A 57,671-nucleotide genomic window follows, 5' to 3' on the forward strand; every position below is an offset into this window, starting at 1 on the left:
GTCTTCAGAAACCCATTATTACCCTTTTATTCTTAGTTCTTATCAACAGTTATCCTTCAGGAACTGATAATTCCCTTCAATATCTCGGGCAAACACCTCCGTCCATGACACCGGAGATCTTTGCACCCGGGCTTATTTCCAAATCCACGGAATACGAATTCGGATCGGTGTTCTCCAAAGACGGGATGGAATTCTTTTACGGAGTGGATACCGGTAACCGGTCGGAAATAAGATATACGCGACTTGAAAATGGTAAATGGACCCCTTCAAAAACCATTATTTCACATCAGCAATACGGTTATAACGATCCTTTTCTGTCTCCGGACGAAAACGAACTCTATTATATTTCCGATATGCCCATGAACGGCAAGGGATCAGGTAAAGATTACGATATCTGGTATTCCGTACGCAACGGAGATAAATGGTCCGAGCCTATAAACGCCGGAAAGAATATCAATTCTGATAAAAATGAATACTATATATCCTTTACAGAGGACGGGAGCATGTATTTTTCATCCAACAAAATGGCAGAAAACGGAAATGATTACAATTTTGACATTTACAGTTCGGCCAGAAGAAAAGGAGAGTATCAGGAGGCAGTTAAGCTGAGTGATGCTGTGAATACGGGGAGTTATGAAGCAGATGTGTTCATTGCTCCTGATGAATCCTATATTATCTTTTGTGCCAACCGGAAAGAAGGGCTTGGAAGAGGAGATCTTTATATCAGTTTTAAAGACGAGAACGGGAACTGGACAAAATCCAAAAATATGGGGAGCCTCATAAATACCAACGGGCATGAGCTTTGCCCCTTTGTAAGCCGGGACGGGAAATACTTTTTTTATACCAGCAGACAGGACATTTACTGGGTAGATGCAAAGATCCTGGAACAATATCGCTGATATTAATACCCGGAGGGCAAAAAATTTATCAACTGTAGATCAGAATTCCTATTTTTAGGGATCATTCAAAATAGCTAATCAAACTTAATATCGAAATATCATGAATCTTTCCGTAAAAAACTTCTTTTTCTTATTCGCCTTATTCCTTTTTGTAGCCTGTAATCAGAAGGAAGAAAAGGAAGCGTCACATACCGAACAGGAGGAAAAACAGGAAGAGATAAAAGCACAGTATACACTGACCAAAGATCAGACCCATAACAAATTCAGTAGCACGATCCCGCCGGTTTTAAGGGTACAGCCCGGAGCTGTAATTGAAGCATTTACCGAAGATGCCAGTGATGAACAATTTGATCTTGAATCGGACCTTGCCGACCTGGATTCGCTTAGTTTTGAACCTATTCACCCTCTTACCGGACCGGTTTATGTAGAAGGAGCCCAGCCCGGAGATGTACTGAAAGTAACTCTTCATAAAATTGAAATGGGCGATTGGGGCTGGAATGCCATTTTTCCGGGTTTTAGCTTTCTGGCAGATACCATTAAAAGCAAATATCTGAGAATATACGAATTGGGGGCAGACAAGGAATATGTAGATTTTAATGATAAGATAAAGATCCCGCTCAAACCATTTCCCGGGGTTATGGGAGTGGCTCCGGATACGGAAGAATTGCTGTCTACCATCCCTCCCAGGGCCAATGGAGGTAATATGGACGATCCGAATATGACAGAAGGAACGATCGTGTATTTTCCCGTTTTTGTAGAAGGTGCTCTCTTTTCTATAGGTGATACCCATGCCGTTCAGGGATTGGGAGAAGTTTGCGGTACGGCCATCGAAGCGCCCATGAGAATTATTTATGAGTTGGAGGTCATTAAGGGCCGTAGCATTAGGGAGCCGGAATATGAAACGCCAACGCATTACGCAACTACCGGTTTCGGACTTACCATAGATGAGGCGGCAAAAAAGGCAACACTCTATATGGTTGAATATCTGAAGGAGGTACACCATTTAAGCACAGAGGAGGCTTATGCTCTGTGTTCTCTTGCAGGCGACCTGAAGATAGCCGAAGTAGTGGATGCACCTCATATGCTGGTTACCATGCATATGTCGAAAGAGACTTTGGGTATGGAATAGTGTAAAAAGCTGTTATTCTGCCTGTTAAGATCTAAGATATTTGATGGACAGGCAGCTTCTGTATTCCCGACATTTAAAAGGTTTAAGCATCATCTAAACTCAAGCATATGAAATTCAGCTGTTTTGTCGATATAAATGCTCCGATTGAAAAGGTTATAGAGCTATTTGATAATGTGGATAATTTAAAGGAATGGCAGGATGGTTTTCAAAGTTATGAGCACCTGGAAGGGGAAGCCGGACAGCCGGGTGCCAAATCAAGATTATTCTATGTTCAGGGAAAGCGCCGGATAGAACTTATAGAGACCATCATCGTCAAAAACCTCCCGGAAGAATTCAGCGGAAAATACGAGCATACTCATATGGAAAATACCATGGCAAACCGGTTTAGCAGTCCGGAACCCGGAATTACCAGATATGAAACAGAAATAGAATATACCAGATTCATTGGTTTTATGCCAAAACTGATGGCGTTCCTCTTTCCTTCCATGTTTAAAAAACAAGTGCAGAAATGGCTGGATCAATTTAAGATTTTTGTAGAGAAAAGCTAATCTTTTTTTGCTAGCTTTACCTTATCAATCAGGCCTGGTTTCTCAGGCATTATATAAGCAATACATGGAAATTATCTCAACCAATATAGCCAATCCCACAACAGTTATGTGGAGAGGGCGCGAAGTAACCACCGGTATATATAAAAAGGCAGTGGACAGTATTTTTTTAGGTCGTGACGGAGTTAAGGATGATAAGGTAGCCGATCTGAGAGTTCACGGAGGAGAATTTAAGGCCTGTTATCTTTTTTCTGCCGATCAATATCCTTACTGGAAATCATTATATCCGCAACTGGAATGGGAATGGGGCATGTTCGGAGAGAACCTAACGGTTAAAGGCCTGAATGAAACCGATATACTGGTCGGAGATATTTACCGGATTGGAAAGGCACTTGTACAGATTACCCAACCCAGGGAACCCTGCTATAAATTAGGTATAAAGTTCGATACGCAAATCATCCTGGAACAATTCATAGAACGCGGATTTCCGGGTACTTATATACGCATCATGGAAGAAGGAGAAGTAAAAGCCTCCGATAAAATGGTATTGGTAGAAAAAGCTGAAGACAGCATCAGTACTGCCGAATTCTACAAACTGCTCTTTAGCAACTCAAAAGATCAGGAGAAATTAAAACGCATTGTCAGGAATGAAGCCCTTCCGGAAGGGAAGAGAGCCCGACTCGCATTATTCCTTACATAGTTTTTAAGATCGCTTTATTGATAGATTTGATCAGTGCAGGTCCTTCGTAAATAAATCCGGTATAGATCTGTACCAGGTCTGCTCCTGCTTCCAGTTTTTCCAGGGCATCCTGAGCCGAATGTATCCCTCCCACTCCAATGATCGGAAAGGCTTTATTACTTTTTTCTGCCAGGAACCTGATCACTTCCGTACTTCTAGTAGTCAATGGTTTTCCGCTAAGCCCTCCCTGTTCTGCAGCCAGGTAACACGGCGAATCCAGGCCTTCTCTGGAAATGGTGGTATTAGTGGCAATTACCCCGGCAATCTTAGTTTCGCTAACGATATCTATAATATCCGTTAATTGTTCTTCAGACAGGTCGGGAGCTATCTTAAGCAAGATGGGTTTCGGGTGTTCTTTGGTATTATTTCTTTTTTGCAGGCTTAGTAATAATTCGGTTAAAGGCTCTTTGTCCTGGAGTTCTCTCAGGTTCGGGGTATTCGGAGAGCTCACATTTACCACAAAATAATCAACCAGGTCAAAAAGAGCATCAAAACACAATTCGTAATCCTTCACCGCATCTTCATTGGCAGTTACTTTATTCTTTCCGATATTTCCTCCTATCAAAACTCCTTTATTCTTTTTTAACCGGATAGCTGCCTCCTCTACTCCCCCATTGTTAAAGCCCATACGGTTAATAATGGCCTGATCGGCCTTTAATCTGAAAAGGCGTTGTTTAGGGTTTCCGGGTTGGGGTTTGGGAGTTAAAGTCCCGATCTCCACAAAACCGAAACCAAAAGAAGAGAGTTCGTTAAACAATTTGGCATCCTTATCGAAACCTGCTGCCAATCCAACCGGATTCCTGAATTTCAATCCGAAGAGCTCCCGTTCCAGGCGCTTATCCTCTACCGTATAGGTCTTTTTAAATATTAAAGACAGTCCGGGTATTTTAAAAAGAAAACGGATCAGCGAAAAAGTAAAGTGATGAATGGCTTCCGGGTCAAACAGAAAGAAAATCGGCCGAATTAAAAATTTGTACATCTGAAATTGTTTCCGCAAAAATAGTTCTTAGAAATGTTTTTTTAAAGAAAAAAGACACTTACAAATGCCTAATCTTTCACAAATTACAAATCGATCGAAAAAGAATTTTTTATATCTAACTAACCTTTAGTTCACATATAAATTTTACATTTGGCAAAATTGAAAATTATGCAGCACCTTATCGATCGTTTTATTCGCTACGTAAAAATAGACACCCAATCAGACCCTGAATCGGATACCACACCAAGTACCAAAAAGCAATGGGACCTTGCTCACAAGCTTGTTTTAGACCTTATGGAAATAGGTATGCAGGAAGTGACTATAGACGATCACGCATATATTATGGCCACTTTACCGGCCAATACGGATGAAGACATACCGGTAATCGGTTTTATTTCTCATTTCGATACTACTCCCGATTATTCGGGAACCAACATAAATCCCAGGATCATAGAAGATTATGACGGAAGGGATATCGTACTGGATCGCAAATCGGATATGATACTCTCTCCCGATTATTTTGATGATCTTTTAATGTACAAAGGGCAAACACTAATCACCACAGATGGTACCACTTTACTTGGTGCTGATGACAAAGCCGGAATTACAGAGATCATCGAGGCTATGAGCTATCTCATTCAGCATCCGGAGATCAAGCACGGAAAAATACGGGTGGCTTTTACACCTGATGAAGAGATCGGGCGCGGAGCTCATAAGTTTGATGTGGAAAAGTTCGGTGCAGAATGGGCCTATACCATGGATGGAAGCCAGGTTGGTGAACTGGAATACGAAAATTTCAACGCAGCCGGACTGAAGGTCACATTTACCGGAAAAAGTGTACACCCGGGATATGCCAAGGATAAAATGGTCAATGCTGTTTTAATGGCCAATAAATTCCTCAGCCTCCTACCACAGAATGAGGTTCCCGAGAAAACCGAAGGAAGAGAAGGCTTTTTCCATATCTACAAAGTAGATGCTCAGGTAGAAAGTGCGTGTATGGAAGGGATCATCAGGGATCATGACAAAGACGGATTTGAAGCCCGAAAAGGCCTTATTCATCAGATTGCCGGCGATTTTAACCGAAAATACGGATCGGAAGTGGTTAAGGTAGAGATCAAAGATCAGTATTTCAATATGCGGGAGAAGGTGGAGCCCGTAATGCATATTGTGGATATTGCCGAACAGGCCATGCGGGAACTCGATATAGAACCTATCATCAAACCGATACGAGGAGGAACCGATGGTTCTCAGCTGTCATATATGGGACTTCCATGCCCTAATATTTTTGCCGGAGGACATAATTTTCACGGTCCTTATGAGTACGTTCCCGTAGAAAGTATGCAAAAGGCAGTGGAGGTTATCGTTAAAATATGTGAGTTAACCGCAAAAAGAAAATAATCTTAAAAATGTCTTTATCTTAGCGTCGCCTTAAAAATCTTAGTGACGCATGAACGATATAATCATCTTTCAGCTTCAGCGAAACCTCGGTGTTTTCCAGAAGCTTCTTCAGGACATTTCAGATATCGATATTTGTACGTGGAAACCGCATAAGGATAAGTGGTGCCTGCTCGAAGTGCTTTGTCATTTATATGATGAAGAAAGGGAGGATTTCAGGTTCCGTATTAAATGGGTATTGGAAAAACCCGGTGTAGTTCCACCGCCTTTTGATCCGACTGTTTGGGTAAAGGAAAGGAACTATATGGGCCAGGATTACAGGCAAATGCTGAAGAAGTTCCTGCAGGAAAGAGAAGAGTCGGTAAAATGGCTTAAATCCCTGGAAAACGCAAACTGGCAGAATTCTTATGAGCATCCTACCAAAGGGAAGATAACAGCTCGTTATTATCTGGTTAACTGGTTATCTCACGACTATCTTCATATGCGTCAGATCATCAAACTCAAGTATGATTACATCAAAGAAATAACAGGTGAAAACCTGGATTATGCTGGAAGCCTTAACTAAAAGAAGCCCCTCTCCTATCTTGTTTCTTTCTTTATTTCACGGCGGGAATTCCTTATTTTAGCTATTCCATCCCAAAAAATTAAATAATGAAGTCTTTTAAAACCGTAGATGATTTTATTTCCGGGCAGGAAAAATGGAAGGATGAACTGGTATATCTCAGGGAATTGTTTCTAAACACAGAGCTCGAGGAAACCGTTAAATGGGGATTCCCGGTTTATACCATCAACAATAAAAATGTAATAGGTCTTGGGAGTTTTAAGTCCTATTTCGGGGTATGGTTCTTTCAGGGAGCTTTACTTCAGGATAAAAAGAAGGTACTTATAAATGCCCAGGAAGGCAAAACGGTAGCGATGCGCCAATGGAGGTTTGATTCCAGGGAAGAAGTTGATGAACCATCATTAATGTCCTATATAGCCGAGGCTATTGCCAATCAGAAGGCAGGAAGGGAAATAAAACCTGAAAAAAAGAAGCCTTTACTCATTCCCGATCACCTTCAACAGGCTTTTGATAAAGACCTTTCCTTAAAACAGTCTTTTGAAGTATTAAACCTCACCAAAAAAAGGGAATACGCAGAATATATAGAAACCGCAAAACAGGAAAGCACCAAGGTAAAACGCCTGGAAAAGATCATTCCCATGATCAGTGAAGGGATCGGATTAAACGATAAATACAGGAAGAGCTAATATATTTTAGATTAATAAAAAAGCCCTGACAATATTGCCAGGGCTTTTTTTATGAATATTGCTATTCTTATTTTTTAGCAGGCGCCGGAGCGTTTAATTTTAGAGAGATATCCATTGAAATGGCCGAGCGTTCAAATTTGATCTTTCCCGCCATGGTCTCAATAACACAGGTATTGTCTTTGTCATTTAATTCAATAACCTTCCCGTGCATCCCACTTTTGGTAACTACCCTATCTCCTTTTTTTAATTCTGCCGCAAATTTCTTTTCCTGTTTCTGTTTCTTTATTTGAGGTCTTATCATAAAAAAGTAAAAAACCACAAATATGAGTAAAAAAGGAGCAAATTGGTTAAGTGCTTCCATTAACTATTATTTGGTTTGTGAAGTTATGGGTGAGATATTATCTTTCCCGTTTACAAATGCTTTAATTCTTATTAATTCACTTCCTTTTGCAGTATTGGCCGTAACGGTAACAGTTTTTGTCACCTGGTTCTTTCCGGAACCATTATACTTTACCAAAAGCTCACCTGACTCTCCCGGAGCAATAGGTGTATTTCTCGGATACTGTGGAATTGTACATCCGCAGGAGCTGGTTGCATTGGTAATAATTAAGGGCGCATTTCCTGTATTAGTGAATTTAAAAACCTTTTCAACCTGAGTTCCCTGTTCGATAGAACCGAAGTCATATTCGGTAAACTCAAAGGTCATTTCCGCAACATTTTTCGCAGCTTCATCTCTCTGAGCGGCTACCTCAACATTTTCGGATTTAATTTTGCTGCTGGCATCGTTGTTCTTGCACGATACGAATGCCGTAGTTGCAGCGATTCCTAAAATCAAAAAAATTTTTTTCATTATTCAATCATTTTATTTTGGCTAAAAATACTAATTATTTTCTTACATCAGCCCTCTTCCGCTTTTATTTAACGAATTATTGGTCGTGTAATCTTTGACCAGTTTATCCAGAACACCATTGATAAAGATGCTACTTTTTGGGGTTGAATATTCTTTTGCTATTTCCAGGTATTCATTAATGGTAACCTTAACGGGAATGGACGGGAACTTATGAAATTCGCAAATGGCCATTTTCAGCAGAATAGAATCTATTTCGGTAATTCTCTCCGCATCCCAGTTAGGGGTCTTTCCGATAATTTCCTCCTGAAACTTTTCATCATTCAGAATGGTCTTCCTGAAAAGGTTTCTGGAAAACTCCTTATCGTCCATATCCTTGAACAATTTAGGCGTAAAGTAGTTTTCCGGCGGTTCGGGTTTAAGCTTTTTAAATATCTTCAGGATAAGTGTATTAACCAGGGGCAGATCGTCTACCCAGGTTAGCCTGTTATCTTCTATATATTCGTAAAGTTTATCATTAGGAGCTATGATGGTCTTAAAGATCTCAATAATAAGATCCTTGTCCTCCGCAAAAGAACTCTTCTCTGTTTTCATATACTCCTCATACACGGGGCTCTCCAGGATCTCTTTGTAAATAAGTTTTACATAGTCTTCTTCCAGATCCCAATCGGTTAGTCTGCGTTCTTTGGTGATATTTTGTAAAAGTGTGTTTTCCTTTAAATACTGAAGGATCTCGTTATTGATAAACTTTTTATTCGGGTTCTTCTCTGCTTCCGTAGCCAGGTATTTTTTCTGGGAAATAAGAAGTTGGTCTTCGGCCAGTTTCTGAACAGCTATAATGAGATTAAGAAGGGTAACGTATAAATTATACATATTCTCCATGCTTACCGTAAGGAATTTTTCCTCCTTCTGCATATCTGTATTTTTCGATTGGATCAATGCATAAATAGATTGCATTACCTTAACCCTGATATGTCTTCGTGTTAACATATTTAAAGAACTTATAAAATGAAGGCGAAAGAATTTCTTTCGCCCCGCAAAAATAATATTATTTTGGAAAATCGGTTATTTTTCCTGCTCTAATTTTCTGGCGTCAATACGTCCCTGAGCAATACTTAAAGCCGATTCATGAGTCGTACAGTTTTTAGCATCCGAGTGCTCGAAGATCTCAAGAGTCGTATTGTAGATATTCTCGGTCTTTCTCACGATCTCTGCTTTTCCGTAACCTTCCAGTTCTGCATATACGTTGATGATACCTCCGGCATTGATCAGGAAGTCAGGAGCATATACAATACCTCTCTTCTTCAGTAATTCTCCGTGTTTTTTCTCATCGGCCAACTGATTGTTAGCAGCACCTGCAACGATCTTGGCATTTAGTTTCTCGATAGTACCATCGTTAATCGTAGCTCCCAGGGCACAAGGTGCATATACATCTACATCTGCGCTGTAAAGGTCATCTCCGCTAAAAACAGTAGCCCCGTATTTCTTGCTCACTTCTGCCAGACGGTTTTCATTGATATCTGCGATCAGTACTTCAGCTCCTTCATTTCTAAGGTGTTCTACCAAAGATTCACCAACGTGACCGATTCCCTGTACCAATACTTTTCTGCCTTCCAGATGATCTGTTCCGAATTTGTACTTGGCTGCAGCTTTCATTCCCATAAACACCCCGTAAGCCGTTATAGGAGATGGGTTTCCTGCTCCACCTTTCTCTTCTGAGATCCCGGTAACATAAGGAGTGATCTCACGTACAAGATCCATATCCGATGTCTCCATTCCCACATCTTCTGCAGTAATGTATTTTCCGCTAAGAGAATGAACAAACTCAGCAAATTTCTTCATCAGCTCCGGAGTCTTCTGAGTTTTGGCATCACCGATAATAACCGCTTTACCACCGCCCAGGTTAAGTCCTGTAATAGCCGATTTAAAAGTCATTCCCCTGGAGAGTCGCAATACGTCATTTAACGCTTCCCATTCATTGTTATACTGCCACATTCTGGTACCTCCAAGTGCAGGTCCTAAAACTGTGTTATGTATTCCGATTATTGCTTTTAATCCTGTATCTTTGTCGTTGCAAAAAACGATTTGCTCATGATTGTCAAAAGAAAGTTGACCAAAAACTGGGTCAACTTTTTTGAGTTCATTAAAAGGAAGAACCTCTGATATCATTTATATAAAATTAAATTTAAAGACTATATTTTTTATTATTATGATAAAAAATCTGGGCAAATTTAAAAGAATATTCAATTTGAAACAAAAGATACCTAGTCAAATTGTGAAATATTTAATATTCAGCGAATAAAGAAAGAACATGAAAGAATTAAAACATCTCAATAAATATTTCATAAAATACAGGTACAGGCTGCTGATAGGGATCGTCATTACCATTATTGCCAGGGTATTTTCCCTTGTAATCCCCCCATATGTTAAAAATTCACTGGCAGCAGTAGAGGAATACCTTAAAAATCCGGAAAACGACCCTTCCATCGTGAGGGGGCAGCTCGTAGAATACATCCTTATCATTATTGCAGCGGCACTCTTATCCGGTTTCTTCACCTTCCTTATGCGACAGACCATCATTAATGTGTCCAGGTATATAGAATTCGATCTTAAGAATGAGGTTTTCAGGCAATACGAACGCCTTTCTCTCAATTTCTATAAAAAGAACAGAACAGGAGACCTGATGAACAGGATAAGTGAAGATGTGGGGCAGGTTAGAATGTATGCAGGACCAGCAATTATGTACAGTATCCAGACCATTACCCTTTTTGTCTGTGTAATCCCGCTGATGTTCTATTCGTCATCCAAAATGGCCATGTACACCCTTATCCCCTTACCTATCCTCTCTTACCTTATCTATACCATAAGTAAGATCATTCATAAAAGAAGTACGATCGTTCAGGAATACCTGTCAAAGCTCTCTACTTTTACCCAGGAGTCTTTTTCGGGAATCTCGGTGATCAAGGCCTACGGGATAGAAAACCGGATCAATGCGGAGCTGGAAGAAATAGCCAATGACGGAAAGAATAAAAGCATGAACCTGGTAAAGGTAAATGCCTGGTTTTTCCCTATGATGATCCTCCTTATCGGGGTCAGTAATCTGTTTGTGATCTATATCGGTGGGCGTCAATACATCAATAACGAGATCGATTCAATCGGGGTTATTGCCGAGTTTATTATTTATGTAAATATGCTTACCTGGCCGGTAGCGACCGTAGGTTGGGTGACCTCTATCGTTCAGCGGGCAGAAGCTTCCCAGAAGAGGATCAATGAATTCCTGAAAGAAGTTCCTCAAATCAGGAATAACAGAAAGGAAGCCTCGGAGATAGGCGGGAATATCGAGTTCAGGAATGTATCTTTCACTTATGAAGATACCAATATAGAAGCACTGAAAAATGTATCCTTTCTTGCCAATAAAGGAGAAACCTTAGCTATTATCGGGAAGACCGGTTCCGGAAAATCTACGGTGCTGGACCTGGTTGGACGCCTGTACGATGTAAGTCAGGGTTCTATTTTAATTGACGGGGTAGCTATCGATCAACTCAATTTATACAACTTGCGAAATGCCATCGGTGCTGTTCCTCAGGATGCTTTCCTGTTTTCAGACAGTATCCGGAACAATATTAAATTCGGGAAAGAAGACGCAACGGATGAGGAGATCATTGAAGTGGCTAAAAAAGCAGCGGTCCATAAAAACATTATGGATTTCAATAAAGAGTACGATACGGTTCTTGGAGAAAGAGGGATCACCCTGAGTGGAGGGCAGAAACAACGTATCTCCATAGCAAGGGCACTGATCAAAGATCCGGAAATATTCCTGTTTGACGATTGTCTTTCCGCAGTTGATACCGAGACCGAAGAAGAGATCCTTAACAATCTTCAGAAAGCCGCTAACAGCAAAACAACTATCATTGTAAGTCATCGGATTTCTTCGGCAAAAAATGCTGATAAAATCTTAGTTTTAGATGAAGGAAAGATTGTACAACAAGGCACTCATAATCAACTTATAACCCAGGAAGGCTATTATAAAGAGCTCTATTTAAATCAGCTTTCGGAAAAAGAAATGTAGAAAATAGTTGTTTCATTAGGATTTTTTTCACATTTTTGGTTGTGAAAAAGAAATCAACTAAAACTTTAAGTAAGAGGGATTATGAGCGATAAAGAATTGTTAGAGAAAGATGAAATTTTCTCTAAAGTCCTGAGAGCCGGTAGAAGAACGTACTTTTTTGATGTAAGAGCTACCAAGGCGGGAGATTATTATCTAACTATCACGGAAAGTAAAAAATTCACTCATGATGATGGTTCTTTCCATTATAAAAAACATAAAATTTATCTTTATAAAGAAGATTTTAATGCGTTTAAGGATATTCTCGGAGAAATGACCGAATATATCATTAATCAGAAGGGTGAAGAGGTTATTTCTGAACGTCATCAAAAAGATTTTAAAAAGGAACACGTATCGGGTTCTGAAAACGGAGAGCATAAGTCCTCCGATAGTTTTACCGATATCAGTTTTGACGATATATAACACCGTCATCAAAATTTCTTAAAAAAATATGAGGCCGCTTCTTAAATGAAGCGGTTTTTTTATATTTACATTTCAACTAAATTCCTTGTAATGAAAAAAATTATCTCCTTTTTTTTGCTGTTGTTTGTAGGTTTCTCACAAGCGCAGCAAAAAGCAGATCTTTCCTATTATTTACCACAAAATATCAGTTATAACCCATCTATCCCGACGCCTAAATCTGTTATAGGCCATGAAGTCGGAGAATGGCACGTTACACATGACAAGCTGGTAGAATATATGAAAGCCGTTGCTAATGCTTCAGATCGTATTAGCCTGGAAAACCGCGGAAGCACTTTTGAAGGAAGACCTATTCTTCTGCTTACGGTTACCAATCCGAAGAATCATCAGCGTTTAGAAGAAATACGTCAGCAGCACATCCAGCTTACCGAAAGCGGGGCTGGTTCCTTAGATGTAAATGATATGCCTGTGGTGGTTTACCAGGGACTTTCCATTCACGGAAATGAGCCCAGTGGTGCCAATGCAGGACTGGCTCTTGCCTACTACCTGGCAGCAGCCCAGGGGCAGGAAATAGAAGAATTATTAGACAATGCTGTTATTCTTCTGGACCCTTCCCTTAACCCGGACGGGCTTCAGCGATTTGCATATTGGGCCAACACCAACAGAAGTCACAATCTGAATTCAGATAACAATGAAAGAGAATACCATGAGGTATGGCCGGGAGGAAGAACCAATCACTACTGGTTTGATATGAACAGAGACTGGTTACCGGTGCAGTTACCGGAAAGCCGGGCAAGGATCAAATCCTTTCACAAATGGTTACCGAATATCCTGACCGACCATCACGAAATGGGTACGAATTCTACTTTCTTCTTCCAGCCGGGAGAACCTGATCGTGTTCACCCTCTTACTCCTCAAATGAACCAGGAGCTAACCGCAGAAATTGCAGGTTTTCACGTAAAAGCCCTTGACAAACTGGGATCTTTATACTATTCCGGTGAGAACTTTGATGATTACTATTACGGGAAAGGATCTACTTTTCCGGATATTAACGGAAGTATCGGTATCCTTTTCGAACAGGGAAGTTCCAGAGGACATATCCAGGAGAGTGAGAACGGAACACTTACATTCCCTTTTACTATCAGGAATCAGTTTACCGCCATGCTATCTACACTGGCAGCAGCTAAGAGCTTAAGGACCAAATTACTGAGCTATCAGCGCGATTTCTATGCTGATGCAAGGAATTCCGGATCACGAAACAAAACCAAAGCCATTGTTTTCGGTGATGAAAAAGATGCTGCAAAGACCTTTCATCTGGCAGAGATACTAAAGAGACACAATATAAAGATCCACGAGGTGGCTAATGATTTCACCGCTAACGGAAAAAGATATAAAAAAGGCTATAGCTATATTGTTCCTACCAATCAAAAGAACAGCACGATCATCAATGCGATGTTCGAAAAAAGAACCACTTTTAAGGACAGTCTTTTTTACGATGTATCTGCCTGGACTTTCCCCCTGGCCTTTAACCTGGATTATGCCAATCTGAACGGTTTAAACAATGCAGGAAACGAGGTTTCGGATCTTAAAATGAAAAAGGGAAGTATTAGCGGAAAAAGCAGTTATGCTTATCTTTTCGAATGGCATGAATACTATACACCAAGAGCACTGAACAAGATACTCCAAAAAGGTATCAGAGCTAAAGTAGGCCCAACTCCTTTTAGTGTTGAAGGTAAAAAATACGATTACGGTACTATCATGGTTCCGGTACAGAATCAGAAACTAAATGCCGATGAGCTATACACTTTCCTCAGTAAAGTTGCCGAAGATAGTCATATAAATATCACAGCTGTATCTACAGGATATACCGAGGGTATTGATCTTGGAAGTAACGATTTTGAAACTGTCAGAAAACCAAAAGTGGCCATGCTGGTAGGAAGCGGGATATCTCCTTATGATGCCGGAGAGATCTGGCACTTATTCGATCAGCGTTACAATATGAAGATCACCAAGATCGATGCCAGTTATTTTAACAGTGTAGATCTTAGTAAATACAACGTTTTTATTCTTCCAAATACCTTTGGAGGAGTATCCGGAAGTGCCAAGAAGAAACTACAGGACTGGGTACGCAGCGGAGGTACGCTTATCGGATACAGGAATGCTGTAAGCTGGTTAAAGAACAACGAGTTTATAAAACTTGAATACAGGGAAAATGACCTGGTGGCTAAAAATGTAAGCTTTGAGGAGCGTCAGCGTTTCAGAGGAGCACAGGTAACCGGTGGTGCTATTTTTGAAGCTAAAACAGATCGTTCACACCCTATTAACTTCGGGTATAAGAACGATAAGATAGCTATGTTCAGAAACACCAATATTTACATAGAACCTGATAAGCAGAGCTATAACAATCCTATTACCTATACTTCCAATCCTCTGTTGAGCGGTTATATTTCGGAGGAGAACCTTGAAATTCTTAAGAACTCTGTTCCGTTCCAGGTAAGAAGAATGGGAAGAGGTCGTGTTGTTGTATTTACAGATAATACTAATTTCAGGGCATTCTGGTACGGAACGAACAAATTAATGATGAATGCTATTTTCTTCGGGCAGTTGATGTAAATGAAATAAATCAACTTTTATCCCGTTAGATTTTACAAACCATCTATTGATTAAGCTATGAAATATTTTAAACTATTAATTGTCGCATTCGTCTTTACATTCGCGGCTTGTACTTCGGATGATAACGAAGCTGATTTTGACAGCGCCAATTTACCGGGAACCTGGAATTTAAGTGGTGTAACCACGCAAAACGGAAGTGCTGTTGTTACCCAGGAGGGTGTAACGGTAACCGTAGATTTTTCGCTTAGTACGTCTAACGAGGATCTACAGGTAGTTTTTTCCGAAAACCCAAACACGGTAAGTAGCTCCGGGAGTTTTGTCCAAATACTGACCATAACTGCTTTCGGACAAACCGAAACGGAAGAAGAGCAGGTAGACGGTCTCTTCTTAGACGGTACCTGGCAACTTAACGGGAGTACACTCACCATAGACTCTGATGACAGTACGTTGGAAGAGTTCGGGACCAGTCCGAGTTTTACTGTTACACAACTAACGGAAAACAGTTTGGAAATAAGATTAAATCTGGATCAGGAGATTATGTTTAACGGAGAAACGGCACAAACCACAGGTACCGTGATCATAAACTTCACTCGATAGTAAAAAGATATATTTCGTCCACACTATGGGGCTATTGGTAATTTTCGAATTCCGATAGCTCTTTTTTTATGAGTATCCCCCATTCTCTCTGTTTAGGGTGATCTCTGGAAAAATCGGTTGCATTGTCATAAGCTCTCTGCTTTAACCGAAGAGCATCATTGACCTCTGCATAAATGGCTCTTACTTCTGCTTTAACATCTGCAGTAAAACTCCCCTCTTCTATTCTCTTCCTTAATTTACGGGCATGTAATTCGGTAATATCGAAATGAAGTTGCTCGTGGCTTAATACAATGCTATCTGACAGTTCTTTTTTATACCAGGAGCTCTGAGGATAAAAATAAGTCTTTACTTCACATTTAAGGTTTACCTTGTCTCCGGTGATCCCTGCAGAAAGTTTATAGGATATTCCTGAAGCCGTGGTGGCTGCAGCATCGGTATCGTAATCGGGATCTCCTTTAAAGTCGGCCCAGGTTAGCTTACGGTCTTCGCTCCACTCAATAAATTCTTCCTCCTTGGAACCAAGAAGGAGCAGAAATACGAGTATGATCGACCATTTTTGCATTTATCCCCATTTAAAAGAAATTACTTTTTCAATATCCGGATGTAAGCTGTGATGTACCGGACATGTATTAGCTGTATGCTCCAGGATCTTTCTTGTCTTTTCGTCTACCGACAAAGGAAAATCAAAATTAACCTCAATTTTTGAGATCCTTCTGGGATTTGCCGCCATGGTCTTGGTTACCTCGGCCATCCCTCCTTTAAGATCTATTTCGAGGTCTCTGGCTTTAATTCCCATTACCGTAAGCATACAACTTGCCAATCCTGTAGCTACCGTATCTGTGGGTGAAAATGCTTCCCCTTTACCGTTATTATCGGTAGGTGCATCCGTTATAAATTCATTATTCGATTTAAGGTGGATGCAGGTAGTACGGAGATCTCCTTTATAGGTTACTTTTGATGTCATTATCCCTGGCAATTTTTATTTCAAGTTCTTCATAATAGGCTATATACGCTGCGGTATTATAATAACCTCCGAAAAATCTTCTGGTATAATTGAATTTATTTTCTACATATTCGGTTTCGCTGATACGTTCTGCCCCGATATAAAGGTTTTTGTTATATGCCAGGCGTAAGATCACATCCATGGTCAGGTCAAAACCTCTGATGGCATATCGGTCCGGGAAGGATCCGTATTGTCTTTCGTATTCCTTTGAGAATTCGGAATTCATAGAGGACAACCGATCGGTTGTCGGATAATGGAACCGGAGTTTGGACAAGTGAAAATTAGATACATTATCGCTGTCGAAAGCCCTGTTCTTATTGGTAGTGAACATCCTTATATCGAAGGTTTTCTCTTCCTCCTCGATCAGTCTCGTTCCGTGAGCCGAATTTAATACCGAGGTGATATTTGCTAAAAGGGAAATACTCTTAGTTTCTACTATTACCCAGTTCTCCTGGTCCTCAACCAGAACCGGGTCCAGTTCATCCAGTCTGATAAAACGATTTTCGATAGGATCGACCACCTTGGCTGTAGGATATCTGAGTAAAAGCCTTTCTTTAGTAGGCATACTCAGGGAATCCGCAATTATAATAAGGTTTTTACCTTCTACTCTCTTATCCAGGTACTTTACCATTTTCTCATATAGAACCTCATCGCTCGGAATTGTCTGAAACACATTCGGAGCCAGGTCTATATTTTTTGTAAAGGGTGCAAAAACCGGAATATTATTAGTTCTTAATCCGCGAGCCATTTCATTAAAAGGTCCGGGGAAAAACGGGCCTATCACGGCATCTGTACCTTCAAAATCGGTATTGGCAATAAGATTGGAAACCACATTTTCATTCGCTTCGCTATCATACACCTTCACATTAACTGATATTCCCAGTTGTTTGGCGGAATCCAGGGCCATTCTGGCACCTGCATAAAAATCGAGAGATCTGCTCAGCCATCGGTTTCCATTTATCTGTTCCCGTAATACGCTAACCGAATCGAGATCTACCCTATTCAGGTTGAAGGGCATGATCAGGCCAATATTGAGTACCTCATCGGTCCTTATACTGTCGATGAGTCTGAATTTTTCAACTACCAGGCCGTCCTTTACATCAAAATCCCCTTCTATTTCCTTGGGGATCTTCAGGATCATTCCAACCTTAAGACCACCGTCTTTAAGCTCTGGATTAAGTTCTTCCAATTGCTCCTGTGTAGTGCCCAATTTGAGTTTTAATCTGAAAAATCCTTCTCTCGGTAGTACCGTATAGTAATTATACAGGGTATCGATCACTACATTCTTCTCTTCCAGTTCTTTTGCCGGTACCCATATCTCCTGTCCTTCCTGAAGCATTTCGCCCAGTTCCGGGTTCAATTCTTCCAGTTCTTTTACGGTAATCCCGTGTTCATAGGCAATTCGCCATTTCCCCTGCTTGGGCTGTACAATGTATTTTGCCAGGCCTTCCGGAATACTGTCTGCCGGATTCTCAGCAACTCTGGGCGTTAAGAATTTAGGGATCCTTATCCGCTCTCCTTTTTTGAGTTCCCTGCTGTACAGTTCTTTATTAAACCTTTTTATATCTTCTATTTCGATATCGTATTTCTGGGAAATACTGAAAAGGGTTTCTTTTCTTCTTACCCGGTGCTGCTTAAAAGTCACCTCCTGTTTTGTAGTTGCCGCATTTATTATCGGCTTATTTTCTTCCAGGGAAGGAGGAATAACCAGGATGGTATTTACTTTTAACCCCCCTTTTAGTTCGGGGTTCAGCCTTAAGATATCGGCAGGTTTTATTTTGTATAGCCTGGAGATACTTTCTATGGTCTCTCCTTCCTTAACCGCATGCGTTTTAAATTGCTGCGCCATCAGGCTGGACAAGCCAAAAAAAGTAATTAAAAAGAGTAAAGCGAATTTCTTCATTTGTTATTTATTATTCCCATTCTATGGTTGCCGGGGGTTTAGAACTAATGTCATACACTACTCTATTAACGCCTTTAACCCGGTTTATTATTTCATTTGAGGTTTTTTGCAAAAATTTATAAGGTAAATTCACCCAATCTGCTGTCATCCCATCCGTACTTTCCACTGCTCTCAGCGCTACACATTTCTCATAAGTACGTTCATCACCCATTACACCTACCGAATTTACCGGTAAAAGAATAGCACCTGCCTGCCATACTTTATTATAGAGGCCAGATTCTTTAAGGCCGTTGATAAATATCGAATCTACTTCCTGTAAGATACGAACTTTATCAGGTGTGATATCTCCCAGGATCCTGATAGCAAGTCCCGGGCCGGGGAACGGGTGTCTTCCGAGTAATTCCGGATCTATTCCCATGGAAGCTCCTACTCTCCTTACCTCATCTTTAAACAACATTCGCAATGGTTCCACGATCTTCAGTTTCATATAATCCGGTAAACCCCCAACATTATGGTGACTCTTAATGGTTGCGGAAGGTCCGTTTACCGAAGTAGATTCAATAACATCCGGATAAATGGTTCCCTGTCCCAGCCATTTTGCATCCTCTATCAAATGCGACTCATCATCAAAAACATCGATAAACACATTACCTATGGCCTTTCTTTTCTTCTCAGGATCATCGATTCCCTTTAACGCATCCAAAAAGCGTGCCGAAGCATCTACGCCTTTTACGTTCAAGCCCATACCTTCGTATTGATCAAGGACGCTTTCGAATTCGTTTTTCCTCAGCAAACCATTATTTACGAAAATACAGTGAAGGTTCTTCCCGATCGCTCGATGCAACAAAACAGCAGCTACTGTAGAATCGACTCCTCCGGACAATCCCAGCACTACTTTTTCGGTTCCCACCTGCTCCTTTAGAGAAGCCACTGTCATATCTACGAAATTATCGGGTGTCCAGGATTGCGACACTCCGGCTATTTTCACTAAAAAGTTCTCCAGCAACTGTTTTCCGTCGGTACTGTGATATACTTCCGGGTGAAACTGGATAGCGTAAGTGGCCTCGCCTTCTATTTTATAAGCGGCATTTTCCACATCTCCGGTACTGGCCAGTTTAACGGCCCCCGTTGGCAGTTCCTTAATCGTATCGCTATGGCTCATCCAAACCTGGCTTCCCGTCTCTATACCTTCAAAGAACAACTCTCCATTTTCGATAAAAGACAGATTTGCTCTTCCGTATTCTCTGGTATTGGAAGGAGCCACATTCCCGCCATTAAAATGCGCCAGGTACTGCGCCCCGTAACACACTCCCAGAAGAGGGATCTTTCCTTTGATCTCCGACAGGTCGGGATGTGGTGCTTCCTCACCTCTTACTGAAAAGGGAGAGCCCGATAAGATCACTGCCTTAAAGGAAGAAACATTGTTTGGTAAATTGTTGAATGGATGAATTTCACAGTAAATATTTAACTCACGAACCCTGCGAGCAATTAATTGAGTGTACTGTGAACCGAAGTCTAAAATTAGTACGTTGTCTTGCATGCGCAAAAATACTATTTAATGCCAAAAGGAAAAATCTAAGTTTCAAATAATTTTCCCCTTTGGCATTTTTCATCTGTACCGCACGCAAAAAGCCCCGGTATCTATTCCATTGTATCCAGGATCTCCTGAATATCTTTTGTAGTAGTATCGGGATTGATAAAGCAGAAACGGGCTACTGTTTCGAACTCATCTCCTTTTTTCCATTTGGTAGGAGTTACCAGAGCAAATCCGGCTTTGTGATTTTTATAGGTCCAGTTTTTATAATCTTCCGGTGTCCATCCTTTTCTTCTGAAAAGTACACAGGACAGGCTGGGTTCGCGTACCAGCTCTACCAGTGGATTTTCTTCTATCATCTTTCCGGCTATCAGAGCCAGCTCAATACCCCTTTCTATAGCCTCTTTATACCGATCTGTTCCGTGCATGGCCAGAGAGAACCAAAGAGGAAGCCCCCTTACCCTTCTCGTTAGCTGGATCTGGTATTCTGACGGATTGAAGCCTCTGGCGCCTTCATCTTTAAAAATATCCAGGTAGGATCCCTCCTGAGCATGAGCATTTCTGGCCAGTTCGGGATTTCGGTAAATAACCGCACCGCAATCATAGGGTGAGAACAACCATTTATGCGGGTCTATGGTTACACTGTCTGATCTTTCAATTCCGTTAAACATGTGTCTTACCGAATCGGCAGCCAATGCACCACCTCCGTAAGCCGCATCGACATGAAACCACACTTCTTCTTTATTACAGGAACTAGCAATACCGTCGAGGTCGTCTACGATCCCTGCATTGGTAGTTCCACCGGTGGCAACCACTGCAAACAACCTTTTACGCTGATGAGGATCCAGGCCATCGATCGTATTTTGCAGTTCTTCGCCTGTTAAACGATCTTCCGAGTTGATCAGAAGTACATCAACATCTATTACCTTAGCCATTGCCTTAATAGAGGAATGCGCCCCTATTGAGGTGATCATAAGACCTTTTTCTCCCTGATTGCTTTCATCTTTCGAACGCCAGTGTTCTCTGGCTGTTACCATAGCAGAGAGATTGGCAGCCGTACCTCCGCTGGTAAATACTCCAAAAGCACCTTCGGGCATCTGTGTAAGTTCTACCAGCCACTTCATAGCCTCATTTTCACAAAAAATACCTCCGGCACCTTCCATCCAATACGCTCCGTGTATACTTGAAGCCGAAGTTACCAGATCGAACATTACCGCAGCCTTGGTAGGGGAAGCAGGTACAAAAGCCAGATGCCTCGGATGATCGATCGGAACGATCGCTCTCGACAGAACATCTTTAAATAGCTGAAATGCATTTTCTCCTCCGATCCCCTCGGGAGTGATAGTTTCTCCCACAATTTTTCGAAGCTCCTCTTCTTTTTTCGGAGCCCCCAGTACCGGGTTTCTGTTGGTAATTCGGTTAATGGAATATTTCATGACATCCATGGTCATTTCCACCAAATCTATATCTAAATTATGCATAGGTCTAAATTTTCCACAAAAGTACAGCCTTTGGAAAAATTTAACATACTAAATCTCAAAAGAAAAGTAGTTCGGGAAGTACATTTCCTGAATTCGGTAGCGGGCGCAAAAATGCAAAGGAATGCTTACCGTTTGTTTTTATATTTCAAGAATAAGGAATTCTCCTTTTAGCGGGTCTAAGGTATCTAAGAGTACAGAGATCAATTCTTTGCCATGTTCCAGATAAAGCTCTGAGAAATTGAGGTTCCTTTCCTGAAGGGATTGTCCCGGGAACAGGCTGTCCTGTATTTCAGTGATCCTGGATACATGATCTGACAGTTTTCTTTTCTGGGCCTTCAGCAATCTTTTTTCCAGATTATTTATCCCTTTCAATTGCTTTATTTCCTGCGCTTTTACTGCTCCGAAAAAGCTCTTATCTGTCTGTTCTGCCAAGTCATATAAAGCGGCAAACTGTTCTTCCAGATGCTTTTTCTGCGGAGAGAAATCGATATCTATATTCGAGATCTCCCTGACTTTCCTGTTAATAAAGGTATCCCGTTTTAAAAAGAGATTTTTATAGGAAAGGTCGAGTTTTTCCAGTTTTTCCTTTTGTTTGGAAGTCGCTACAAGAACGGAATTCCTCAGGAGTAAGGTGGGGAACGGTACATTAACGGTTTTAAAATAATCTTTAAGCTCCAGCCAGTACGCGAGCTCTCCTCCTCCTCCAATATAGCAGAGGTTGGGCAGGATGACTTCCTGATAGAGCGGACGCATCATTACATTAGGGCTAAAACGCTCCGGATGCTCATCCAGTTCCTTGAGTATTTCTTCTTTGGAAAAACTTATATCGGTATCGTTAACTCCATACTGTCCGTTCTGTTCAACAATACGCTCCCTCAATCTTTCGGAAAGATAGAAAAGGTTGATCTCTCTCGGATTTACCTGTACTTTATATCCTTTTGCACTTAGTTCTTTAGCTAGCGGTTCTATACTTGAAAAAGAAGTCTGATGTTCCAGTTCTTTCTGAACATAAGGAATAAACAATCTCTTAAGCGCACTGTCATTTCCGTCTACTATTACCAGGCCATATTCTCCGAACAAGGAATTTGCCAGAAAACGGGTAGCCTCTGTTAAATTGTCGTGCTCCAGGTAAGCTGCTTTAAACAATTCTCTTAATTCTTCGGCATTTCGTCCTCCGCCCAATTGTTTGGAAAAAAGATCAAAGACCTCTTCCAGGCCTTCATTTGACAATTCGCCAACAGCTCCTCCGGAGCTCCTGCTCCACTGGAATTTCTTTCCTTTAAAATTGAAGAAAGAGATCTCATCAAAATCGTGATCTTCGGTAGCCATCCAATAAACAGGTACAAAATTGTTTTCAGGATATGCTTCCTTTAATTTGCGGGAAAGGTTGATGGCAGATACTATTTTGTAAAGAAAATAGAGCGGACCTGTAAAAAGGTTAAGCTGATGCCCGGTAGTGACCGTAAATGTATTCTGATCATTCAGAGCACTGATATTCGCCTCTGTAGCTTCTGATATTTCTGTTTTTCTGTACTGCTTGTTTAAGGCTTCTACCAGAACTTTTCTGTTTTCGCCGGAGAAAGAAGCTCTTTTTTCTTCTATTTGTTCCTTTAAATTTTCGAGGGAAGGAAAACGATGATAAAAAGGCTGGATCTCTTCCTTTTGTTCGAGGTAATCACAAATTAAACTTGAAAAATATCCGGTTTCTCTGAACGAAATACAGTCGGTTGGCATAGTTTATAATTATTAAAAGCGTTAGGGATTGCGGTAGTTGTCTGAGCTCTCCCTGAAAAGGGAAGCGAGTACCAAAAGCCCGGTGGTTTTATTGGTCGGTAAAACCAAACGCCAAACAAAGCGGTAAAGATAAAACTCTTTCTTCTTTCAATTCCTAAAAATACGTTAAGATGTTATTTCTCCATAGGCAATAATTTAGTAGTTTTGGTACTCGTCTAATTAATATTTAAAATACATGAGGTTTAAATTTACCATCGCACTACTCTTCTTTACTGTTTTAGTTACTGCACAGCAAATCAAATCGCCTTCGGAATTTTTAGGATATGAACTGGGAACCCGTTTTACACGGCACCACCAGGTGGTTGATTATTACGAATACCTTGCGGGGGCTGCTGCTTCTATGATGAAACTGGAGTCTTACGGAAAGACCAATGAACAACGGAGATTAATGGTTGCATTTGTTTCGTCTGAAGAAAATATGCAGAAGCTGGAAGAGATCAGAGCGGCTCATTTTAATTCTGCCAAAGGGGAAGGAAATCCTTCGGTGGCAGTGGTTTGGCTGAGTTACAATGTTCATGGTAACGAGAGCGTAAGTACGGAAGCCTCTATGCAAACCATATACGAGTTGCTGACCAAAAAGAAAGACTGGCTTAAAAATACGGTGGTGATCATCGATCCCTGTATCAATCCTGACGGGCGTGACCGCTATGTGAACTGGTACAATCAGTTTGTGAATGACGCTCATAATGTAGATCCTAACAGTAAGGAACACCACGAAGGCTGGCTGAGCGGAAGATCGAATCACTATATGTTCGATCTGAACAGAGACTGGGCCTGGGCAACGCAGGTGGAGTCTCAGCAACGCCTTAAAGTTTTTAATAAATGGTTACCTCATATTCACGTAGATTTTCACGAGCAGGGAGTGGACGATCCCTATTATTTTGCTCCGGCTGCAGAACCTTTTCATGAGGTTATTACGGATTGGCAAAGGAATTTTCAGGTCACCATAGGGAAGAACCACGCCAAATACTTCGATGCGAACGGATGGTTTTATTTTACCAAGGAAGTTTTTGATCTGTTATATCCCAGTTACGGAGATACCTACCCCACTTATAACGGAGGGATAGGAATGACGTACGAACAGGGAGGTAGCGGACGTGCAGGCCTGGGGATCATTACCCGTAACGGGGATACCCTGACCTTAAAAGACAGGATAGCTCATCACCACACTACCGGTTTATCTACCGTGGAGATCTCTTCGCTGAATGCACAGAAGCTTAACGATGAATTCAAAAAATTCTATAACAACAAGAATTTTAAATACAAAAGTTATATCCTAAAAGGTGACAAAGACAAATTAAAAGCGCTAACGGATCTGCTGGACAGGCATGAAATTAAATACGGCTATGCGGGAAATACCACGGTAAGAGGATACGATTACGACAGCGGAAAGGCAGGAAGTATGAGAACCAGCTCTTCCGATCTTGTAGTGAGCACCAATCAGATGAAAGCCACGCTAGTAAAAGTACTTTTTGAACCTAAGACCAAATTAAGCGACTCGCTTACCTATGATATTACGGCCTGGTCCCTTCCATATGCCTATGGACTGAAGACCATTGCCTCTGAAAATACGGTGAGTGCTACCCCGTCGGTGTCTGACAACCTGGAATACGCACAACCAACAAATACCGATTCCTACGGTTATGTGACCAACTGGAACAGTATGAAAGATGCACGTTTCCTGGCAGAGTTGTTGAAAAATAAGATCAGGGTGCGCTACAATGAAGAGGCTTTTACGGTAAACAATAAGGCTTACGGAAGAGGAAGTCTGATCATTACCAAAGCGGATAACAAGCATGTGAAAAATTTCAGGAGCCAGCTCTTGAAGATAGCTTCCAACCACAAAAAATCGCTTGAAAATGTAGACAGTGGTTTTGTGGAAAGCGGGAAGGATTTCGGTTCGGACAGTGTAAAGATGATCCCCGACCTTAAAGTGGCCGTACTGTCGGGCGGGCCTACCTCTACCCTTAGTTTCGGGGAGATCTGGCATTTCTTTGAGAAACAACTCGGATATCCGGTTTCGGTACTGAATGAAGACTATTTTGGAAGAGTAAATCTCTCGGATTACGATGTGCTTATTCTGCCTAACGGATTTTATGGAAGCTTCCTTAATGACAACAGGATGAAATCCTTAAAAGCATGGGTTCGTGCCGGAGGAAAACTGATCGCTATTGGAAATTCGGTAAGCGGACTTAAAGGCGATAAAGGTTTTGGCATTAAGAGCAAAAAAGCGGAAAAAGACAGTACCAATCATCTGCTCTCCTATCGTGCCGGACAAAGAGAACAGGTTAAGAACTTTATTACCGGAGCTATCTTTAAAACAAAGGTCGATACTACGCATCCTCTGGCATTCGGATATGATGATACTTATTTCAGCCTGAAGCTAAGCAGTAGTACCTACGATTTCCTTGAAAGTGGCAATGTAGTATATATTGAGGAAAGCGAAGGCAAGCCGGTATCAGGGTTTGCGGGAAGCAACGCTCTCAAGCAAACATCCAAAAGCCTTATTTTCGGAAGTCAGGATTACGGCAGAGGTGCGGTTATCTATATGGTAGACAATCCGCTTTTCAGAGGTTTCTGGGAAAACGGAAAGCTCTTCTTTGCCAATGCGGTATTTATGGTGAATAATTAAGAGGAAAAAAATATACTGAAAAAGGGATCTGATGATCCCTTTTTTTATTGGTAATAATCTAATTCTGTTGCCTCTCCGAAGGAGTAAATCTCAAATCAGGATTTTTCTTCAGAAAAAAGTCAAAGCAGTTCAAAAAACAAGTGGAATATTCGTCCTATTTAACCTTTTATTAAGAAGTTTTATAACAAATCTCGGTTAAATTTGTTTAAACCACATTATTAAAACCAAACTTGTTATATATGAAACGAATTAGTTTAGGGAAAAATGCAATTTTTCTGCTTGCATTTGTATTCCTGTTTAGCATTAATGATGCGAACGCACAACGAAGAAAAAAGAAAAATAAGAAGGAAGCAGTTCCAACCGCTCCCGTAAAAAAACCCAGTAAAAAGAAATCTATTGCCGATCTTACTAAATCCAGTAAAAAAATTGAAGGACTCTTTACGATCTATCAGGATACGGTAAACGGTTCTATCCAGATGCTGGTATCGGAAGATCAGCTGGGGAAAGAGTTTATTTATTTTAGTCAGATAGCTGATGGAGTTGTTGACGTGGGAGCTTTCAGAGGAGCTTATCGCGGTTCCAAGATCTTCAAGATCAAAAGATTTTACGACAAAATCGAATTTATAACACAAAACACTTCTTCCTATTTTGATCCGGACAATGCGGTTGCCAAAGCTGCTAACGCCAATATCAGTAAAGGAATAATGGCCAGTGAAAAAATTGCGGCTCACGATAAGGAAAAAGGTCTTTATCTTATTAAGGCAGACAATATTTTCCTGAAGGAAACTTTACTTCAGGTAAAACCTCCGCGTTTTCCCGGGCAGCCACCCACCGCTTTTACTTTAGGGAATCTTGACAAAGGAAAAACCAAAGTTTCCGGGATCCGAAACTATCCGGAAAACACAGATCTCCAGATCAATTACACCTACAGTAAGTCGAGTGTACTTAACAACGGGAGTCGTGGTGTTACTGATGGAAGGAATGTGAGTATCAAGGTATATCACAGTTTAATTGAAATGCCTGACAATAATTACCAACCCAGGTATGATGACCCAAGAGTAGGTTTCTTTACTACTCAGGTTACCGATATGACTTCTCAGAGTTATACCCCCTACAGAGACCTGGTTCACAGATGGTACCTTGAAAAAAAGGATCCTAATGCTGCTATGTCAGAGCCTGTAGAGCCTATCACCTGGTGGATAGAGAATACTACTCCCCAAGAGATAAGACCGATCATTAAAAGAGCGGGACTTAAGTGGAATGAGGCTTTTGAAAAGGCTGGCTTTAAGAATGCAGTTGTTATTAAGGAACAACCGGATGATGCTGATTGGGATGCAGGAGATATCCGTTACAATGTATTGAGATGGACTTCTTCTCCTAATCCTCCGTTTGGTGGATACGGACCAAGCTTTGTAAACCCGAGAACAGGACAGATACTTGGTGCCGATATCATGCTTGAATACGGTTCTCTGGGTAACAACCTGAGAAACGAAGGTGTTTTTGACAAAGCCGGTTTTGAAATGTATCTAGGCGATTATGAAGAAGAAGCCGAATATATGAAACACGATCCTGCATATTGTTCTGCGGGTCAGTTTGCGCAGTTAAATAATATGTTCGGAATGGCTGCTCTTGATGCCATGGGAGAAGGAGCTTTGGAAAAAAGCAAGATGGTGGAAGAATTCCTTCACTTCCTGATCCTTCATGAAATGGGACATACCCTAGGTTTAAATCACAATATGAAGTCCAGTCAGCTTCACAGTCTTGAAGATATAAATAATGCCAGTATCACAGAGAAAGTCGGACTTATCGGTTCTGTAATGGACTATCCGGCAGTGAATTTCTCTTCTGATCGTTCGAATCAGGGGAATTACTGGACCAAAACTCCGGGGCCATACGATCATTGGGCTATTGAGTTCGGATATAAGCCGGTTAACAATCAGGGTGAACTGGATGCTGTTCTTAAAAGATCTACCGAGCATAAATTATTCTTCGGTAACGATGCCGATGATATGAGAGCTCCCGGAAAAGCAATGGATCCAAGAGTTAATGTAGGTGACCTAAGTAGCAATGCTATAGATTACGCGATTCAGAGAATGCAACTTTCGAAAAATGTTTCCAAGGAGCTTCTTAAGAAATTCAGCAAAGACAATCAGTCTTATCATTCCTTAAGAACTTCATACCTCGTAGTTACAGGACAGCAAGCAGGGTCTGCCAATACCATCTCCCGATATATCGGAGGGGTTTATGTAGATCGGGCTTTTATTGGACAAGATGGAGGTACCAAGCCTTTTATTCCGGTAGAGGCAACTAAGCAGCGTAAAGCGATGAAGGCTCTGGAAACTTATGTTTTCTCTCCTAACGCATTTAAAGTATCCGATCAGTTATACGGTTACCTGCAAATGCAGAGAAGAGGCTACAATTTCTTTGCCAGTCCTGAGGATCCGAAGATCCACGCCAGGATCCTGAATATGCAGAGAAGTGTATTAAGACACGTTTTACACTTTAATACTATGCAACGTATCCTGGATTCCCAGTTATACGGAAACGAGTACAGCTTATCCAGTATGATGACAGATCTGAACAAGGCAATTTTCAATGCAGATATTTACGGTAATGTAAATACTTCAAGACAGAATTTACAATTGGAGTATACCAATATGCTGATAAATGCTTTAACCGGAAGGATCAATACCAGATATCCGCATGCTGCCAAGTCTATGATCTTACACAATTTGAAGAGCATACAAAGGATGGCATCGAATTCTAACGGTAATACTGCCAGTAGGGCGCATAAAGCTCATTTAAAAACATTGGTAGATAATGCCTTAAAAGAGGTCAAATAAAAGATCGTTTATATATGACAAAAAGCCGTATCGTTTGATACGGCTTTTTTTATTTTAAATCATTCACGCAAGCGCTAGAATGTTTCTGGCGCTATAGATAAATACATTTTGTAATAAAAATATTACTTTTTGTATTTTAGTGCTTATGAGTAGAAAATATAAATTTTACAATCCATCCGGTTTATATTTTATCTCTTTTGCTGTGGTATATTGGGTTGATGTCTTTACACGAGAAAGGTATCTGAATATTTTAGCAAGAAGTATCGAGTATTGCAGAAAAGAAAAGGCGATGGAAGTCTACGCTTACTGCTTTATGCCAAACCATGTTCATTTAGTTTTCAGATCCGGAAATGATAATCCGTCCGGGTTAATAAGAGATTTTAAAAAATATACGGCTAAAAAAGTAATTAATGCCATTAAAGAAAATCCGCAGGAAAGTAGAAAAAAATGGATGTTGAAAATGTTTGAAAAAGCCGGAAAAGAAAGCTGAATATAGAGAAGTATCAGTTTTGGCAACATCATAACAAGCCGATAGAACTATGGTCTTCCCAAGTCATTAAGCAAAAAATAGATTATATCCATAAAAATCCTGTAGTTTCAGGTTATGTAACAGATATTACAGGTTGGAAATATAGCAGTGCGAGGAATTATCAGGACGATAATACGGTATTGAAAATAGATAGTGATGGTTTTTGGTTAGGGCTGGAAAATTAGATGGTAATAGGCGCTAGTCTGAGACTAGCGCCAACATGTGGCAATATATGTTTTCTATACCGGTTCTGCATAGAGGTCGAAGTCGGCGGCCTCTGTTACTTTCACATTGATAAACTCACCTATTTTTACATAGTGCTTTGTAGCATCTATCAAAACTTCGTTATCAACGTCCGGTGAATCGAATTCTGTTCTTCCGATAAAATGAGTTCCTTCTTTTCTGTCGATAATACATCTGTATTCTTTGCCGATCTTTTCCTGGTTCAGCTCCCAGGAGATCTGCGACTGGATATCCATGATCTCCGAAGCCCTCTGTTGCTTTACTTCTTCCGGAACATCATCTTCCAGCTTATAGGCATGGGTATTCTCTTCATGGCTATAGGTAAAGCATCCAAGGCGTTCAAAACGCATTTCCTTGACCCATTCTTTCAGTGTATTGAAGTCTTCTTCGGTCTCTCCAGGATATCCCACAATAAGAGTGGTACGAATAGCCATTTCGGGAACGGCTGCCCTGAAATCCTGCAGTAAGCGTGTAGTTTTTTCCTTTGTGGTTCCCCTTCTCATACTTTTGAGAATAGGATCTGAAATATGCTGCAGAGGAATATCTATATAATTACATATCTTTTCTTCCTGGTCCATAACTTCAAGTACATCGGTTGGGAAACCGGTCGGGAAAGCATAATGCAGGCGTATCCATTCTATTCCATCCACTTTCACCAAAGCTCTTAACAGATCGGCAAGCTTGCGCTCTTTATACAAGTCTAAACCGTAATAAGTCAGGTCCTGAGCAATTAGTATCAGTTCCTTTACCCCATTTGCAGCCAGTTTTTCCGCTTCGGTAACCAGTTCTTCAATGGGTGTTGATTTGTGTTTCCCTCTCATGAGTGGGATAGCACAAAATGAACAGGGTCTGTCACATCCTTCTGCAATCTTCAGATAAGCATAGTTCTTCGGAGTAGTTGTTAATCTCTCACCGATCAGTTCGTGCTTATAATCGGCCCCAAGGGCTTTTAACAGCACGGGCAGATCTGATGTCCCGAAATACTGATCCACATCCGGGATCTCTGCTTCCAAGTCCGGTTTATATCGTTCGCTAAGGCATCCGGTAACAAAGACCTTGTCTACTGCTCCTTCCTCCTTTTTATTGACATATTCTAAAATAGTGTTTACACTTTCTTCCTTGGCATTCGCTATAAATCCGCAGGTATTGATCACCACTATATTCCCTTCCTCTTCATGTGCTACTTCCTTGCCATTAGCTTTTAACTGTCCCATAAGAACTTCGGAATCATAAACGTTCTTGGAACATCCTAATGTCACTACATTGATCTTATTCTTTTTCAGTGATTTAGTGCGCATAGCCTTTAGAATTTTGGTTTGCAAAAATACAATACTATAAGAAGATAACGGCAATAATACCGATAATTTTCACTTTGTGAACCCAAAAGGGTTAAAATGAAAAAGTCCGCATTAAAACGCGGACTTTCACATAAGGTCAGATATATTTACTGATAATTTTCAGGTGCCTTTCTGGCCCCCGTCTCTTTTTCATATGCGTAACCTAGTTTTAAGAGCGCATCTTCCGTAAAAGGTTTCCCGATAAAGGTTAAACTGATGGGCTCTCCCGTGGGTTTATATCCCATGGGTACCGTTAAGCAGGGGTATTTGGCCACTGCTGCAAAACCGGCGTGATAATTATTAATAGACAATACCGCATCTAACTGATGCTCTTCCATCGGAACATCAAAAAAGTGCTTTCCGTTGGTATTCAGTGTGTTCTTGATTGCTTCAAAGTCCTCACGGGTTGTCGAATCAGCTACGATCCCATCAAATAGTTGTTGCCCGTAAGGTGCGCGTACGAGGGTATCTTTCAGATTGTATTCAACCACATCCTTTACATAAGCTACATCAATATTTTCACTTGCGTGATCCTTCAGATAGGCAGGTAAATCATATTTCATATCAATATTCAGCAGGGTAAGGAAACCGTTCATAGCCACCTGAGGAGGATCGAACTCAATGATCTCAGCTCCGAAACCTCTTAATTTATCAACCGTTTCGGCATAAATCGTATCCTGTAATAGTTGTTTAATAACGCCTAATCTCTTTCCTTTCAGACTCGCACTTTTAAGATCTTTCAAATAATCCTTATCCGAAGCCACCGAAGCGGCATCCGCATTGTCCTTTCCGGTCATAGCATTGAGAAAGATCGCATTATCGATCACATTTTTGGTCATAGGCCCGGGAGTATCCAGGGTACTTGAGATCGGTACAATACCCGTTCTGCTCAAAAGGCCAATGGTTGGTTTTAACCCCACTACCGAATTCTGACTTGACGGCGACAGGATAGATCCCGAAGTTTCCGTCCCTACAGTAGCTATAGCATAGTTGGCAGCGGTGGCAACTCCACTTCCCGAACTGGACCCTCCGCTCTCAAATACTTTCCTTCCGTAAGGATTAAGAGTTTGTCCTCCTATAGCGCTGTATCCCACCGGGCATCCGCTACAGAAATAATAGGCCCATTCGCTCAGGTTAGCTTTTCCCAGGATAAGGGCCCCGTTTTCCTGCAATCTGTCCACAATAAAGGCATCTTTTGCTTTATTTTCAGCAAGGATAGCGGCCCCTGCCGTGGTGTACATATTGGAAGTTCCGATATTGTCCTTAACCAATACTGGCATCCCGTAAATACTGTATTCTCTGCCATCGGTAAATGGTTCCTTATCGAGTTTCCGTGCCTCTTCCACTACATCCGGATTCAGGCTGATCACAGCGTTTAAGGATAATTGATTATCGCTCTCATACTTTCTGATCCTGTAGATATAAAATAATACCAGCTCTTCATGGCTTAACTTTTTATCCCGGATCGCAGCTTGAATAGCCGGAATATCCTGCTCTATGATAAGAGGTTTTAAAGCCTCATATTTTTCTTCTGAAAAGTCTGCCAGATCCGAATCATAAGCTCTCCAGATATCATTTTTATCACTTATTTTGGAGTTGATCAGCTTATAGCGCATTCTGGGATTCTCGTGATTTGCCTGTTCGGTCAGTTCACTTCCTTCATCAAAAGGCTCCCAGACTACCAGTTCTGCAGCTTGCTGTTTTTCCTGTTTACAGGACATAAAAAAGGTAATACAGAGAGCTGCTAAGAATATTTTTTTCATCGTTGGTTATTTAGAATTAAGTTAAAGCTGCATCCCATATCTGAAAAGGAAATTCCAGGCTTTAAGTTCCACTAAAGATAAGTAGAAAGCATAAAACAAAAAACCTCAAAAATTTGATTTTTTGAGGTTTCGTATCCGGTGTTTAAATCTCTTTATTTGAAAAAGGAATCTACAAACTCATATTTGTTAAAGACCTGCAGGTCTTCGATACCTTCTCCTACTCCTATATATTTTACAGGGATCTGGAACTGGTCTGAAATACCTATAACTACTCCTCCCTTTGCAGTCCCGTCCAGTTTGGTAACTGCCAGGGAACTCACTTCGGTAGCTTTTGTAAATTGTTTAGCCTGTTCAAAAGCGTTCTGTCCTGTAGAACCGTCCAGTACCAGTAAGATCTCATGAGGGGAATTATCTACCACTTTTTGCATCACCCTTTTTACCTTGGTCAGCTCGTTCATAAGATTTACTTTATTGTGAAGACGTCCGGCAGTATCTATAATAACTACATCGGCATCCTGAGCTACGGCAGATTTAAGAGTATCGAAAGCCACAGAAGCCGGGTCACTCCCCATTTCCTGCTTAACGATAGGAATATCTACCCTGTCTGCCCATACCTGAAGCTGATCTATGGCCGCTGCCCTAAAGGTATCTGCAGCTCCAAGAACTACTTTTTTACCCTGTTTCTTAAACTGATATGCTAATTTTCCGATAGTGGTGGTCTTCCCCACTCCGTTTACTCCAACTACCATCAGAACATAAGGTTTTGAAGTTTCGGGAATACTGAATTCCGTAGCTTCTCCCACATTGGTTTCAGACAACAAGCCTGCAATCTCTTCTCTGAGTATCTGATTAAGTTCTTCGGTTCCCAGATATTTATCCTTTGAAACACGTTCCTCAATACGCTCAATGATCTTTAAGGTAGTGTTTACCCCAACATCACTGCTTACCAGCACTTCTTCCAGATCATCCAGCACATCATCATCTACTTTGGATTTTCCGGCAACTGCTTTGCTCAATTTGGAGAAAAAACTGGATTTACTTTTTTCCAGCCCCTTATCTAAGGTTTCCTTTTTATCTGAAGAAAATATTTTTTTAAAAAGGCTCATACTAAATGAGTATTTATTTTATAGTTGTTCCCAAGCCCTGCCATTCACTATACTTTTGTTCTTTTAAATCCGGAAACAAAAGAAGCAAGAAGGAAATCTGTGTCTGTCAGTGAATTGAAATTAATTTTCGGGCTATGTATTATCAAAGATATAAAAACAAAAAACTACTCTCTGTAAGAAAGTAGCTTTTATTAATATTGTTAGAAACGTGTGTTACTTCTTGCTTAACCACTCGTTTACACGCTCAGGTGCCATAACTGACTCTACAAATGTGTAGGCTCCTGACTTAGGAGACTTAACCATTTTGATAGCTTTGGTTAATCTCTTAGAACTTGTTTGTAACGATGCTACTGTCTTCTTTGCCATGGCTTAAATTATTTGATCTCTTTATGAATAGTCATTCTCTTCAGAATAGGATTGAATTTCTTGATCTCCATTCTGTCTGGTGTATTCTTTTTATTCTTCGTTGTGATATAACGAGAAGTACCCGGCATACCAGAATCTTTATGCTCTGTACATTCTAAAATAACCTGTATTCTGTTACCTTTCTTTGCCATCTTTCTTTATTTTTTCAGGATTACTTAATAAATCCTTTTTCTTTAGCTTCTTTTAATACTGCAGAAATACCTTTTTTGTTGATGTTTTTCAATGCAGAAGTTGATACCTTTAAAGTAATCCAACGATCCTCTTCAGGTATATAAAAGCGTTTTTTCGTTAGGTTAGCGTTGAATTTACGCTTTGTTTTATTCATTGCGTGCGAAACGTTGTTCCCAACCATCGCTTTTTTACCCGTAAGTTCACAAATTCTTGACATTTCTTCTAACTTTTTGTGTTATTTCAAAACAGGGTGCAAATTAACGAATTTTTTAGCGGACTGACAAAAAAGAATATTTAAAATTTTAAAATTTCTTTTTGCAATAATTCAAATGCTTTATTTGCCGTCTTATTGATCACTTTTTCCCGATGATTTCCCATGTTTGCTTCAAACGAGAAGATCCCTTCGGGACTGGCTATTCCGATAAAGACGGTTCCCACTTCGGCATCTGATTCGCCTTTACTGGGTCCTGCATTACCTGTTGTGGAGATAGCAAAGTCGGTTTTTAACAACTGACGGACATTTTTTGCCATTTCTTCTGCTACCCGGGCACTCACCACCGAATGTTCCTTAATAGCGGCTTCCGGAACTCCCAGGATATTTGTTTTTACCTCGGTAGCATAACTCACCACACTTCCTTTAAAATAGGCCGAAGCACCTGCCTGTGCTGTAATACGTTCGGCTATTTTCCCTCCGGTACAGCTTTCTGCAGTAGCCAAGGTCATTCCTTTTTCAGTTAAAAGGCTTCCGATAAGGAATTCTATGGAATGGTCGTTTTCCGTTCCGTATATAATATCTCCTATGATCTGCCTGAGGGATTCTACGCGTTTATCCACCTCCTTCTCGATCAACTCCTTGTCTTTTCCTTTGGCAGTTAACCTCAGTCTTACCTTTCCGAGGTTGGGCAGGTAAGCCAGTTTTATATAAGAAGGCAGGTCATTTTCCCAGCTTTCAATTTTTTCGGCAATTGCACTCTCTCCCATCCCATAGGTAAGCACCGTTTTGTGAAGGATAAACGGAAGTTCGAATTTTTGACGCACCCTGGGTAATACCTCGTCGGTGATCAATGCTCTCATTTCGTAGGGTACACCGGGCAGGGAAACAAAAACTTTCCCATTCTTCTCCAGCCACATTCCGGGAGCAGTACCAAATTTATTCATCAGGGCAACGGCCTTCGAAGGTACCAGTGCCTGTCTCCTGTTCACTTCAGAAATAGGAGTGCTGATATAACGGGCAAACAACTCCTCAACATGGGCCAGTACCTCATCATTCTGTACAAGGGTATCATTAAAATATTCGCAAATGGTATGCTTGGTAATATCATCTTTGGTCGGACCCAATCCGCCCGTTATAATGATGATATCTGCTCTGTCTTCCGCTTCGGACAGGGCCTGAAGAATATGTTCTTTCTCATCCTGTACGGAAGTGATCTGATAAACAGACACTCCTGTTTTATTGAGTTCTTTGGAAATAAAAGCAGAATTGGTATCTATGATCTGCCCTATAAGAATTTCATCACCTATTGTGATAATTTCTGCCTGCATCAGAGTCCAAAGTTATCTTTTAGCTGCGCGATGGCTTTATTAATATTTTCTTCCACAAAAGGGAATAAGCCGTTAATGACCCCCATATCTTTATCATTCTTCCCCTGGGTTTCGATTTCCAAAACCTTCACTCGCACTTCTTCCATTCCCAAAAGATCCACATTCGGTTTTATTTTATGGGCATGCTGATAAATCTCTTCAAACTTCTGGTTTGCAATCGCTTCCTTAAGATTTGCCAGATCCTGAGGAGTCTCTTCTAAAAACACTCCAATTACCGAAACAATAAACTCTTCGTCTCCTCCGGAAAGCTCGGTTAATTTATCTAAATCGTATAACATAGCTATTTAATATTTAGGGCCAATAATTTCCTATCCTCTAAAAAGCCCTCAAGGTAATCATTTGGCTTTACTTTACCAACTCCTGCTGGTGTACCGGTAAAAATTATATCGCCCTTTTTTAATGTAAAAAACGTAGATACATATGCAATAAGCTCATCTATCTTCCATAGCATAAGGCGCGTATTCCCGTTTTGAACAGTTTCCCCGTTTATTGCCAGTTTAAAACCGAGGGCATTCAAATTTTTATAATCGCCTTTACGCCTCCACTCTCCTATCACAGCCGAACCGTCAAACCCTTTGGCCTTTTCCCAGGGCAGGCCTTTGGTTTTTAATTGGCTCTGAAGGTCTCTTGCCGTAAAATCTATCCCTAATCCTATTTCGTCATAGTATTTATGGGCAAAGCGTTCATCTATATGTTTGCCTACCTTGTTAATCTTAACCAGCACCTCTACTTCGTAATGAATATCATCAGAGAAGTCCGGGATAAAAAAATCCTGTTGTTTAGGCAGCACCGCCGAATCCGGCTTCATAAATATCACCGGATTTACCGGTTTTTCATTTGATAGTTCTTCTATGTGTTCAGTATAATTTCGTCCTATACAAATAATTTTCATTCCTGATCCACTTATATCTGTCCCTTACGGGTACTTTACATCAATTTATTATTCAGTTTTCGAAGTTTGATAGCAGTCAATACCTTTTTGGTATACAGCGGGAAATCGGCATTTAACAACCATCCGAAATAACCCGGTTCCTCTTCCATGACCTCTTCTACTTTTTTGCCTTTGTGCTTTCCGAAAGAAAACACTTCCTCTTTATCCTTATTATATATTATAAAACCTGCAAAATCTGCAGACTGTCTCCTGGTTGTAAATTCTGAAAGCGACTTAACATCGTTTTCCAGTTCGTCATAGCGATCTATCTGCGCCTTTAAGATCTCATAAGTTGCAGTAGTATCGGCTTCGGCACTGTGTGCATTTTCCAGGTCTTTATCACAATAAAATTTATAAGCTGCTCCCAGGGTCCTCTTTTCCATTTTGTGAAAGATGGTCTGGACATCTACAGATACCATATTCTTCATATCGAAATCTATATCGGCTCTCAGCATTTCTTCCGCCAGCAAAGGAATATCAAAACGATCTGAATTAAAACCCGCCAGATCACTGTCCTTGATCATATTATAGATCTGTTTGGACAAGGCTTTAAAAGTAGGTTCATTAGCCACTTTTTCATCCGATATCCCGTGAATTGCCGTTACCTGTGCAGGAATGGGGCGTTCAGGGTTTACCAACCATGTTTTACTCTCTTTGTTCCCATTGGGAAATACCTTTAGAATTGATATTTCAACGATCCTGTCTCTTGCCACATCCGTGCCGGTTGTTTCCAGATCGAAAAAACAAATGGGCTTATTGAGTTTTAGTTCCATGAATTCCTGTTGATAAAGTGAAAGGCAAAGATAACGAGATTATTACTTTTTTTGGGATTTATTTATCAGCTCTTTAACAATAGATTAGAGATATTTTTATCTTCGTTACACTTTTAAATCAACTATCATTTTGAAAAAGTTTATATCACTATCCATCGTTTTCCTTTTATTTCTTTTTTCTTGTTCCGGGGAAAAGAAAAACAACCGCCTGAATTATTCCACTTCTTCCGATACCGCTATGGAATATTATAATCTTGGCTGGCAGCAGATCATGGACGAAGGCAGATACGGACAGGCAGAGCAATCGTATAGAAAAGCACTGCAGGCCGATCCTTCCTTTCTGATAGGTCAAAGTGTCCTGGCAAGACTTACCACAGACCTTAATGAACGCCTGGAACTTTACAAGAACCTGGAAGAGAAAAAAGAGAATATCAGTGGGGACGAGCGACAGGTACTCGACGTTTATATTGCCTTAACAAAGTTTACCAATCTCAGAGAACAAAAAGACCCCAAAGCGGGAGATGCTCTCCAACAGGCCCTGACTCTTGCCGAAAAAAATCTGAGGCAGATAGTGCACAAATATCCGGAGGAAGTGTATTTAAAAGCAGAATACCTGGAAGTCCTTCATTCCGTTCACGGAGCGGAGGCTTCTTTGGATACACTTGCCAGGATCGTGAGCAAAGAACAGCAGGACAACCCGTTTATTCTTGGGTACAGGGCCGGAATGCAGGCAGAGACAGGGAATTTTTCCGAAGCTTTGGGCATGGCAGCGCGTCTCAGGGAGCTTGTAGGAGATTCTAAATTACCAAAACCTGATGCGGTATATGCAGATATTTACTTTAAAATGGATAGCCTCCGGAAGGCGAAAATGCACGCAGACCGGGCTTACCGGCTTGATCCGCGTAATCTGGACGCCAGTCGTTTAAAGACCAGGATAGATACCAAATTACAGTCTCAAAAGGAAGAAAAAGACTAAAAAACAGGGAAAAAGTATGCTTTTTTCGGAATTTTACAACGCTTGGTATATTACGATTATTCTGCAAGAAAACCCTAAAAAAATTGTAATAATGTTAATTTGAAAGGTTTTTTTTTGATTTCATCGATAAAAAACAGTTAAATTGGCACTTATATATACTTTTACTTTATAATTAAGAACCGAAACTGCCTCATTGATTACCGTATTTTATTAATTGTTATTTCGACCTAATTAAATATGGTTCACTATTTATGTTATATAAGTACAGAGCAGTTGGCGTTCAAAGAGGACGATCTTATTAAACTGTTATCTGTTTGCAGAAAAAACAACAGGATACACAATATCACTGGCCTTCTCCTCTATTTTGAAGGGCATTTTATTCAATTCATAGAAGGCGATAAAGAAACTGTCCAATCCCTCTTTAAAAAGATTTCCAGAGACAACAGGCACAAATCTGTTTTTAAAATTACCGAGTCCAAAAGTAAGGAACGGAAGTTTGGTAATTGGTCTATGAGTTTCCCAACCCTTAATAAAGATAAGGTTGTGGGACTACCCGCTTATAAACCTTTCGAAAAAGAAATTGTTTTCAGAGGCTTTGATGTTAAGGACAATCATCCGGGACTGGTGCTGATGCGATCGTTTATGACACAAAGTAAACGCAAACAAGTTCAATATTTATAATCACAATAAAGTTTAAAATGTAAAAAGCCCTGACGTAACTGTCAGGGCTTTTTATTATTCTGTATATAGATATCTATATTTCTCTGTTAATATCCCAGGCCTCAAGGTAATCTGCAACTGCTTTTACAAACATTCCTCCAAGAGCTCCGTTAACCACCCTGTGGTCATAACTGTGAGACAGGAACATTTTGTGCCTGATCCCGATAAAGTCGCCTTCCGGAGTTTCGATCACAGCAGGAACTTTTCTGATTCCTCCCAGTGCAAGGATCCCAACCTGCGGCTGATTAATGATCGGAGTTCCGAAGACACTTCCAAAGGTACCTACATTGGTAACCGTATAGGTTCCGCCCTGGATCTCATCGGGTTTTAACTGATTGTTTCTGGCCCTGTTAGCAAGATCGTTCACCTTTTTAGCCAAACCTACCAGGTTTAACTGATCGGCATTCTTTATAACAGGTACTATCAGGTTTCCGTCAGGAAGAGCTGCCGCCATTCCGAGGTTGATATTCTTTTTCTTTATGATCGAATCTCCGTTAACAGAGATATTCATCATCGGGTAATCGCGAAGCGCTTTGGCAACAGCCTCCATAAAGATAGGAGTAAAAGTAAGCTTCTCTCCTTCCCTCTTCTGGAATCCGCCTTTTTTGGCATCTCTCCACTTTACGATATTGGTTACATCTACCTCAACAAAACTCTGAACATGGGCAGATGTATTTATACTATCTATCATATGATGGGCAATAAGTTTACCCATTCTAGACATTTCAATGATCTCGTCCTCTCCGTTTACGGATACAGGTACAGGTGCAGGTTTCGGCTTCTCAGCTTTTGGCTTCGGTGCTGTTTCCTGTACGGCAGTAGTTTGAGGAACGCTTTCAACCGGCTGGCTTCCCCTGTTCTCTACATAAGCAAGAATGTCATTCTTCGTTACTCTTCCTTCTTTTCCTGTTCCGGCTATCTGCTCCAGTTCGGACATTGAAATACCTTCTTCCTTGGCAATATTCTTTACCAAAGGAGAATAAAAACGATCTGATAATTCAAAGTTTAAAGTTGTCGAACTTACGGTTTCCTGTGCAACCGCAACTGTTTCTTCCACGGCTTCTACAGAAGCTACCACTTCTTCTTTTTCAACAACGGTATCTGTAGTATCGGAAGGTGCTGCATCTCCATCAGTTTCTATAATAGCAATGGTCTGGCCTACCTGAACAACATCATCTACATCGAATAACTTCTCTACCAGAACACCATCAACTTCACTGGGAACTTCAGAATCTACCTTATCTGTAGCAATTTCCAAAACAGCTTCATCCATCTCAATGGTATCTCCTACTTCTTTCAACCATGTAGTAATTGTTGCTTCCGCAACACTCTCTCCCATCTTGGGTAATTTTAATTCAAATTTTGCCATTTTACTAATCTGAAGGTGTTTTTTATATCTCAGTTTGCGAAATTAATTAAAAAAAAGCTATTTCTTTAAATATTCAATAATAAATTTGAGTTAAAGAAATTCGGTGCTTTTTAATATTTCTGCCTGATCGGCGCATAAAATTACTACTTTTTCACCTATTTAAAATCTTTATTCCGTTGCAAATCAGATAAAAATTATTTTATAAGCTACTAAAGTACAGCCTGTGTAAAAAATTAACTGTTCTTCAGGGAATTCTCAAAAGGGATCCTGTTAAGGATACTTCTTCCCAGGGTAACCTCATCGGCAAATTCCAGTTCATCACCTACAGAGATCCCACGGGCAATAGTAGAAGTTATTACTTCATAAGGTTCCAGTTGTTTGAAAATATAAAAATTGGTAGTATCTCCTTCCATAGTAGAGCTCAGTGCAAAGATGATCTCTTTTACTTTTCCGGATCTTACCTTTTCTACAAGACTATCTATATTAAGATTGTGAGGGCCGATCCCGTCTATGGGTGAGATCTTTCCGCCCAGCACATGGTACATCCCCTTAAACTGATTTGTATTTTCTATGGCCATGACATCCCTGATATCTTCAACAACACAAATCGTGCTCTCTTCCCTTTTGGGATTGGCACAGATCTCACAAAGTTCGGTATCGGAAATATTATGGCAGTTTCTGCAAAACTTTATCTCTGATCTCAGATTTTGCAATGCAAAGGAAAGTCGCTCTGTCTGTTCTTTGGGTTGACGCAGCAAATGAAGCACAAGTCTTAAGGCAGTTCGCTTTCCTATCCCTGGTAACTGGGATATTTCATAAACTGCATTTTCAAGTAGTTTTGAAGAAAATTCCATGGGGTAAAAATACAACATTTGTAGTGTATTAGTAGCTCCACAAAATAATTCTGTCCGTTAACTGGCCTTTTTATAATCTTTAAAGTCTCCCTTAACCGAAGGAAGAAGATCTTTTTCCTGCATGGAAATATACTTTCTCTTCTTTTTCGACGATTTGGAGTCAATGCTGTTTACGCTAAAGATCAGTAGGAGAACGTTAACAGACAACAAACTAACTAAAGTGATTAAAAACGTCATCATTGCTTTTTTATAAGGTTGTTATTCAGGGCTATTGAGATAAATTTCATTGGTTTTCTCCGGTTCAAAATCCGGTAAATAGGATCTCTTACATAAATCACTTGCTATTTATATAACCGTTTAAACCTCATTTACCCTACCAAGGGATTTATAAATATTAGCAATTGTCTTATGATTCTTTTTTGTACTTTTCACTTATAAATACGATTTATGCAGCCTTTTCAGATTATTTTACTCATCGCTTCTTACTTTGGTTTACTAATTTTAATTTCCTTCCTGACCGGGAAAGACGACAGCAACGAGACTTTCTTTAAAGCTAAAAAACAATCGCCCTGGTATATTGTTGCCTTCGGAATGATAGGGGCTTCCCTGAGTGGGGTTACCTTTATTTCGGTACCCGGCTGGGTAGAGGCTTCCAAATTCAGCTATATGCAGGTCGTGCTGGGATATATCCTGGGATATCTTATTATAGGAACCGTATTACTCCCTTTGTACTACCGTTTAAACCTTACTTCTATTTACACTTATCTGGAGGGACGTTTCGGAAATTACAGCTATAAGACCGGAGCTTCGTTTTTTCTGATATCCAGGGTTGTCGGTGCAAGTTTCCGCCTCTTTCTGGTGGCTAATGTATTGCAGATCGTATTGTTTGATGAGCTCGGTATTCCTTTCTGGACCACCGTGGTCATTACTATTTTACTTATCTGGCTCTACACTTTTAAATCGGGGATCAAAACCATTATCTGGACCGATACCCTGCAAACCCTCTTTATGCTGATAGCTGTTGGGGTAGCCATATTTACGGTGTACGAAGATCTCGGGCTGGATCAGACCAGCCTGGTAACTTATATTTCGCAAAGTGAATTGTCTCAGATGTTCTTTTTTGACGATTTTAAAAGTGCTGATTACTTCTGGAAACAGTTTTTTTCCGGAGCTTTTATTGCAGTGGTAATGACCGGGCTTGATCAGGATCTTATGCAGAAGAACCTCACCTGTAAAAATCTCAAGGATGCCCAGAAGAATATGTTCTGGTTTACCATAGTACTCACGATCGTTAATTTTGTTTTCCTGTCTTTGGGATTACTACTCACCATGTATGCTCAGAATAACGGGATAGACGCTCATAAGGACGATCTCTTTGCTGTACTGGCCAAAGATCATCTGGGAACCACGGTCTTCTTTTTCTTTTTAATTGGACTGATAGCCGCTGCCTACAGTAGTGCCGATAGTGCCCTTACTTCCCTGACCACTTCTTTTAGTATTGATATTCTCGATATAGAAAAAAAATACGATGCAGCCAGGCAGGTTGCTATCCGGAAAAAAATTCACATCCTTACTTCTGTTGTACTGGTATTGGTGATCATTGCCTTTAAGTATATTATCAGGAACGAAAGTGTAATAGCCAAGCTTTTCGTCTTTGCCGGTTACACCTATGGTCCGCTGCTCGGGCTGTACAGCTTTGGATTGTTTACAAAGTGGAAGGTAAAAGACAAAATTGTTCCTATCGTTGCTATCCTGTCTCCTGTAGCCGCTTACATCATTTCGGTTAACAGTAAGGTATGGTTAGGTTTTGAATTCGGATTCTTTATTCTGGTACTTAACGGTTTTCTTACCTTCCTCGGGCTAGTACTGATCCGTAGAAAGTAAAACAAGAGTACAGGCTATCTCTGGCTGAATATTATTTTCTCTCAGTATCCTGTAGAATTCGGGATTTTCTGTTCCCGGATTAAAAATTACCCTTCGCGGACCCAGGGAAACAATATAATTGTAATATTCTTTTTGTCTCATTGGATTCATATAAAGTGTAACTGTATCTACATCTTCATAATCCAGTAATTCAGTATCTATGGAGACACCTGCAACTTCTCCTGCTTTCAATCCGAAAGCCACTACTTTTTCATTATGTCTTACCAACCTGTTGATAGCCAGATTAGAATATCTGTTAGGCTTTAATGAAGCCCCGAATACCAGTGTTTTCAGCATCTGTTAAAATGTGTTAAATAATGTAACATCGTTTTACTATGGTCGTCAATTCAGTGACAACCTGACGGGGGTCAAACTTAAACATCAATCGAAAAACAAACCAATAAATGAAAAAATTAATGACACTTTGTGCATTGGTCGTCTCCTTTGCACTCTATTCACAAGGAACTTTGGTCCAACCGGAAAAAATCGGTACCATCAGCGGGAAGGTGATCGATAAAGGGCTGAACCAGCCGGTAGCCTACGCCACGGTGGTTTTAAAATCCAAAACCGACGGAAGTACCATTATGGGAGGGATCACTGAAGATAACGGAGATTTTAAATTAAAATCGGTTCCGGAAGGGACCCATATGTTTGAAGTACAGTTTATCGGCTACAAAAAATTCTCACAGGAAATTCAGATCTCCAGAAGGAACAGGAATGTTAATCTCGGAACTATCGCGCTGGAAGAGGAAGTTTCCCAACTTGAAGGTGTGGAAGTGGTTGCAGAACGTTCTACCATAGAACAAAAGGTAGACCGTAAGGTGATCAATATAGGGAAAGACCTTACCACTGCCGGGCCGACAGCTGCCGATATCATGAATAACCTTCCTTCGGTAAATGTCGATCAGCAGACCGGAAACATCAGTCTGAGAGGAAATTCCAACGTAAGGGTAATGGTAGACGGAAAACTTTCTAACGTACCTGTAGCCCAGTTATTGAGACAGATCCCATCATCATCTATTAAAAGTATAGAGCTAATTACCAATCCTTCAGCCAAATACAACCCTGAAGGAATGAGCGGACTTATAAATATTATCCTTCATAAGAACGCAAATATTGGCTTTAACGGGAACATAAATACGGGACTTACACACGGAATTGAACCAAAATTCAACGGAACTTTGGATTTAAACTATCGAAATGGTAAATTTAATGTCTACGGAAACTATGGACACAATGCTTCCAGGAATGTTAATGACGGACATATTTTCAGAGTAGAAGAGAATTCCGAGCAGTTCTTTGACTTTTTTGACAATAGAAAATCGCACCTGATCAAGGTTGGTTTCGACTTTTTCCTCAATGAAAAGAATACGATCTCCTTCTTTACCAATCAGAATATCTTTGATGGAAGAACAGAAGGAAGAACCAATATTCTTTATTATAACGGAGATTTCCCGAACGAGACACAGTTCTTTGTTTCGGATAATGAGAACAGAAGTCAGCAATACAACTTCGACTACAAACTGGAATTTGCGCAAGAAGGACATAATATAGAGTTGGAAATAGATCACAATACTTTTTCCAATGATGAAGATGCAGATTTCCGTTTCGTAGGTGGTACGGGACAGATCCCGGACTATATGGATTTTGTAGATACGGAAAGAGACCAGACCTTTGTTAACCTGGATTACGTAAATCCGCTGAACGATAAAACAAAACTGGAACTTGGAGTTGAAGCCAGGCTTTTCGAGACCGAAGTAGATTATGAATCTACGGGTCTTACCTTTAATTCCAGTGGAGTACTTCGCCCTACTCCGGATACAAATTTTATTTATGATCAGGAAATATTCTCGGCTTATGCTACCTTTGGACAGAATTTTGAAAAATGGTCTTATCAGATCGGAGCAAGATTCGAAGATGTAAATGTAAAAGCCGATACAAATCAGGTACGATCTTTTACGGATAAGTATACTCAGATCTATCCGTCCGCGTTCCTTACCTATAGACCGAGTGAAAAAAATCAGTATCAGGTAAGTTTTAGCAGAAGGGTGGACAGACCGGGATTAGATCAGGTAAATCCGATTAGGGAATGGGCTACACCGCTTATTTCATCTTTTGGTAACCAAAATTTAATGCCGCAGTTTACAAATTCTGTAGAGATGAATTATACCCGCAGATTAAAGAAAGGAAGCGTAACTGCAGGGGTTTTCTACAGAAGAATTGAAGACGAAATTAACAGGGCTGTGTATATTGATCCACTGGATGAGAACAAACTTATCCTAACTTTTGATAACTTTGACGATAATTCTGCTTACGGATTTGAAATGTCTAGTAGCTATAGACCGACTAAGTGGTGGAATTTTAATGCAAGTTTTGATCTGTTTTTCCAGACGCAGAAAGGATTTGTGGGCTTGGATCAGGTAGAAGTAGATAATACTTCCTGGAATTACAGAATGAATAATAACTTTGTAGTAAATAAAAAACTGACTTTCTCATTGTTTGGGTTTTATAGGGGTAAAAACAAAACCTTACAATTTGATGTTGAACCAATGTACTTTATAAATGCGGGGGCGCGTTACTCCTTCGCTCAAGGGAAAGGTACATTGAGTCTGAACTTTAACGATGTGTTTAACACAATGCAGTTTGCCTTTAATGGTAGGTTGCCGTTCAGACAAACAGGAGACTTTAACTGGGAAAGCAATACAGTATATGGCGGCGTTTCCTATCGCTTTGGTAGTGGTAAGAACAGAGCCTTAAGAAGGAAAAACAGGGATAAAAACACCAAGCAAAGTAGTGGTGGTATCCTTTAAAAGCTTTAAAAGTAATAACTACGCAATTTTTTTATAGTTGATGGTTAGTGTTAATTGTTAGTTATTAGCCAAGCCCTGACAGAAATGTTGGGGCTTATTTTTTTATTTCATTTATTTATCGTAATATTACTATATATTAATTAAGCGATGGGAATAACCAGATCAGATATCTATACAGATGAGCAAAACAGGATCGCAACCGTGGCCAAGGCCATAGGGCATCCTGCCAGAGTAGCCATATTACAGCATATCATAAAAACCAGATCCTGTATATGTGGCGACCTTGTTGATGAGATAGGCCTGGCGCAGCCAACCATCTCGCAGCATTTAAAAGAACTAAAGAATATTGGCATCATAAAGGGCAATATAGAAGGTACCAGTGTCTGCTATTGTATAGACGACACTACCTGGAAAGAATACCGGGACCTGCTCGGGCTCTTTTTTGAATCGCATAATCCTTCAGATGAAGATTGTTGTTAATTATCAAATACTAAAAATTAAAAATCAGAACTCATGAATAAAGAAGTTTTTCCAAGAATGCACGTCTCCCTTTACGTTTCCAACCTTGCGGCGACTGTTAATTTTTACTCTACATTTTTCAGGAAACCTGCAGACAAAATAAAAAGCAGATACGCAAAATACATACTCGATTCGCCTTCTCTCATTATATCGTTTATAGAGAATCCGGAAAGGGTACAGTCCAATTTCGGGCATCTGGGCTTTCAGGTCTCCACCAGGGAAGAAATGGAACAACGCCTAGAATTAGCCAGAAAGCAGGACATTGTCCATAAAGAAGAGATCGGAACGGCCTGTTGCTACGCTGTACAGGATAAATTCTGGGTAAACGACCCCGACAATATCCAGTGGGAAGTTTATTATTTCCATGAAGATGCAGAATTTAATGACCCGCATTACGAGCTTCAGGACACCTCAGCTTGTTGCATGCCGGCTGTTGAAGAAAAACCCAAAGTAGCCCTTGCGGAACTGTCTAAAGACAGTTGCGATCCGAATAGCGGTTGCTGTTAATCATAATATCACAAATCAGAACTAATTCGTGAAATAAATCGACGCGAAAATTATAAACCAATGAAGAAAAATGTACTAGTGCTTTGCACCGGAAACTCCTGCAGAAGCCAGATGGCCCACGGCTACCTCCGCCAATTTAGCGGCGAAAAGGCCAATGTTTACAGCGCCGGAGTGGAAATTCACGGCCTCAACCCCTTTGCGGTGGGCATTATGTCGGAAGACGGGATCGATATTTCGACTCACACCTCTAATCACGTAGATGAATACGATGCCGTAGATTTCGATTACGTCATTACCGTGTGCGATCACGCCAACGAAAGCTGTCCCATTTTCGCCTCCACGGCCAAAAAATTGCATCACAATTTTACAGACCCGTCAAAGGCTTCAGGCACGGCAAAAGAGATTATCGAGGCTTTCCGCGCAACCCGGAATGATATAAAAGCTTATTGCAGGAATTTTGTAGCAGAGCACCTGTAAACACCGTATAACACAAGAAACCCTGACATTTATCGTCAGGGTTTTTATTTTTTAGAAGCTTATCCCGCTATCCACTTTTAGTTTTGCAACCTGCCAGGTCACAAAAGCTAACCGTTCCTATCGGGGCTAGGGCTTTTTACCATTTAATAATGGCGCTTGCCCAGGTAAATCCGCTACCGAACGCAGCTAACACTACCGTATCTCCTTCTTTTATCTTTCCTTCTTCCCAGGCTTCGGTAAGTGCAATCGGAATAGAAGCAGCGGTCGTATTTCCGTACTTCATAATATTGTTGTACACCTGGTCGTCAGACAATTTGAATTTCTTCTGAATAAACTGCGAGATCCTGAGGTTCGCCTGATGCGGGATCAGCATATCAATATCTGTAGGTTGCAGCTTATTGGTCTGCAGCCCTTCCATGATCACTTCACTAAAACGCACCACGGCATTCTTAAATACAAACTGCCCGTTCATATACGGATAGTAAGAAGCATCATCAGGATTATTGTCATCCATAATATCCGTCACCCATCGTTTTCCCATTCCGGGTGCAATAAGTGATAATTCTTCGGCATGTTCTCCTTCGGAATGCAGGTGGGTAGACAGGATCCCTTTAGAAGTATCCTCTTCCCTGCTCAGTACTGCAGCTCCGGCACCATCGCCGAAGATCACAGATACTCCCCTCCCCCTGGTGGTCATGTCCAGGCCTTTGGAGTGAAGTTCCGAACCGATGACCAGAACATTTTTATACATTCCGGTTTTTATAAACTGATCGGCCACAGAAACGGCATAGACAAAACCCGAACACTGATTTCGCACATCAAGTGCTCCTACCGTTTTGAGTCCGAGTTCTCTTTGTACAAGGACTCCCGGCCCCGGAAAATAATAATCGGGACTTAAAGTGGCAAAAATTATAAAGTCGATCTCGTCTTTAGATACTCCCGATCTTTCTATGGCAATTTCGGCGGCTTTCACCCCCATTGAGGTAGTGGTATTTCCATCTCCGTTCGCCACATGACGTCTTTCTTTAATTCCTGTCCTCTCCTGGATCCACTCATCATTCGTGTCCATTAGTTTGGAAAGGTCGTCATTGGTAACAACATTTTCAGGCAAATAATAACCCAATCCTGCGATCTTGGAATTATACATAGTTAGTTTGGTTTTTTCAGATTTAACAATTTAGCTAAAATAAAGCTACAAATAATTTAATTGTCAGCCTGGCAATTTAACTATTATTGGTAAATCTTTAAAATTTAAATGAGGTAGTCAGGCAGCTACAGATATAAACAAAAAAAGAAAGCGCCCTCATAAGAATAGAGTGCGCTTTCTAAACAACCTAACCAATAAATAAACAAACCAATTATAGGTATTTTCAATATTTTCTAGACTTTCATAGCAATATTCCCAATCTAGTTTTTCTTTTTCAGTGTAAAGTTAATAATGTTTAACCTTTTTTAAAAAACATTAAACATATATTTATGTTAAACTTTTTTTAAACTTCCGCTTTATAGCACTTACGAAGTTTTACCAAAGTTGGTTTTACTTTTTAAAAAATATTCAAAATGTCACTTTGTCATAGCACCTTTAAATGGTACTTTTTTTGAACTTATACTGTATTAATCGTAATAACTTAAAAAACCTTACACATGGCAACCGGAAATATTAATGTATCTGTTGAAAATATTTTTCCGCTCATCAAAAAGTTTTTGTACAGCGACCATGAAATTTTCTTGAGAGAACTCGTGTCTAACGCTACTGACGCGACTTTGAAGCTGAAACACCTCACCGGAATCGGGGAAGCAAAAATAGAATTTGGCGATCCGATTATTGAAATAAAAATCGATAAAGAAGCAAAAAAACTTCATATAATCGATCAGGGATTGGGGATGACTGCCGAAGAAGTTAAGAAATATATTAACGAAGTGGCGTTCTCCGGCGCAGAAGAATTTCTTGAAAAATATAAAGATTCTGCCAAAGATGCGGGTATCATAGGTCACTTTGGCCTGGGATTCTATTCGGCCTTCATGGTAGCTTCTAAAGTAGAGATCATTACCAAAAGCTATAAAGACGAGCCCGCCGCGCACTGGACCTGTGACGGAAGCCCGAAATTCACCCTCGAAGAAAATGATAAAACAGAAAGAGGAACAGAGATCATTCTTCATATAGCAGAAGATTCAGAAGAATTCCTTGAAGAGAACAGAATAAGTGAACTTCTTACCAAATACAATAAGTTCATGCCTGTTCCTATTAAGTTCGGTACACGTACGGAAACGCAGAAAACAGGAGAAGGTGAAGATGAAAAAGAAGAATCTTTCGAAGTAGATAATATTATCAATAACCCGAATCCTGCATGGACCAAGCAACCTTCAGATCTTAAGGAAGAGGATTATAAGAATTTCTACAGAGAGTTATACCCGACCCAGTTTGAAGAACCTATCTTTAATATCCACCTGAACGTCGATTATCCTTTTAATCTTACGGGTATCCTTTATTTTCCAAAGCTGACCAATGAAATGAATTTCCAGAAGGACAGGGTTCAGCTATATCAGAATCAGGTGTTCGTTACCGATAATGTAGAAGGTATCGTTCCCGAATTCCTTACTATGTTACGCGGAGTTATAGATTCTCCCGATATCCCTTTAAATGTTTCCAGATCCTATTTACAGGCTGACGGAAATGTAAAGAAGATATCCAGCTATATCACCAGAAAGGTAGCCGATAAATTAAATTCTCTGTTCAAGGAGAACAGAGAAGATTTTGAAAGCAAATGGAACGATATTAAGATCGTTATAGAATACGGAATGCTTTCTGAGGAAAAATTCTTCGAAAAAGCAGAAAAGTTTGCGCTCTATCCAACGGTAGACGGTACTTACTATACCTTCGAAGAGCTTCAGGAAAAACTAAAAGACACACAAACAGATAAAGAAGATAAGCTGGTACTGCTTTACGCAAGCGATAAGGATGCACAGCACAGCTACATTCAGGACGCCAAAGCCAAAGGCTATGAAGTACTATTGCTGGACTCTCCGATCGTTTCCCACCTGATACAGAAACTGGAAGGTAGCAAGGAGAAAATATCTTTTGCACGTGTAGATGCAGATCATATAGACAATCTGATAAAAAAAGATGAGGAGCAGATCTCCAAACTTTCTGATGAGGAAAAAACAAGTTTGAAGGAAACACTGGAAAATGTAATTCCTTCTTCTACTTATACCCTCCAACTGGAGGCTATGGATAGCAATGCCGCTCCTTTTATTATTACACAACCCGAATTCATGAGACGTATGAAGGAAATGAGTGCCAGCGGAGGCGGCGGTATGTTCGGGATGAGTAATATGCCAGAGATGTACAATCTTATTGTCAACACTAATCACGATCTGGTTTCTCAGATCCTGAATACCAAGACCAAGCCTAAGCAGGAGCGACTCATTAAGCAATCGCTGGACCTGGCTCGTCTTTCTCAAAACCTTTTAAAAGGAGAAGAACTGACTCAATTTATCAAGCGCAGTTTTGATATGATCAAATAAGTCGGTTAAACATAAACAGAAAAATACCCTTCTTTTTACGGAAGGGTATTTTTTTGGTATTTATTTCCCCGGGAACGGCTTTATATAATTTTGTACATTTGATTGCCAACCTAAAACCATCAACTTTAAATTTTTTAAAAATGAAAAAACTGCTTGTTCCCTTTATTTCCCTTTCCCTGATCTTTGTAACCTGTAAAAACGACTCCACATCGTCGGCAACACAGCTACCTCCAATAGATCAGGTATTCGAATCCTATTATCAGGGATCCCTAAAGTTAAATCCCCTACAGGCAACCTCAGCGGGAGATAATCGCTATAACGATCAGTTACCTATAGATATTTCGGAAGCTTATATTAAAGAATCTTCTCAATTCTTAAAAATATACAGGGATTCCCTGGATCTGTACAGTGATGAAGATCTTACCGAAGAGCAAAAACTCAGTAAGGCCATCCTTATCTGGGAAATAGAACAGGAACTTAAAGGAGATGAGTTCAAAACGCATTTGATGCCGATCAATCAGATGTTTTCTCTTCCCCTGGCTATCGGTCAGCTGGGTAGCGGAAGCGGGGCACAACCCTTTGAAACAGTTGAGGATTATAACAACTGGTTAAAACGCCTGGAGAAATTTACTATCTGGTGCGATACAGCTCTGGTTAATATGAAAAAAGGAGTGGCAGAAGGATATGTACTTCCCAAAGTATTGATCGGAAAAGTAATTCCTCAGCTGGAAAGCCTTGCCAATAAGGATACGGAAAGAAATATTTTCTTCCTTCCCATTCATCAGATCCCGGACTCAATAACCGTAGAAGAAGGCCAGGAACTCAGAGAAAAATACACACAGATCATTTCGGAAAAGATAGTTCCATCACTTGAAAGTATTGTAAACTTCCTCAAAACGGATTATATGGAAGCCGGAAGAACTACATCCGGTGTTTCTGCTATCCCTCAGGGAGAAGAAATGTACAATTACCTTATAAAGTATTTCACAACTACCGATATGACGGCTGATGAGATACATCAACTGGGATTAAGCGAGGTAAAGCGTATCTCCTCCGAGATGGAAAAGATCAAGGAGGAAGTTGGTTTTGAAGGCGATCTGAAGTCGTTCTTCGATCATGTGAGGAACAAAGCCGAGCTCATGCCATTCAATGATCCGCAGCAGGTGATAGAAAATTTTAATTCCATTCATGAAAAAATGAAAGCTAACCTCGAAAAGCTATTCGATCTTACTCCTAAAACAGCATTTGAGGTAAGGAGAACAGAGGCTTTCAGGGAAGCTTCGGCCAGTGCCCAATACAACCCGGGATCACTGGACGGTACACGTGCAGGGATCTTCTATGTTCCCATTCCGAATGTGGAAAAATACAATGTGTTTTCAGATGAAGACCTCTTCCTTCACGAGGCCATTCCGGGGCATCATTACCAGATCTCCCTGCAACAGGAAAATGAAAATCTCCCCTCCTTCAGAAAAACCCTTTGGTATAGTGCCTATGGAGAAGGATGGGCTTTATATACGGAATCTCTTGGTAAGGAACTGGGGCTCTACAACGATCCGTATCAGTATTTCGGGATGTTGAGTGCAGAAATGCACAGAGCCATCCGCCTGGTAGTAGACACCGGTCTGCATGCCAAAGGCTGGACCAGAGAACAGGCCATTCAGTATTCCCTGGATAACGAAGCAGAAGGTGAAGCCAGCATTATTTCCGAAATAGAACGTTATATGGCCATTCCGGGACAGGCATTGTCCTATAAGATCGGGCAGTTAAAAATACGGGAACTGAGAAGCAGGGCGGAAGAAAGCCTTGGTGATAAATTTGATATCAGGGAGTTCCATAACAAGGTGCTGGAATCGGGATCGCTACCGTTAAATCTGCTGGAAGAGAAAATAGATTCCTGGATCACATCTAAAAAATAGAGAGGATCGTGAATTTTCCCTGGCATCAATACCTGATGGCTTCCATATATGTATTTGTGGGCATTTTTCACTGGTTAAAACCAAAAGCCTTTATGCGAATTATGCCCAGGTACCTGCCGGCTCACAGAACGCTGGTGTATCTTAGTGGTATTGCCGAAATAACACTCGGAATTGCGGTTTGTTTTCCATCGACCTCCACTTATGCGGCCTGGGGGATTATGCTCATGCTTCTGGTTTTCTTTCCCGTTCATATTTATATGATCGGGAATGAGAAAGCAAGCCTGGGATTACCGAAATGGGTCCTTTACGGCCGGCTTTTGCTCCAGTTCGGATTGATCTGGTGGGCTTTTATTTATACTTAAACAGAAAAGGATGCAGCTTTTTAATACGGAAGAACCCACAGCACTGATCCTTCCGGGAGGAAGGATAGATTACTATTCCAATTTTTTTAATCCGGAAGAATCATTGCGTCTTTTCGATACGCTTTTAGATCAGACTGAATGGAGGCAGGATGACATAAAGTTATTTGGAAAGACCTATCCGCAACCGCGGTTAACAGCACTTTACGGTAACAATGCCAAAACCTATACTTATTCGGGTATAACCATGCACCCTCTGCCCTTTACGGAAGAGTTACTTAAGATTAAGAAAAAGGTAGAAGCCGTAAGTAAAAAAGATTTTACTACCTGTTTGTTAAACCTGTACAGGGACGGACAGGACAGTAATGGCTGGCATGCAGATAATGAGCCGGAACTCGGTAAAAATCCGGTAATAGCCTCCGTGAGTTTCGGGGCACAACGCTGGTTTCATTTAAAACACCGGACCGATAAGGCCCTAAAGACTAAATTATTGCTGGAAAACGGGAGTTTACTCTTAATGAAAGGAGAAACACAACATCACTGGTTACATCAGGTTCCCAAGACTAAAAAACAGATAGGAGCCCGTATTAATCTTACCTTCAGAACAATTGTTTAGAAAAGTTCATTAAGGACCCTGGCAAGTCGCAAACCACCTTTCTGAAGTTGCTCCCTTACCGTATCAAAATGATCATACATATAATTGTAACCGAGTTTTTCACCCACTTTAGCAGTTCCGTATACTTTTTTGGCAAGAGCCTGGGATTCGTATACCCAATCCAGGACGGTACCCTGCTGTATCTTCTTTCTTTCCTTTTTATTTATGGAAGGCAGGTTAGCCGATAACTCCGTATAGCTCATTCCGTAATTATCTATCATATTGCTGTCCCATACCCTATGAAGGTTGGTTCCGCGGCCAAACCACTGTACCTGGATATCGTTTCCTCCCTTATCTTCACCCCTTCCGGCATGTAAAGGCTGATGAAGGTCACCAATAAAGTGGATCAGTAGTTTTAAGTAAAAGGCCTTATCTTCTTTAGTAGATGTTTTGCTCTTAATAACCTCCAGGCATTTCTCAATACCCATAACCAGGTCTCCGAATTCACTAACAGGTTCTTCCCCGTATTTCTTATCGAAAGAGAAATTTACATAATGCCAGGGGCTAAATCCTTTAAATCGCTTGTCGCTCTTTATTTCATCTGCATAGGTTGATGCCAGGGCAAGGCTTTGTCCTCCGAGAAGTTCTTTTATTTCTCTCTTTGCCCTGGAGCTCAGATGCTGTTCGGCAACCTCCCCCACTACCCTATGTCCTGTTTTACCCCAGAAAATCGAATTTGAAAATGAAAACTGTCCAACAAGGACCAATAGGAATAGCAATCTCTTCATTGTATAATATTTTTTGCAAAAATAACCATCCAGATTTAAGTTAGTGTTAATATTATTTGGAAAATGTTAAAATTTTTTTATATCTTTATGATATCATTTTAATATCAATCTAAAATATATTCACCATGTCAAACGAAAAAATAGTTACTCCCCCAAGTGGTTATGTGTTCTTAGCCTTTTTCCTTATCCTCCTGTTCGGGAGTATAGCAGGCACAATTGCCCTGGAAAACGGTTTATTCATTATCGTTATAGTTATATGCCTTTTTTGTATGCTTGGGTTTGTTCTGGTAAATCCAAATGGTTCCAGGGTATTGCTATTATTCGGTAAATATGTGGGCACCGTTAAAACCAATGGCTTTTATTGGGTAAATCCGTTATATACTAAAAAGAAGATCTCTCTCCGCGCAAGCAATTTCGACAGCGAGCGTGTTAAGGTAAATGACAAAATAGGAAACCCTATTATGATCAGTACCATTCTTGTCTGGAAGGTTACCGATACGCATAAGGCAGCATTCGACGTGGACAATTACGAAAACTTTGTTCGTGTACAAACCGACGCTGCGGTAAGGAAGCTGGCAAGTATGTATCCTTACGACAATTTTGCCGATGAGGGTCATGACGAGGATATTACCCTTCGTTCCAGTGTTAATGAAGTGAGCGAAGCCCTGGAAAAGGAAGTTCAGGAGAGGCTTGCAATGGCAGGAATAGAAGTTCTTGAAGCCCGTATCGGATATCTGGCTTATGCCCAGGAAATTGCAAATGCCATGCTGAAGCGCCAGCAGGCTACTGCTATTATTGCTGCTCGTCACAAAATAGTACAGGGAGCTGTAAGTATGGTAGAAATGGCGCTTGAAGAATTGAGTAAAAAGGAAATTGTAGATCTTGATGAAGAACGTAAAGCTTCTATGGTAAGTAACCTTATGGTCATTCTTTGTAGTGATAAAGACGCTACTCCGGTGGTTAATGCAGGAACCTTGAATCATTAATGAGCAATGAACAATTATCAATAAACAATGATCAATTGCTGACAACTAACAACTAACAACTAACAAAATGAAAGAATATAAAATCATAAAACAAAAGGCAGGTCTTTTTATGAAGGACTCCGATTTTGAAGACCTTTTAAATAATGAAGCCAGGAATGGCTGGAAATTAATTAATGTAGTGCTCCACGGAGGTGCTTTAAAGGCCTTTATGGAGAAAAGCAGAATATGAAATACTTTTCTGAAATACAGCGTTTTCCGAGGTGGATCTTTTTTCTTATAGCATCCTCCCTGTCGACCGTGCTGATTATTTTAGGAAGTGTTTATGCAAGATCGACATCACCGCCGGAGAAAAAGGAGATCCTTATTGCTTTTGTGGTCATTATTCTTTTCGAGAGCCTTGCTATCCTCTTTATCACCAGAATCAAACAGGAGGTTAGAATAGACAGAACGGGTATTCATTACAGATATCCTCCATTTAAAAATAAAGAAGTACAAATACCTATCTCCAAAATTAAAAATTATGATTGCATTACTTATTCTCGTCCTCAGTACGGCTATAAAGCTGGCCGCTGGGCGTTTTTTGTAAAGACTCCCTCCATCACCACTATAGGAATAAGTAAAGTTATAAAGCTTACCTTTATAGATGGATCCACTTTTTTAATAGGTACTAAAAAACCTAGTGAATTTATACAAACCCTGGATAGCTTAAAAAACAGAAATGAAGAAACTTAATCTGACAATTACACTCCTCCTTAGCTTGTTTGTTTTACAGGCACAGGAAACAATCTCTGAAGAGATCCTGTTAATGAATGGAAAAATAGAACTTCCCGGTACGCTAAGTTATCAGGAAGCGGCAGAACCTATACCCCTGATAGTATTTATTCAGGGTTCGGGTAATACAGACAGGAACGGGAACCAGCCGGGTACGGTAATTCAGGCCAACTACATCAAACAACTGGCCGATACCCTGAATGCAAACGGAATTGCCTTTTATCGTTTCGATAAAAGAAGTTCCAATCCCAAGAACAGGGAACATATCCTGAAGAAAATTGCCTTTGACGACCTGGTACAGGATGCGAAGATCTGTATAGGTCATTTTAAGGGAGACAAACGGTTTAGTAAAATAGTGGTTATGGGGCATAGTCAGGGATCTCTGACCGGGATGCTGGCCCTGGACGACAGTGTACATTCCTATGTATCCCTTTCAGGATTGAGTGAGACCATGGAAAAAGCTGTTATCAGGCAAATTTCCGCTCAGAGTGATGAGCTCGCAAAGACTGCGGAAGCTCATTTTAAGGAGCTCAGGGAAACCGATACCATTAAAGAGGTAAATCAGTTCCTTATAGGCATTTTCAATCCGAGAAATCACGATTTTATAAAATCCTATAATGCCCTTAATCCGGTAGAGGAAATAAAAAAGGTAAAGGTTCCTACCCTTATCATTAACGGAGAAAGTGATCTTCAGGTACGTCCGGAAGATGCCAAAGCACTTCATACGGCAAGAGGAGAAGCTGAACTGGTGATCATTCCCAAGATGAATCACCTTCTTAAAGAAGTGAACACCAGAGAGGAAAACCAGGCCTCCTACATTTCAGATAAATATCCTTTGTCTGATGAGCTTATTAAAACTTTAATTGCATTTATAAAGAACTAAAATGAAAAGATTTGTAACCCTCTTATTTCTGTTGCTGACATTTCCGGTTTTTTCTCAAATTTCCGAAGATGTAAAGAGCGAAATAAGAAAAAGAGTAGATACCGGA

56 protein-coding genes and 1 pseudogene (2 of these 57 only partly in view) are annotated in these 57,671 nt (G+C 40.5%); 30 read left to right on the top strand and 27 right to left on the bottom strand.

The window, feature by feature from the left end; genetic code table 11:
* From GWK08_RS02110 to GWK08_RS02125, 4 genes are all read left to right on the top strand, one after another.
* On the top strand, positions 1–899 hold the 3' portion of the coding sequence (locus GWK08_RS02110; protein WP_163605256.1) for a PD40 domain-containing protein. The gene continues 7 nt to the left of window position 1, outside the view; the window shows 899 of its 906 coding nt (coding positions 8–906); its start codon lies off the left edge, out of view; it ends in the stop codon at positions 897–899.
* Positions 900–999: 100 nt separating this feature from the next.
* Positions 1,000–2,028, top strand: a complete 1,029-nt coding sequence (locus tag GWK08_RS02115; RefSeq protein ID WP_163605257.1) for an acetamidase/formamidase family protein — start codon at positions 1,000–1,002, stop codon at positions 2,026–2,028.
* 107 nt (positions 2,029–2,135) lie between these two features.
* Complete coding sequence (locus GWK08_RS02120) at positions 2,136–2,576, top strand: SRPBCC family protein (RefSeq protein WP_163605258.1); 441 nt, start codon at positions 2,136–2,138, stop codon at positions 2,574–2,576.
* Positions 2,577–2,640: 64 nt separating this feature from the next.
* Positions 2,641–3,273 carry an MOSC domain-containing protein gene (locus GWK08_RS02125; RefSeq protein WP_163605259.1) on the top strand — a complete coding sequence of 211 codons (633 nt, stop codon included), beginning with the start codon at positions 2,641–2,643 and terminating at the stop codon, positions 3,271–3,273.
* On the opposite strand, the gene GWK08_RS02130 is transcribed toward GWK08_RS02125, so the two are convergent.
* Positions 3,266–4,291, bottom strand: coding sequence for a quinone-dependent dihydroorotate dehydrogenase (locus GWK08_RS02130; protein WP_163605260.1), 1,026 nt, complete (start codon positions 4,289–4,291; stop codon positions 3,266–3,268). The two genes, GWK08_RS02125 and GWK08_RS02130, sit on opposite strands and share 8 nt — an antisense overlap.
* Before the next feature lie 168 nt (positions 4,292–4,459).
* On the opposite strand from GWK08_RS02130, the gene pepT reads away from it, so the two are divergent.
* The 3 genes from pepT to GWK08_RS02145 all read left to right on the top strand — a co-directional run bounded on the left by pepT (position 4,460) and on the right by GWK08_RS02145 (position 6,934).
* Complete coding sequence (pepT, locus tag GWK08_RS02135) at positions 4,460–5,689, top strand: peptidase T (protein WP_163605261.1); 1,230 nt, start codon at positions 4,460–4,462, stop codon at positions 5,687–5,689.
* 49 nt (positions 5,690–5,738) lie between these two features.
* A complete protein-coding gene (locus GWK08_RS02140) occupies positions 5,739–6,251 on the top strand; it encodes a DinB family protein (protein WP_163605262.1) in 513 nt (170 codons plus the stop codon).
* 86 nt (positions 6,252–6,337) lie between these two features.
* Positions 6,338–6,934, top strand: coding sequence for a YdeI/OmpD-associated family protein (locus GWK08_RS02145; protein WP_163605263.1), 597 nt, complete (start codon positions 6,338–6,340; stop codon positions 6,932–6,934).
* Between the two features lie 67 nt (positions 6,935–7,001).
* Here the strand turns inward: GWK08_RS02145 and yajC are convergent, their stop codons facing one another.
* From yajC to GWK08_RS02165, 4 genes are all read right to left on the bottom strand, one after another.
* Positions 7,002–7,295 carry a preprotein translocase subunit YajC gene (gene yajC, locus GWK08_RS02150; RefSeq protein ID WP_163605264.1) on the bottom strand — a complete coding sequence of 98 codons (294 nt, stop codon included), beginning with the start codon at positions 7,293–7,295 and terminating at the stop codon, positions 7,002–7,004.
* A 6-nt stretch (positions 7,296–7,301) separates the two neighbouring features.
* Complete coding sequence (locus tag GWK08_RS02155) at positions 7,302–7,784, bottom strand: DUF1573 domain-containing protein (RefSeq protein ID WP_163605265.1); 483 nt, start codon at positions 7,782–7,784, stop codon at positions 7,302–7,304.
* 42 nt (positions 7,785–7,826) lie between these two features.
* The gene (gene nusB, locus GWK08_RS02160) at positions 7,827–8,771 is read right to left on the bottom strand and encodes a transcription antitermination factor NusB (RefSeq protein ID WP_204335984.1); all 945 of its coding nucleotides are present in this window, start codon (positions 8,769–8,771) and stop codon (positions 7,827–7,829) included.
* Between the two features lie 75 nt (positions 8,772–8,846).
* The gene (locus GWK08_RS02165) at positions 8,847–9,950 is read right to left on the bottom strand and encodes a Glu/Leu/Phe/Val family dehydrogenase (RefSeq protein WP_163605266.1); all 1,104 of its coding nucleotides are present in this window, start codon (positions 9,948–9,950) and stop codon (positions 8,847–8,849) included.
* A gap of 142 nt (positions 9,951–10,092) precedes the next feature.
* Here GWK08_RS02165 and GWK08_RS02170 point away from each other — a divergent pair, with 142 nt between their 5' ends.
* The 4 genes from GWK08_RS02170 (at position 10,093) to GWK08_RS02185 (ending at position 15,516) form a co-directional block, all read left to right on the top strand.
* On the top strand, positions 10,093–11,850 hold the full coding sequence (locus GWK08_RS02170) for an ABC transporter ATP-binding protein (protein WP_163605267.1): 1,758 nt from the start codon (positions 10,093–10,095) through the stop codon (positions 11,848–11,850).
* Between the two features lie 81 nt (positions 11,851–11,931).
* Positions 11,932–12,309 (top strand): PUR family DNA/RNA-binding protein, encoded by a 378-nt coding sequence (locus GWK08_RS02175; RefSeq protein ID WP_163605268.1) that lies wholly within the window; start codon positions 11,932–11,934, stop codon positions 12,307–12,309.
* A gap of 90 nt (positions 12,310–12,399) precedes the next feature.
* Positions 12,400–14,919 (top strand): M14 family metallopeptidase, encoded by a 2,520-nt coding sequence (locus GWK08_RS02180; protein WP_163605269.1) that lies wholly within the window; start codon positions 12,400–12,402, stop codon positions 14,917–14,919.
* 57 nt (positions 14,920–14,976) lie between these two features.
* A complete protein-coding gene (locus GWK08_RS02185; protein WP_163605270.1) occupies positions 14,977–15,516 on the top strand; it encodes a hypothetical protein in 540 nt (179 codons plus the stop codon).
* Positions 15,517–15,547: 31 nt separating this feature from the next.
* Here the strand turns inward: GWK08_RS02185 and GWK08_RS02190 are convergent, their stop codons facing one another.
* The 6 genes from GWK08_RS02190 to bshC form a co-directional block, all read right to left on the bottom strand.
* Positions 15,548–16,078: a DUF922 domain-containing protein gene (locus GWK08_RS02190; protein WP_163605271.1), complete on the bottom strand. Its 531-nt coding sequence runs from the start codon at positions 16,076–16,078 to the stop codon at positions 15,548–15,550.
* Entirely contained in the window at positions 16,079–16,480 is a 402-nt protein-coding gene (locus tag GWK08_RS02195; RefSeq protein WP_163605272.1) for an OsmC family protein, read from the bottom strand.
* Positions 16,458–18,422 carry a LysM peptidoglycan-binding domain-containing protein gene (locus GWK08_RS02200; RefSeq protein WP_163605273.1) on the bottom strand — a complete coding sequence of 655 codons (1,965 nt, stop codon included), beginning with the start codon at positions 18,420–18,422 and terminating at the stop codon, positions 16,458–16,460. Before GWK08_RS02200 ends, GWK08_RS02195 begins: the two co-directional genes overlap by 23 nt.
* Positions 18,423–18,432: 10 nt before the next feature.
* Positions 18,433–19,962, bottom strand: coding sequence for a glutamine-hydrolyzing GMP synthase (gene guaA / locus GWK08_RS02205; RefSeq protein ID WP_163605274.1), 1,530 nt, complete (start codon positions 19,960–19,962; stop codon positions 18,433–18,435).
* Positions 19,963–20,063: 101 nt separating this feature from the next.
* Positions 20,064–21,437 carry a pyridoxal phosphate-dependent decarboxylase family protein gene (locus GWK08_RS02210; protein WP_163605275.1) on the bottom strand — a complete coding sequence of 458 codons (1,374 nt, stop codon included), beginning with the start codon at positions 21,435–21,437 and terminating at the stop codon, positions 20,064–20,066.
* Positions 21,438–21,575: 138 nt separating this feature from the next.
* Complete coding sequence (bshC, locus tag GWK08_RS02215; protein ID WP_163605276.1) at positions 21,576–23,171, bottom strand: bacillithiol biosynthesis cysteine-adding enzyme BshC; 1,596 nt, start codon at positions 23,169–23,171, stop codon at positions 21,576–21,578.
* 235 nt (positions 23,172–23,406) lie between these two features.
* Here bshC and GWK08_RS02220 point away from each other — a divergent pair, with 235 nt between their 5' ends.
* The 3 genes and pseudogenes from GWK08_RS02220 (at position 23,407) to GWK08_RS02230 (ending at position 29,420) form a co-directional block, all read left to right on the top strand.
* A complete protein-coding gene (locus tag GWK08_RS02220; protein WP_163605277.1) occupies positions 23,407–25,863 on the top strand; it encodes a M14 family metallopeptidase in 2,457 nt (818 codons plus the stop codon).
* A gap of 239 nt (positions 25,864–26,102) precedes the next feature.
* Positions 26,103–28,706, top strand: a complete 2,604-nt coding sequence (locus GWK08_RS02225) for a zinc-dependent metalloprotease (protein ID WP_163605278.1) — start codon at positions 26,103–26,105, stop codon at positions 28,704–28,706.
* A gap of 145 nt (positions 28,707–28,851) precedes the next feature.
* Positions 28,852–29,420 (top strand): annotated as a pseudogene (locus tag GWK08_RS02230) (REP-associated tyrosine transposase).
* Positions 29,421–29,474: 54 nt separating this feature from the next.
* Here GWK08_RS02230 and rimO read toward each other — a convergent pair.
* From rimO to GWK08_RS02280, 10 genes are all read right to left on the bottom strand, one after another.
* Positions 29,475–30,776 carry a 30S ribosomal protein S12 methylthiotransferase RimO gene (rimO, locus tag GWK08_RS02235; RefSeq protein WP_163605279.1) on the bottom strand — a complete coding sequence of 434 codons (1,302 nt, stop codon included), beginning with the start codon at positions 30,774–30,776 and terminating at the stop codon, positions 29,475–29,477.
* 146 nt (positions 30,777–30,922) lie between these two features.
* Positions 30,923–32,578, bottom strand: coding sequence for an amidase family protein (locus GWK08_RS02240; RefSeq protein ID WP_163605280.1), 1,656 nt, complete (start codon positions 32,576–32,578; stop codon positions 30,923–30,925).
* A gap of 152 nt (positions 32,579–32,730) precedes the next feature.
* Positions 32,731–33,684 (bottom strand): signal recognition particle-docking protein FtsY, encoded by a 954-nt coding sequence (gene ftsY / locus GWK08_RS02245; RefSeq protein WP_163605281.1) that lies wholly within the window; start codon positions 33,682–33,684, stop codon positions 32,731–32,733.
* A gap of 213 nt (positions 33,685–33,897) precedes the next feature.
* On the bottom strand, positions 33,898–34,050 hold the full coding sequence (locus GWK08_RS02250) for a DUF4295 domain-containing protein (protein ID WP_163605282.1): 153 nt from the start codon (positions 34,048–34,050) through the stop codon (positions 33,898–33,900).
* An 8-nt stretch (positions 34,051–34,058) separates the two neighbouring features.
* Complete coding sequence (gene rpmG / locus GWK08_RS02255) at positions 34,059–34,241, bottom strand: 50S ribosomal protein L33 (RefSeq protein WP_073181589.1); 183 nt, start codon at positions 34,239–34,241, stop codon at positions 34,059–34,061.
* Between the two features lie 20 nt (positions 34,242–34,261).
* Entirely contained in the window at positions 34,262–34,498 is a 237-nt protein-coding gene (rpmB, locus tag GWK08_RS02260; RefSeq protein ID WP_163605283.1) for a 50S ribosomal protein L28, read from the bottom strand.
* Positions 34,499–34,575: 77 nt separating this feature from the next.
* Entirely contained in the window at positions 34,576–35,823 is a 1,248-nt protein-coding gene (locus GWK08_RS02265) for a competence/damage-inducible protein A (RefSeq protein WP_163605284.1), read from the bottom strand.
* Entirely contained in the window at positions 35,823–36,161 is a 339-nt protein-coding gene (locus tag GWK08_RS02270; protein ID WP_163605285.1) for an Hpt domain-containing protein, read from the bottom strand. Before GWK08_RS02270 ends, GWK08_RS02265 begins: the two co-directional genes overlap by 1 nt.
* Before the next feature lie 2 nt (positions 36,162–36,163).
* On the bottom strand, positions 36,164–36,775 hold the full coding sequence (locus tag GWK08_RS02275) for a fumarylacetoacetate hydrolase family protein (protein ID WP_163605286.1): 612 nt from the start codon (positions 36,773–36,775) through the stop codon (positions 36,164–36,166).
* Between the two features lie 35 nt (positions 36,776–36,810).
* A complete protein-coding gene (locus tag GWK08_RS02280; protein WP_163605287.1) occupies positions 36,811–37,587 on the bottom strand; it encodes a 3'-5' exonuclease in 777 nt (258 codons plus the stop codon).
* 130 nt (positions 37,588–37,717) lie between these two features.
* Between GWK08_RS02280 and GWK08_RS02285 the strand changes: the two genes are divergently transcribed.
* Together GWK08_RS02285 and GWK08_RS02290 are read left to right on the top strand one after the other, a co-directional pair.
* The gene (locus GWK08_RS02285) at positions 37,718–38,563 is read left to right on the top strand and encodes a tetratricopeptide repeat protein (protein ID WP_163605288.1); all 846 of its coding nucleotides are present in this window, start codon (positions 37,718–37,720) and stop codon (positions 38,561–38,563) included.
* A 237-nt stretch (positions 38,564–38,800) separates the two neighbouring features.
* Positions 38,801–39,244 (top strand): BLUF domain-containing protein, encoded by a 444-nt coding sequence (locus tag GWK08_RS02290; protein WP_163605289.1) that lies wholly within the window; start codon positions 38,801–38,803, stop codon positions 39,242–39,244.
* Between the two features lie 73 nt (positions 39,245–39,317).
* Here the strand turns inward: GWK08_RS02290 and GWK08_RS02295 are convergent, their stop codons facing one another.
* The 3 genes from GWK08_RS02295 to GWK08_RS02305 all read right to left on the bottom strand — a co-directional run bounded on the left by GWK08_RS02295 (position 39,318) and on the right by GWK08_RS02305 (position 41,746).
* Complete coding sequence (locus GWK08_RS02295) at positions 39,318–40,652, bottom strand: dihydrolipoamide acetyltransferase family protein (protein WP_163605290.1); 1,335 nt, start codon at positions 40,650–40,652, stop codon at positions 39,318–39,320.
* A 233-nt stretch (positions 40,653–40,885) separates the two neighbouring features.
* Entirely contained in the window at positions 40,886–41,506 is a 621-nt protein-coding gene (gene recR, locus GWK08_RS02300) for a recombination mediator RecR (RefSeq protein ID WP_163606284.1), read from the bottom strand.
* 57 nt (positions 41,507–41,563) lie between these two features.
* Complete coding sequence (locus tag GWK08_RS02305) at positions 41,564–41,746, bottom strand: hypothetical protein (RefSeq protein ID WP_163605291.1); 183 nt, start codon at positions 41,744–41,746, stop codon at positions 41,564–41,566.
* Positions 41,747–41,953: 207 nt separating this feature from the next.
* Between GWK08_RS02305 and GWK08_RS02310 the strand changes: the two genes are divergently transcribed.
* On the top strand, positions 41,954–43,390 hold the full coding sequence (locus tag GWK08_RS02310) for a sodium:solute symporter (protein WP_163605292.1): 1,437 nt from the start codon (positions 41,954–41,956) through the stop codon (positions 43,388–43,390).
* Here the strand turns inward: GWK08_RS02310 and GWK08_RS02315 are convergent.
* Positions 43,367–43,726: a CoA-binding protein gene (locus GWK08_RS02315; RefSeq protein ID WP_163605293.1), complete on the bottom strand. Its 360-nt coding sequence runs from the start codon at positions 43,724–43,726 to the stop codon at positions 43,367–43,369. The two genes, GWK08_RS02310 and GWK08_RS02315, sit on opposite strands and share 24 nt — an antisense overlap.
* A 107-nt stretch (positions 43,727–43,833) precedes the next feature.
* On the opposite strand from GWK08_RS02315, the gene GWK08_RS02320 reads away from it, so the two are divergent.
* The 4 genes from GWK08_RS02320 (at position 43,834) to GWK08_RS02335 (ending at position 47,742) form a co-directional block, all read left to right on the top strand.
* Positions 43,834–46,239, top strand: coding sequence for an outer membrane beta-barrel family protein (locus GWK08_RS02320; RefSeq protein WP_163605294.1), 2,406 nt, complete (start codon positions 43,834–43,836; stop codon positions 46,237–46,239).
* Between the two features lie 147 nt (positions 46,240–46,386).
* Entirely contained in the window at positions 46,387–46,719 is a 333-nt protein-coding gene (locus tag GWK08_RS02325) for an ArsR/SmtB family transcription factor (protein ID WP_163605295.1), read from the top strand.
* 33 nt (positions 46,720–46,752) lie between these two features.
* Positions 46,753–47,265: an ArsI/CadI family heavy metal resistance metalloenzyme gene (locus GWK08_RS02330; protein ID WP_163605296.1), complete on the top strand. Its 513-nt coding sequence runs from the start codon at positions 46,753–46,755 to the stop codon at positions 47,263–47,265.
* A 60-nt stretch (positions 47,266–47,325) separates the two neighbouring features.
* Positions 47,326–47,742 (top strand): arsenate reductase ArsC, encoded by a 417-nt coding sequence (locus tag GWK08_RS02335; RefSeq protein WP_163605297.1) that lies wholly within the window; start codon positions 47,326–47,328, stop codon positions 47,740–47,742.
* Between the two features lie 136 nt (positions 47,743–47,878).
* On the opposite strand, the gene GWK08_RS02340 is transcribed toward GWK08_RS02335, so the two are convergent.
* On the bottom strand, positions 47,879–48,889 hold the full coding sequence (locus tag GWK08_RS02340) for a 3-oxoacyl-ACP synthase III family protein (protein ID WP_163605298.1): 1,011 nt from the start codon (positions 48,887–48,889) through the stop codon (positions 47,879–47,881).
* A 497-nt stretch (positions 48,890–49,386) separates the two neighbouring features.
* Between GWK08_RS02340 and htpG the strand changes: the two genes are divergently transcribed.
* The 4 genes from htpG (at position 49,387) to GWK08_RS02360 (ending at position 54,158) form a co-directional block, all read left to right on the top strand.
* Complete coding sequence (gene htpG, locus GWK08_RS02345) at positions 49,387–51,267, top strand: molecular chaperone HtpG (protein WP_163605299.1); 1,881 nt, start codon at positions 49,387–49,389, stop codon at positions 51,265–51,267.
* Positions 51,268–51,407: 140 nt separating this feature from the next.
* Positions 51,408–53,183: a DUF885 domain-containing protein gene (locus GWK08_RS02350; protein WP_163605300.1), complete on the top strand. Its 1,776-nt coding sequence runs from the start codon at positions 51,408–51,410 to the stop codon at positions 53,181–53,183.
* Between the two features lie 8 nt (positions 53,184–53,191).
* Positions 53,192–53,545 carry a DoxX family protein gene (locus tag GWK08_RS02355; RefSeq protein WP_163605301.1) on the top strand — a complete coding sequence of 118 codons (354 nt, stop codon included), beginning with the start codon at positions 53,192–53,194 and terminating at the stop codon, positions 53,543–53,545.
* A gap of 10 nt (positions 53,546–53,555) precedes the next feature.
* Positions 53,556–54,158, top strand: coding sequence for an alpha-ketoglutarate-dependent dioxygenase AlkB family protein (locus GWK08_RS02360; protein ID WP_163605302.1), 603 nt, complete (start codon positions 53,556–53,558; stop codon positions 54,156–54,158).
* Here the strand turns inward: GWK08_RS02360 and GWK08_RS02365 are convergent.
* Positions 54,155–54,925 carry a S1/P1 nuclease gene (locus tag GWK08_RS02365; protein WP_163605303.1) on the bottom strand — a complete coding sequence of 257 codons (771 nt, stop codon included), beginning with the start codon at positions 54,923–54,925 and terminating at the stop codon, positions 54,155–54,157. The genes GWK08_RS02360 and GWK08_RS02365 overlap by 4 nt on opposite strands.
* A gap of 125 nt (positions 54,926–55,050) precedes the next feature.
* Here GWK08_RS02365 and GWK08_RS02370 point away from each other — a divergent pair, with 125 nt between their 5' ends.
* The 5 genes from GWK08_RS02370 to GWK08_RS02390 all read left to right on the top strand — a co-directional run.
* Entirely contained in the window at positions 55,051–55,911 is an 861-nt protein-coding gene (locus GWK08_RS02370) for an SPFH domain-containing protein (RefSeq protein WP_163605304.1), read from the top strand.
* 67 nt (positions 55,912–55,978) lie between these two features.
* Positions 55,979–56,140 (top strand): DUF4177 domain-containing protein, encoded by a 162-nt coding sequence (locus GWK08_RS02375; protein WP_163605305.1) that lies wholly within the window; start codon positions 55,979–55,981, stop codon positions 56,138–56,140.
* Complete coding sequence (locus tag GWK08_RS02380) at positions 56,137–56,643, top strand: YdbT family protein (protein ID WP_163605306.1); 507 nt, start codon at positions 56,137–56,139, stop codon at positions 56,641–56,643. The genes GWK08_RS02375 and GWK08_RS02380 overlap by 4 nt, the downstream gene beginning before the upstream one ends.
* Complete coding sequence (locus GWK08_RS02385) at positions 56,630–57,565, top strand: alpha/beta hydrolase family protein (RefSeq protein ID WP_163605307.1); 936 nt, start codon at positions 56,630–56,632, stop codon at positions 57,563–57,565. Before GWK08_RS02380 ends, GWK08_RS02385 begins: the two co-directional genes overlap by 14 nt.
* A gap of 1 nt (position 57,566) precedes the next feature.
* Positions 57,567–57,671 carry the 5' portion of a serine hydrolase domain-containing protein gene (locus GWK08_RS02390; protein ID WP_163605308.1) on the top strand. 1,227 nt of this gene lie beyond the right edge of the window, so the window shows 105 of its 1,332 coding nt (coding positions 1–105); its start codon is at positions 57,567–57,569; the stop codon falls past the right edge of the window.

It is taken from the genome of Leptobacterium flavescens (assembly GCF_010671605.1).
Taxonomy (GTDB): domain Bacteria; phylum Bacteroidota; class Bacteroidia; order Flavobacteriales; family Flavobacteriaceae; genus Leptobacterium; species Leptobacterium flavescens.

Coding starts and splice junctions, on each gene's coding strand:
- GWK08_RS02120 (WP_163605258.1), top strand. CDS start 2,136: ATGAAATTCAGCTGTTTTGTCGATATAAATGCTCCGATTGAAAAGGTT.
- GWK08_RS02385 (WP_163605307.1), top strand. CDS start 56,630: ATGAAGAAACTTAATCTGACAATTACACTCCTCCTTAGCTTGTTTGTT.
- GWK08_RS02155 (WP_163605265.1), bottom strand. CDS start 7,784: ATGAAAAAAATTTTTTTGATTTTAGGAATCGCTGCAACTACGGCATTC.
- GWK08_RS02330 (WP_163605296.1), top strand. CDS start 46,753: ATGAATAAAGAAGTTTTTCCAAGAATGCACGTCTCCCTTTACGTTTCC.
- GWK08_RS02210 (WP_163605275.1), bottom strand. CDS start 21,437: ATGCATAATTTAGATATAGATTTGGTGGAAATGACCATGGATGTCATG.
- rpmB (WP_163605283.1), bottom strand. CDS start 34,498: ATGTCAAGAATTTGTGAACTTACGGGTAAAAAAGCGATGGTTGGGAAC.
- recR (WP_163606284.1), bottom strand. CDS start 41,506: ATGGAATTTTCTTCAAAACTACTTGAAAATGCAGTTTATGAAATATCC.
- ftsY (WP_163605281.1), bottom strand. CDS start 33,684: ATGAGCCTTTTTAAAAAAATATTTTCTTCAGATAAAAAGGAAACCTTA.
- GWK08_RS02340 (WP_163605298.1), bottom strand. CDS start 48,889: ATGTATAATTCCAAGATCGCAGGATTGGGTTATTATTTGCCTGAAAAT.
- GWK08_RS02225 (WP_163605278.1), top strand. CDS start 26,103: ATGAAACGAATTAGTTTAGGGAAAAATGCAATTTTTCTGCTTGCATTT.
- rimO (WP_163605279.1), bottom strand. CDS start 30,776: ATGCGCACTAAATCACTGAAAAAGAATAAGATCAATGTAGTGACATTA.
- GWK08_RS02350 (WP_163605300.1), top strand. CDS start 51,408: ATGAAAAAACTGCTTGTTCCCTTTATTTCCCTTTCCCTGATCTTTGTA.
- GWK08_RS02290 (WP_163605289.1), top strand. CDS start 38,801: ATGGTTCACTATTTATGTTATATAAGTACAGAGCAGTTGGCGTTCAAA.
- GWK08_RS02165 (WP_163605266.1), bottom strand. CDS start 9,950: ATGATATCAGAGGTTCTTCCTTTTAATGAACTCAAAAAAGTTGACCCA.
- bshC (WP_163605276.1), bottom strand. CDS start 23,171: ATGCCAACCGACTGTATTTCGTTCAGAGAAACCGGATATTTTTCAAGT.
- GWK08_RS02190 (WP_163605271.1), bottom strand. CDS start 16,078: ATGCAAAAATGGTCGATCATACTCGTATTTCTGCTCCTTCTTGGTTCC.
- GWK08_RS02240 (WP_163605280.1), bottom strand. CDS start 32,578: ATGAAAAAAATATTCTTAGCAGCTCTCTGTATTACCTTTTTTATGTCC.
- GWK08_RS02265 (WP_163605284.1), bottom strand. CDS start 35,823: ATGCAGGCAGAAATTATCACAATAGGTGATGAAATTCTTATAGGGCAG.
- GWK08_RS02185 (WP_163605270.1), top strand. CDS start 14,977: ATGAAATATTTTAAACTATTAATTGTCGCATTCGTCTTTACATTCGCG.
- GWK08_RS02275 (WP_163605286.1), bottom strand. CDS start 36,775: ATGAAAATTATTTGTATAGGACGAAATTATACTGAACACATAGAAGAA.
- nusB (WP_204335984.1), bottom strand. CDS start 8,771: ATGTTAACACGAAGACATATCAGGGTTAAGGTAATGCAATCTATTTAT.
- GWK08_RS02170 (WP_163605267.1), top strand. CDS start 10,093: ATGAAAGAATTAAAACATCTCAATAAATATTTCATAAAATACAGGTAC.
- GWK08_RS02375 (WP_163605305.1), top strand. CDS start 55,979: ATGAAAGAATATAAAATCATAAAACAAAAGGCAGGTCTTTTTATGAAG.
- GWK08_RS02325 (WP_163605295.1), top strand. CDS start 46,387: ATGGGAATAACCAGATCAGATATCTATACAGATGAGCAAAACAGGATC.
- GWK08_RS02315 (WP_163605293.1), bottom strand. CDS start 43,726: ATGCTGAAAACACTGGTATTCGGGGCTTCATTAAAGCCTAACAGATAT.
- GWK08_RS02195 (WP_163605272.1), bottom strand. CDS start 16,480: ATGACATCAAAAGTAACCTATAAAGGAGATCTCCGTACTACCTGCATC.
- GWK08_RS02370 (WP_163605304.1), top strand. CDS start 55,051: ATGTCAAACGAAAAAATAGTTACTCCCCCAAGTGGTTATGTGTTCTTA.
- GWK08_RS02130 (WP_163605260.1), bottom strand. CDS start 4,291: ATGTACAAATTTTTAATTCGGCCGATTTTCTTTCTGTTTGACCCGGAA.
- GWK08_RS02180 (WP_163605269.1), top strand. CDS start 12,400: ATGAAAAAAATTATCTCCTTTTTTTTGCTGTTGTTTGTAGGTTTCTCA.
- GWK08_RS02200 (WP_163605273.1), bottom strand. CDS start 18,422: ATGAAGAAATTCGCTTTACTCTTTTTAATTACTTTTTTTGGCTTGTCC.
- GWK08_RS02220 (WP_163605277.1), top strand. CDS start 23,407: ATGAGGTTTAAATTTACCATCGCACTACTCTTCTTTACTGTTTTAGTT.
- GWK08_RS02365 (WP_163605303.1), bottom strand. CDS start 54,925: ATGAAGAGATTGCTATTCCTATTGGTCCTTGTTGGACAGTTTTCATTT.
- pepT (WP_163605261.1), top strand. CDS start 4,460: ATGCAGCACCTTATCGATCGTTTTATTCGCTACGTAAAAATAGACACC.
- GWK08_RS02145 (WP_163605263.1), top strand. CDS start 6,338: ATGAAGTCTTTTAAAACCGTAGATGATTTTATTTCCGGGCAGGAAAAA.
- GWK08_RS02380 (WP_163605306.1), top strand. CDS start 56,137: ATGAAATACTTTTCTGAAATACAGCGTTTTCCGAGGTGGATCTTTTTT.
- GWK08_RS02305 (WP_163605291.1), bottom strand. CDS start 41,746: ATGATGACGTTTTTAATCACTTTAGTTAGTTTGTTGTCTGTTAACGTT.
- GWK08_RS02175 (WP_163605268.1), top strand. CDS start 11,932: ATGAGCGATAAAGAATTGTTAGAGAAAGATGAAATTTTCTCTAAAGTC.
- GWK08_RS02295 (WP_163605290.1), bottom strand. CDS start 40,652: ATGGCAAAATTTGAATTAAAATTACCCAAGATGGGAGAGAGTGTTGCG.
- GWK08_RS02125 (WP_163605259.1), top strand. CDS start 2,641: ATGGAAATTATCTCAACCAATATAGCCAATCCCACAACAGTTATGTGG.
- GWK08_RS02320 (WP_163605294.1), top strand. CDS start 43,834: ATGAAAAAATTAATGACACTTTGTGCATTGGTCGTCTCCTTTGCACTC.
- yajC (WP_163605264.1), bottom strand. CDS start 7,295: ATGGAAGCACTTAACCAATTTGCTCCTTTTTTACTCATATTTGTGGTT.
- GWK08_RS02270 (WP_163605285.1), bottom strand. CDS start 36,161: ATGTTATACGATTTAGATAAATTAACCGAGCTTTCCGGAGGAGACGAA.
- GWK08_RS02280 (WP_163605287.1), bottom strand. CDS start 37,587: ATGGAACTAAAACTCAATAAGCCCATTTGTTTTTTCGATCTGGAAACA.
- GWK08_RS02115 (WP_163605257.1), top strand. CDS start 1,000: ATGAATCTTTCCGTAAAAAACTTCTTTTTCTTATTCGCCTTATTCCTT.
- rpmG (WP_073181589.1), bottom strand. CDS start 34,241: ATGGCAAAGAAAGGTAACAGAATACAGGTTATTTTAGAATGTACAGAG.
- GWK08_RS02360 (WP_163605302.1), top strand. CDS start 53,556: ATGCAGCTTTTTAATACGGAAGAACCCACAGCACTGATCCTTCCGGGA.
- guaA (WP_163605274.1), bottom strand. CDS start 19,962: ATGCAAGACAACGTACTAATTTTAGACTTCGGTTCACAGTACACTCAA.
- GWK08_RS02250 (WP_163605282.1), bottom strand. CDS start 34,050: ATGGCAAAGAAGACAGTAGCATCGTTACAAACAAGTTCTAAGAGATTA.
- GWK08_RS02310 (WP_163605292.1), top strand. CDS start 41,954: ATGCAGCCTTTTCAGATTATTTTACTCATCGCTTCTTACTTTGGTTTA.
- GWK08_RS02140 (WP_163605262.1), top strand. CDS start 5,739: ATGAACGATATAATCATCTTTCAGCTTCAGCGAAACCTCGGTGTTTTC.
- htpG (WP_163605299.1), top strand. CDS start 49,387: ATGGCAACCGGAAATATTAATGTATCTGTTGAAAATATTTTTCCGCTC.
- GWK08_RS02335 (WP_163605297.1), top strand. CDS start 47,326: ATGAAGAAAAATGTACTAGTGCTTTGCACCGGAAACTCCTGCAGAAGC.